Origin of the sequence: Pseudomonas sp. (genome assembly GCF_030147005.1) — a bacterium.
Classification (GTDB): Bacteria; Pseudomonadota; Gammaproteobacteria; order Pseudomonadales; family Pseudomonadaceae; genus Aquipseudomonas.
This window is the reverse complement of the sequence record NZ_JASLAW010000177.1, coordinates 1-49870: the sequence shown is the minus strand read 5'-3', so window position 1 is coordinate 49870 and position 49870 is coordinate 1. Positions and strand designations below refer to the sequence as shown.

36 protein-coding genes and 1 pseudogene are annotated in these 49870 nt (G+C 62.1%); 11 read left to right on the top strand and 26 right to left on the bottom strand.

The window, feature by feature from the left end; translation table 11 throughout:
• Positions 1 to 129 precede the first annotated feature (129 nt).
• From Q1V60_RS16800 to Q1V60_RS16790, 3 genes are all read right to left on the bottom strand, one after another.
• Positions 130 to 897: an N-acetylmuramoyl-L-alanine amidase gene (locus tag Q1V60_RS16800; RefSeq protein WP_300632506.1), complete on the bottom strand. Its 768-nt coding sequence runs from the start codon at positions 895 to 897 to the stop codon at positions 130 to 132.
• A gap of 123 nt (positions 898 to 1020) precedes the next feature.
• Entirely contained in the window at positions 1021 to 2340 is a 1320-nt protein-coding gene (locus Q1V60_RS16795) for an ATP-binding protein (RefSeq protein WP_300632503.1), read from the bottom strand.
• Complete coding sequence (locus tag Q1V60_RS16790) at positions 2340 to 3020, bottom strand: response regulator (protein WP_300632516.1); 681 nt, start codon at positions 3018 to 3020, stop codon at positions 2340 to 2342. Before Q1V60_RS16790 ends, Q1V60_RS16795 begins: the two co-directional genes overlap by 1 nt.
• A gap of 177 nt (positions 3021 to 3197) precedes the next feature.
• On the opposite strand from Q1V60_RS16790, the gene dsbD reads away from it, so the two are divergent.
• The 3 genes from dsbD to dsbG are packed head-to-tail and all read left to right on the top strand — an operon-like array spanning position 3198 to position 6522.
• Positions 3198 to 4925 carry a protein-disulfide reductase DsbD gene (gene dsbD, locus Q1V60_RS16785; protein ID WP_300632501.1) on the top strand — a complete coding sequence of 576 codons (1728 nt, stop codon included), beginning with the start codon at positions 3198 to 3200 and terminating at the stop codon, positions 4923 to 4925.
• Positions 4925 to 5770, top strand: a complete 846-nt coding sequence (locus Q1V60_RS16780) for a TlpA disulfide reductase family protein (protein WP_300632498.1) — start codon at positions 4925 to 4927, stop codon at positions 5768 to 5770. Before dsbD ends, Q1V60_RS16780 begins: the two co-directional genes overlap by 1 nt.
• The gene (gene dsbG, locus Q1V60_RS16775) at positions 5746 to 6522 is read left to right on the top strand and encodes a thiol:disulfide interchange protein DsbG (RefSeq protein WP_300632495.1); all 777 of its coding nucleotides are present in this window, start codon (positions 5746 to 5748) and stop codon (positions 6520 to 6522) included. The genes Q1V60_RS16780 and dsbG overlap by 25 nt, the downstream gene beginning before the upstream one ends.
• A gap of 76 nt (positions 6523 to 6598) precedes the next feature.
• On the opposite strand, the gene Q1V60_RS16770 is transcribed toward dsbG, so the two are convergent.
• The 3 genes from Q1V60_RS16770 to Q1V60_RS16760 form a co-directional block, all read right to left on the bottom strand.
• Positions 6599 to 9340, bottom strand: a complete 2742-nt coding sequence (locus tag Q1V60_RS16770; protein ID WP_300632492.1) for a hypothetical protein — start codon at positions 9338 to 9340, stop codon at positions 6599 to 6601.
• Positions 9341 to 9489: 149 nt separating this feature from the next.
• A complete protein-coding gene (locus Q1V60_RS16765) occupies positions 9490 to 22386 on the bottom strand; it encodes a non-ribosomal peptide synthetase (RefSeq protein ID WP_300632514.1) in 12897 nt (4298 codons plus the stop codon).
• A 51-nt stretch (positions 22387 to 22437) separates the two neighbouring features.
• The gene (locus Q1V60_RS16760) at positions 22438 to 23190 is read right to left on the bottom strand and encodes an alpha/beta fold hydrolase (RefSeq protein WP_300632489.1); all 753 of its coding nucleotides are present in this window, start codon (positions 23188 to 23190) and stop codon (positions 22438 to 22440) included.
• Positions 23191 to 23490: 300 nt separating this feature from the next.
• Between Q1V60_RS16760 and Q1V60_RS16755 the strand changes: the two genes are divergently transcribed.
• Positions 23491 to 24042 carry an RNA polymerase factor sigma-70 gene (locus tag Q1V60_RS16755; protein WP_300632486.1) on the top strand — a complete coding sequence of 184 codons (552 nt, stop codon included), beginning with the start codon at positions 23491 to 23493 and terminating at the stop codon, positions 24040 to 24042.
• 40 nt (positions 24043 to 24082) lie between these two features.
• On the opposite strand, the gene Q1V60_RS16750 is transcribed toward Q1V60_RS16755, so the two are convergent.
• Both Q1V60_RS16750 and Q1V60_RS16745 read right to left on the bottom strand, forming a co-directional pair.
• Complete coding sequence (locus tag Q1V60_RS16750) at positions 24083 to 24871, bottom strand: transporter substrate-binding domain-containing protein (RefSeq protein WP_300632483.1); 789 nt, start codon at positions 24869 to 24871, stop codon at positions 24083 to 24085.
• 93 nt (positions 24872 to 24964) lie between these two features.
• A complete protein-coding gene (locus Q1V60_RS16745) occupies positions 24965 to 25588 on the bottom strand; it encodes a TetR/AcrR family transcriptional regulator (RefSeq protein ID WP_300632480.1) in 624 nt (207 codons plus the stop codon).
• A gap of 153 nt (positions 25589 to 25741) precedes the next feature.
• On the opposite strand from Q1V60_RS16745, the gene Q1V60_RS16740 reads away from it, so the two are divergent.
• The 3 genes from Q1V60_RS16740 to Q1V60_RS16730 all read left to right on the top strand — a co-directional run bounded on the left by Q1V60_RS16740 (position 25742) and on the right by Q1V60_RS16730 (position 28814).
• On the top strand, positions 25742 to 27520 hold the full coding sequence (locus tag Q1V60_RS16740; RefSeq protein ID WP_300632478.1) for an acyclic terpene utilization AtuA family protein: 1779 nt from the start codon (positions 25742 to 25744) through the stop codon (positions 27518 to 27520).
• A 248-nt stretch (positions 27521 to 27768) separates the two neighbouring features.
• Entirely contained in the window at positions 27769 to 28311 is a 543-nt protein-coding gene (locus tag Q1V60_RS16735) for an exonuclease domain-containing protein (RefSeq protein ID WP_300632475.1), read from the top strand.
• Between the two features lie 221 nt (positions 28312 to 28532).
• Positions 28533 to 28814, top strand: a complete 282-nt coding sequence (locus Q1V60_RS16730; RefSeq protein WP_181282746.1) for a pyrimidine/purine nucleoside phosphorylase — start codon at positions 28533 to 28535, stop codon at positions 28812 to 28814.
• Positions 28815 to 28863: 49 nt separating this feature from the next.
• On the opposite strand, the gene Q1V60_RS16725 is transcribed toward Q1V60_RS16730, so the two are convergent.
• Both Q1V60_RS16725 and Q1V60_RS16720 read right to left on the bottom strand, forming a co-directional pair.
• Positions 28864 to 29667: an MOSC domain-containing protein gene (locus tag Q1V60_RS16725; RefSeq protein ID WP_300632472.1), complete on the bottom strand. Its 804-nt coding sequence runs from the start codon at positions 29665 to 29667 to the stop codon at positions 28864 to 28866.
• Between the two features lie 40 nt (positions 29668 to 29707).
• Positions 29708 to 30643 (bottom strand): chemotaxis protein CheV, encoded by a 936-nt coding sequence (locus Q1V60_RS16720; protein ID WP_300632471.1) that lies wholly within the window; start codon positions 30641 to 30643, stop codon positions 29708 to 29710.
• Positions 30644 to 31192: 549 nt separating this feature from the next.
• Here Q1V60_RS16720 and Q1V60_RS16715 point away from each other — a divergent pair.
• From Q1V60_RS16715 to Q1V60_RS16705, 3 genes are all read left to right on the top strand, one after another.
• Entirely contained in the window at positions 31193 to 31642 is a 450-nt protein-coding gene (locus tag Q1V60_RS16715) for a hypothetical protein (RefSeq protein WP_300632469.1), read from the top strand.
• Positions 31643 to 31969: 327 nt separating this feature from the next.
• Positions 31970 to 32863: a sensor histidine kinase gene (locus tag Q1V60_RS16710; protein ID WP_300632511.1), complete on the top strand. Its 894-nt coding sequence runs from the start codon at positions 31970 to 31972 to the stop codon at positions 32861 to 32863.
• Positions 32860 to 33519 (top strand): response regulator transcription factor, encoded by a 660-nt coding sequence (locus Q1V60_RS16705; protein WP_300632467.1) that lies wholly within the window; start codon positions 32860 to 32862, stop codon positions 33517 to 33519. Before Q1V60_RS16710 ends, Q1V60_RS16705 begins: the two co-directional genes overlap by 4 nt.
• On the opposite strand, the gene yegS is transcribed toward Q1V60_RS16705, so the two are convergent.
• The 16 genes from yegS to flhA form a co-directional block, all read right to left on the bottom strand.
• The gene (yegS, locus tag Q1V60_RS16700; RefSeq protein ID WP_300632465.1) at positions 33478 to 34398 is read right to left on the bottom strand and encodes a lipid kinase YegS; all 921 of its coding nucleotides are present in this window, start codon (positions 34396 to 34398) and stop codon (positions 33478 to 33480) included. The genes Q1V60_RS16705 and yegS overlap by 42 nt on opposite strands.
• 173 nt (positions 34399 to 34571) lie before the next feature.
• Positions 34572 to 34964, bottom strand: coding sequence for a DUF2802 domain-containing protein (locus Q1V60_RS16695; protein ID WP_300632462.1), 393 nt, complete (start codon positions 34962 to 34964; stop codon positions 34572 to 34574).
• Positions 34965 to 35447: a chemotaxis protein CheW gene (locus tag Q1V60_RS16690; protein ID WP_057721368.1), complete on the bottom strand. Its 483-nt coding sequence runs from the start codon at positions 35445 to 35447 to the stop codon at positions 34965 to 34967.
• Positions 35448 to 35526: 79 nt separating this feature from the next.
• Complete coding sequence (locus Q1V60_RS16685) at positions 35527 to 36357, bottom strand: CheW domain-containing protein (protein ID WP_300632459.1); 831 nt, start codon at positions 36355 to 36357, stop codon at positions 35527 to 35529.
• Positions 36357 to 37145, bottom strand: a complete 789-nt coding sequence (locus Q1V60_RS16680) for a ParA family protein (protein ID WP_300632457.1) — start codon at positions 37143 to 37145, stop codon at positions 36357 to 36359. Before Q1V60_RS16680 ends, Q1V60_RS16685 begins: the two co-directional genes overlap by 1 nt.
• A 50-nt stretch (positions 37146 to 37195) precedes the next feature.
• Complete coding sequence (motD, locus tag Q1V60_RS16675) at positions 37196 to 38083, bottom strand: flagellar motor protein MotD (RefSeq protein WP_300632455.1); 888 nt, start codon at positions 38081 to 38083, stop codon at positions 37196 to 37198.
• The gene (locus Q1V60_RS16670; RefSeq protein ID WP_300632453.1) at positions 38080 to 38547 is read right to left on the bottom strand and encodes a hypothetical protein; all 468 of its coding nucleotides are present in this window, start codon (positions 38545 to 38547) and stop codon (positions 38080 to 38082) included. Before Q1V60_RS16670 ends, motD begins: the two co-directional genes overlap by 4 nt.
• Before the next feature lie 5 nt (positions 38548 to 38552).
• A complete protein-coding gene (locus tag Q1V60_RS16665; protein ID WP_300632450.1) occupies positions 38553 to 39293 on the bottom strand; it encodes a flagellar motor protein in 741 nt (246 codons plus the stop codon).
• A complete protein-coding gene (locus Q1V60_RS16660; RefSeq protein WP_300632448.1) occupies positions 39293 to 40432 on the bottom strand; it encodes a chemotaxis response regulator protein-glutamate methylesterase in 1140 nt (379 codons plus the stop codon). The genes Q1V60_RS16665 and Q1V60_RS16660 overlap by 1 nt, the downstream gene beginning before the upstream one ends.
• 48 nt (positions 40433 to 40480) lie before the next feature.
• Positions 40481 to 42700, bottom strand: coding sequence for a chemotaxis protein CheA (locus Q1V60_RS16655; protein WP_300632445.1), 2220 nt, complete (start codon positions 42698 to 42700; stop codon positions 40481 to 40483).
• A gap of 11 nt (positions 42701 to 42711) precedes the next feature.
• Positions 42712 to 43500: a protein phosphatase CheZ gene (locus tag Q1V60_RS16650; RefSeq protein WP_300632442.1), complete on the bottom strand. Its 789-nt coding sequence runs from the start codon at positions 43498 to 43500 to the stop codon at positions 42712 to 42714.
• Between the two features lie 18 nt (positions 43501 to 43518).
• Complete coding sequence (locus Q1V60_RS16645; protein WP_300632439.1) at positions 43519 to 43893, bottom strand: chemotaxis response regulator CheY; 375 nt, start codon at positions 43891 to 43893, stop codon at positions 43519 to 43521.
• A gap of 167 nt (positions 43894 to 44060) precedes the next feature.
• Positions 44061 to 44801, bottom strand: a complete 741-nt coding sequence (fliA, locus tag Q1V60_RS16640; protein ID WP_065884564.1) for an RNA polymerase sigma factor FliA — start codon at positions 44799 to 44801, stop codon at positions 44061 to 44063.
• Entirely contained in the window at positions 44798 to 45631 is an 834-nt protein-coding gene (gene fleN / locus Q1V60_RS16635) for a flagellar synthesis regulator FleN (RefSeq protein ID WP_003192912.1), read from the bottom strand. The genes fliA and fleN overlap by 4 nt, the downstream gene beginning before the upstream one ends.
• A gap of 105 nt (positions 45632 to 45736) precedes the next feature.
• Positions 45737 to 47053 (bottom strand): flagellar biosynthesis protein FlhF, encoded by a 1317-nt coding sequence (gene flhF, locus Q1V60_RS16630; RefSeq protein WP_300632431.1) that lies wholly within the window; start codon positions 47051 to 47053, stop codon positions 45737 to 45739.
• A 12-nt stretch (positions 47054 to 47065) separates the two neighbouring features.
• Positions 47066 to 49180, bottom strand: a complete 2115-nt coding sequence (flhA, locus tag Q1V60_RS16625; RefSeq protein ID WP_300632509.1) for a flagellar biosynthesis protein FlhA — start codon at positions 49178 to 49180, stop codon at positions 47066 to 47068.
• 376 nt (positions 49181 to 49556) lie between these two features.
• Here flhA and Q1V60_RS16620 point away from each other — a divergent pair.
• A pseudogene (locus tag Q1V60_RS16620) lies at positions 49557 to 49752 on the top strand (hypothetical protein).
• Positions 49753 to 49870: the final 118 nt, after the last annotated feature.

The following is a 49870-nucleotide window of genomic DNA, read 5'->3' as shown; positions in this document are numbered from 1 at the left end:
GTGGCGAGGGAGCTTGCTCCCGCTGGGGTGCGAAGCGCCCCCACAAAAAAGCCGGCTCCAGCTGCGCTGTCGAACGGGAGCAAGCTCCCTCGCCACGGCAGGCCCCCTATTTTTGAACCGCGTTCAGCGTCAAAGCCCGCGGTATTTTTCATTCAGTGCATACAGAATCGCGCAGGTCTCGGCATCCAGCAGGCCGCCATAATCCCGCGCCCGAAAGTGCATCTGAAACGCCCGGGTCCGCTGTTCGAAGGCCTGGCGATTCCACGCCGGTTTGTACCCATAGCGCTGAAACGCCCGCTCTATCTCCACCTCCGGCGGCAACCCCATGCAAAATCGACGTTGGTACATCGCTCGGGTCGCCTCGTCAAACCAGGCCCCTACCCCGGCCTCATGCAGGCACCGCCAGGGCAGTCGAGGCCCCGGGTCACTTTTGCGCCAGTACGCCACATCCGAATGACCAAGAATATCGACCGGCCCGATGTGCGGGTAGCGCTCGAGAATGTCGCACACCAACGTAATCAGAACCCGCACCTGTTCCTCGCCATACGCCGGGAAGGTGAACACACCTTTGTCATCGCGTGCCAGGTTGACGATTTCGATGCCGATCGAGCGGCTGTTGAGGTTATCCCGCCCGCCCCAATGGCTCGCCCCGGCATGCCAGGCGCGCTTGTCTTCGCGCACAAGGCGAAACACGCGCAGTTCGTCATAGCCGGCGGCGCGGTAGGCGGGTTCATTGGGATCGGGCAGCAGATAGTGAGCGCTGACCCCGTTCTGCGTCAGGGTGCGCAAGGACGATTTAAACGGCGCCGCGGTGTAATGCAGAATCACCTGTCCCACGGGCTCGCCGTTACGTTCGTTGAAGTCCTTGGCAGGGAAACTGGTATCGATGACCAACATGAGATCCGTCCTTTTCAATACGGGCCGAATCATTCGGCCCTTTCAAGCGCAAAAAAATTACCGCCATCCTGAAGGCTTGAATGTCAGGCGGGCGGTAATTATTTGGCACTTGCAGAAAAGCAATCAGCGTCGCAACGGCATGCCCAATTCAACCCGCAGGCCATCGGCCTGGCTGTCGAACTTCAACGAACAAGAGCAGCGCTGGACGATCGCTTGCACGATCGCCAGGCCCAGGCCACAGCCTTCACTGCTGCCATTGCGCCAGAAGCGTTGGGTGAGGTATTGCAGGTCTTCGCTGGAAATCTGCGGGCCATGGTCACGCACGTGAAATACCACGTTGTCAGCCGTGGAAAACACCCTCAGCTCCACTCGGGTGTCGGCCGGGGTGTGGCGCAAGGCGTTATCCAGCAGGTTGCGCAAGGCTGCGACGGCCAGGCCCACGGGCATCTCCACCGGAGTGCCGGCGAGGCCGTCCGCCAAAATCAGGTCGATGCGCGAATTGTCCCCGGCGTGGGCATCCTGGATCGCCAGCCTGGCGACTTCCTCGGCGCTGGACTGCAAGCCATCGTCGAACGACAAGCTGCCCTCCACCCGTGCCAGCAGCAACAGCTGTTCCAGGGTGCGATGCAAACGGTCGGCGCCTTCCTCGGCATGGGCCAGGGACTGATCACGGGCCGCGCCCTCGGTCATGCGGGCCACTTGCAGGTGGGTCTTGATCGCCGTCAGCGGGCTGCGCAGTTCATGGGCGGCGTCGCCGGTCAGGCGGCGCTCGCGCTCGATGGTCTTGGCGATGCGTTGCAACAGTTGGTTCTGGGTGTCGAGCAACGGCTTGAGTTCGCTGGGCAGCGGGTGGATCTGCAACGGTTCAAGGGAATCGGCGCTGCGGCGCATCAACGCGTCACGCATGCGATTGAGCGGCACAAGACTCTGGCCGATGCCCAGCCAGAGCAAGCACAGGCACCCCAGCAAGGCCACGCCGACCGGCACCGAGGCCGCCAGCAGGATCGACAGGTTCAGCGCCTCACGCTCCACCTGACGGTCAGCCGTGGTGATCAGCAGGTCGCCACGGGACAGGGTGAAGCTGCGCCACCCCACGCCATCGATAATCTGGTCGCGAAAACCACTCTTGCGCGACTCCAATCCTTCATCCGGCGTGGTATGGCTGCGCGCCAGGATTTCACCGCGCAAGGAACTGACCTGGCAGGCCATGCCCCCAGGTACGTTGAGTTGTTCGGTGCGCAAATGGGTGCCACCGCCGATGCTGGCCAGGCCCGGCATCTGTTCGGTCAGCCCGGCCACCATGCGCGCCGAGGCAACCAGTCGCTGGTCGAGGGAAAACATCATCTGGTTGCGCAGATCGTTGAGCATCCAGGCCGCCGCGAGGGCCCAGATCAACACAAAAGCAGCGCCGAGCTTGAACGTCAGGCGCAGGCGCAGGCTCATCACGAAGCATCCTCTCCCGCATCGGCCGGGCCCAGGCGATAGCCGAGGCCGCGTACGGTCTCGACGATGCCATTGCCCAATTTGCGCCGCAGGTGGTGGATGTGCACGTTCAGCGCGTTGCTTTCCAGTTCGTCGCTGAACCCATAGATACTGTCCTTGAGCTGCTCACTGGACAGCACGCGGCCCTTGTTGTGCAGCAAGGCCTGCAACAGCGCTTGCTCACGGCGCGACAGGTCCACCGGCTGGCCGCCCAGGAAAGTCTCGCGACTGCTGGGGTCATACGCCAGGCGGCCATGTTCGATCAGGTTGACGCTGCGCCCCGCCACTCGGCGCAGCAGGGTTTGCAGACGGGCGGCGAGTTCGCGCAGGTCGAAGGGTTTGAGCAGGTAATCGTCGGCACCCGCCTGCAGGCCGTCGACGCGATTGGTCACCGAGTCGCGCGCGGTGAGGATCAACACCGGAATTTCCAGGCCCTGGCTGCGCTGTTGTTGCAGCAGTTTCAGGCCGTCTTCGTCGGGCAGGCCGAGGTCGAGCACCATGATGTCGAAGGTCGCCGCCCTGAGCATCGCCCTGGCCGCCGCGGCCGTGCCCACGCGCTCGACCGTGAAGCCCTGAGCGGTGAGGCCGGCCACGATGCCGCTGGCGATCAGTTCGTCGTCTTCACAGACCAGTACGTGCATGCTGAACCCTTCATGAAAGATGCGGGTGATTAGAAAAGGCATGGATTAAGCGCGCATTATGCCGCCAACGTTCGCAACACCAGATAACTCCTACACTCTAGAATAGCGCTCGGTTAATCATCGGTTAATCAACGCCACACATTGTGTGCCTCACTTGCATCGAACTAAGGCTGGACCATGCGGCATCTATTTACCTTTCTGCTGGTGTTGTTCGCGGGACTCGCCCAGGCCGCGCCGGGCAACCCTTTCGAAACCAAACCCGATTTTCTCCCGGTGGGCAAAGCCTTCACCTTTACCTCCGAGCGTCTTGAAAGTGGCGAGACCCAGCTGTATTGGCAGATTGCCGACGGTTATTACCTCTACCAGCAGCGCATGAAATTCGACGGCCTGGCCGAGAAGCCCGTGCTGCCCCAGGGTGAAGCCCATAGCGATGAGTTCTTCGGCGAACAGCAAGTGTACCGCCAGGGCCTGGAAGTGAAGCTTCCGGCCGGCACCACCGGCCAGGTCAAACTGGGCTGGCAGGGCTGCGCCGATGCAGGTCTGTGCTATCCGCCGCAATCGATCACCGTGGACCTGGGCGGCAATCCGGCGGCGGCGGCCACCGCCCAGGCCCAGGACGAGAGCCTGGCCAGCGGCCTGCAACAGCGCAGCCTGGGCTGGAGCCTGCTGATCTTTTTCGGCCTGGGTCTGTTGCTGGCGTTTGCCCCTTGTTCGTTGCCGATGCTGCCGATTCTTGCCGGTCTGGTGGTGGGCAGCGGCGCCAGCCCGCGTCGCGGCTTTGCCTTGGCCAGCAGCTACGTAGTGTGCATGGCACTGGTGTATGCCGCGCTGGGCGTGATGGCCGCATTGCTCGGCGGCAATCTTGCCGCGCTGCTGCAAACCCCGTGGATCCTCGGCAGTTTCGCCGCGTTGTTCGTGGTGCTCGCTCTGCCGATGTTCGGCTTCTTTGAACTGCAACTGCCGGCCTTCCTGCGCGACCGCCTCGACAACGTCAGCCGCAAGCAAAGCGGAGGCAGCCTGATCGGCGCCGGTATTCTCGGTGCATTGTCCGGCCTGCTGGTGGGCCCGTGCATGACCGCGCCCCTGGCCGGCGCCCTGCTGTATATCGCCCAGAGCGGCAATGCGCTGCACGGTGGCCTGATCCTGTTCGCCATGGGCATCGGCATCGGTATCCCGTTGTTGCTGCTGGTCACCGTGGGCAACCGTTTCCTGCCCAAGCCGGGCACCTGGATGAATGTGCTCAAGGGCATCTTCGGCTTCCTGTTCCTCGGCACCGCCGTGCTGATGATTCGCCCGGTGGTCGGCGAAAGCCTGTGGATCGGCCTGTGGGGCGCATTGGCGCTGGTCATGGCCTATTGCGGCTGGACGCTGGCCCGTGAATACGGCCTGGCCGCCAAGGTGCTTGGCGCCGGCTCCCTGGTGCTGGGCCTGTGGGGCGCGATACTGGTGGTGGGCGCGGCCGCCGGCAGCGATGAGCTGTGGCAACCGCTGAAGGTTTACAGCGGCTCGCGGGTCGCTGCCACGACCGGCGCTCACGATGGGTTCATCACCATCAACGACCCGGCCGCGCTGCAAAGCCAGCTCGACAGCGCCAAGGCTCAGGGCCAATGGGTGCTGGTGGACTACTACGCCGACTGGTGCGTGTCGTGCAAAATCATGGAAAAACAGGTGTTCGGCAAACCCGAGGTGATGGATGCCTTGAAAGACGTGCGGCTGCTGCGCCTGGACGTGACCGCCGATAACACCGCCAGCCGCGAGCTGCTTGGCCGCTATAAAGTGCCTGGGCCACCGAGCTTTGTATGGATCGGCCCGGACGGTGAAGAACGTCGTGCCCATCGCATCACCGGCGAAGTGGATGCCGCCGCCTTCCTGCAACGCTGGACGCACACTCGAGACGCGCTTTGATGCTGACCCTCACCATCGGCACCTTCGCCATCGCCCTGAATCACATCCTGCTGATCAGTGCGCTGATTCTCGCCACCCTGGTGGGCTGGCGCGTGGCCAAACGTGGCGGTGAAAACCCCGAATCGGTGCTGTTCAGCCTGTTCCTGCTGGGCATGCTGGCCGCTCGCGTCAGCTTTGTACTGATGTACTGGGACGAATACCGTAGCGACTGGCTGCAGATGGTCGACCTGCGCGACGGCGGTTTTCTCGCCTGGCCCGGTGTTATCGCCCTGGTGCTCGGTGCGCTGGCCTACGGCTGGCGGCGCCCGGCCTTGCGCAAGCCACTGAGTGCCGGGGTGATCAGCGGCCTGGTGTTCTGGGGGATGGCCAGCCTGTCCCTGAACCTCTACGACAAAGGTTCGCAACTGCCGGACATCACCTTGCGCGATGCCAACGGTAATGTGGTGCAACTGGCCGACTACAAAGGCGGCCCGCTGGTGATCAACCTCTGGGCCACCTGGTGCCCGCCGTGCCGTCGGGAAATGCCGGTGCTGGAACGCGCGCAACACCAACGCCCGGACGTCACCTTCCTGTTCGTCAACCAGGCCGAAAGCATGCAAAGCGTCAGCACGTACCTGGCCACCCAGGGCCTGAACCTTAACAACGTGTTGTTCGACGCCAGCGGTCGCCTCGGCCAGGCAGTAGGCTCGATGGCCTTGCCCACCACATTGTTTTATACAGCCGACGGGCGCCTGATCAACAGCCACCTCGGCGAACTGTCCCAAGCCAGCCTGGCCCGTGCCATGGAACCCTTCGACACCGCCACAACAAGGAAACCGACATGCCTCGCCTCCGCCACCTGCTGACTCTGTTGCCGCTGACCTTCTTGTCACTCAGCGTGACAGCCACCCTGGCCCAGGCCGAAGACTGGCCGGCCCCGATCAAACAGATCGAAGCCAAGGGCGCCAAGATCCTCGGCAAATTCGACGCCCCCAGCGGCCTCACCGGCTACGCCGCGCAGTATCAGAGCCGCGGCATGGCGCTGTACCTGACCGCCGACGGCAAAAACGTGATCGCCGGCAACCTGTACGACGCTCAGGGCAATGACCTGAGCAGCGCGCCCCTGGAAAAACTGGTGTACGCGCCGATGTCCAAGGAAGTCTGGGCCAAGATGGAAAAGAGCAGCTGGATCCAGGACGGCGATAAAAATGCGCCACGCATCGTCTACCTGTTCAGCGACCCCAACTGCCCGTACTGCAACATGTTCTGGGAACAGGCACGGCCGTGGGTGAAGGCCGGCAAGGTGCAGTTGCGTCATATCATGGTCGGCATTATCCGCGAAGACAGCCCAGGCAAATCCGCCGCGCTGTTCGCCGCCAAAGACCCACAAAAAGCCCTGGAAGAACACGAAGGCGCTGGCAAGGCCAGCAAGTTGCAGGCGCTGTCCAAAATCCCGGCGGATATCGAAGCAAAGCTCGACGGGAACATGAAGTTGATGGAGGAGCTGGAGTTGTCGGCGACGCCGGCGATTTTCTATCTGGATGACAAGGGTGGGTTGCAGCAACAGCAGGGGGCGCCGTCGCCGGATAAGTTGGTGAAGATACTGGGACCCAAATAAGTAACGCACATACGTTATGGATAAGGCCTCCAAACATCGAAGGCCTTATTGCTTGATCCACCTCGGTTAACTATTGTTAGACTTCTTCCAGTTTAAGCAAAGTCACCCCAAAGTCGTTACCGACTTGATAGCCCATTCTGTGATTATTAACACTGAGTCTCGCGGTGCTTGAGGTAGCTACGAATACCCCTTCAAGTGTCTGCCAGCTTGTTGCAGGAGGCTCTATCTCACTGGTTATTTTTTTTCTGTCAACGGCCAGCGCAACGCGCGGGTTAGCGCCTTGTCCACTGCTATTACAGACCAAGGCCGAGAAGCGATATGAGCGCCCCGATTCCAGATCGGTGAAAATCTTAAACATTTTCTCGCTCTCAGTAACAGGGTCGGATGTATCTGTATAACTGTAATCACGCAACCAGTAACCCGTCCGGCCGCCAAATGGATCATTTCTCAATGCCAGATCTCTGGGGTCTGCTGCGCCTGCGCCTCTCTCCCAACCATTCCAGCCTTTGCCGGATGGGTCAAAATCCGTGAGGTCATAAAGCGCTTTAGTGAACGCCAACGTCAACGGCTGAAAATCGATCTCAACGCTTGCGGCCGGATCTGAGCCTATGAAATGCGAAAAGTTAAGGGTGATCGACGTACTACGTTTTAACTTCTCTAAATCAGAATGTGGAATCAGACACGACAATCCGTCCCTATCACCGCTTTCGAGGAGCCTCGCCATAATCGACAGTGTGATCGGAGAGCCATCTTCCGCAGTTCCCTCAAGTGTCATCATCGCGAAATGCCCTACCATGAAAAACCACCACGCCCAATCGACATCGGCATCGGTACTTTTGACGATAACTTCTGCATCCTTCCCAGGAAAAGTACGCAGATCCAAGATGCCGCCAGTGGCCTGTTTCACCACTGGGCGAGGGCGCCTCTGCATGAGTGGCTCACCGACCTGCAACTCAAGTGTCTCGGACACCATCTGCCTGCAGGCGTTGATCACGGTATAAGTGATCAGTGCCGTTTTGCGGAAGCTGGTGATTACCTGTTCGCGGGATGCAAGAAAAGTGACCGGGCAGGACGTATTCTTCTGCAAGGGCAGTGACCAGCAGTTGTCCTCCCCTTCCAGGCACCATTGGGCAGTGTGCTGGTGGCTGGATTGACGTCCCTCGTACGCCGCCTCCACATGCACGCCCTTTTTCCCGTTCCACGGAGTTAACTCGCTGCCCACCGCTTCGGTGACTGTCGGAGCATTCAACACCAGGTACTGCTGGCTGATCGAAAATACCCGCACCGGAAACTCGAAGGCGGTTGCCCGATTACACTTGCCATAAAAGCTCGCGGCAAAATGCAGCTCAAAGTTTTTGCAATCGGCAAACTTCTTCAATTCATTGCGCGCAATAGGCGCGTTAACACCATTGGCCAGCCATTGGGCAGTGAGAGGCTGATCGCGTAATACGTCGAACCGGTAGTCGCTACCGTCTTCACATGTTCCGCTCACCCACATCCAGCAACATTCACCCTCCTGTGCGTAGTCCCAAATGGGTACCACACCGGTGGCATTACCAGTAAAAGTATTGAGATCAACGATGCCCACTGTCGCTTCTTCAATACACGGCAAGGTCAGTTGCGGAGCAAGCACTTTCACCGGGCGAGGGAGAGAACTCTGCGGTTGATAATCGCTGAACTGAACACTGTAGTTCAACACCATCGTCTTGTTGAACAGCGCTGCAATGATGTGCGGGGCAACATCGAATGACAGGCTGGTCTGCCCCTTACTCACGTCCTTGCAGCCCAGGGCTACCGGCCCATAATCAGGGCCTGACGCATAGGCACAGACATGGTCATTTTCGAACATGCCGTCATAACTAACAATGGCATGCCCTCCATTGACGGTGTTGACCGGATTGACCTGCCAGTGACCAGCAGGATGCTCCACCGACTCAAGCAAGTGCGGCGAGTTCAGAACCAGTGTCGTATCGACCAGCACCGCCGAGCTGGTGCGCAGATGGAAGTCCTCTGCGTTAACAGGAAGCGGGTTTTCATACAGCGGATCACCAGGCGCAGGATACACAGGGGCCGTGGTATCCCAAATGACACCTGAATGGGCGGTGATCGTCGAATAGTCGTCCAGTCTCGATAACCAGTGTCGTGAGAGAGCAAACTCGAAAACGTGGCCTTCATAAGCCTCATGGGCCTGCACTACATGATCCAGTGCCACCCAGATGAAGCGGTACGGCACGACATGCTGATTTCCGGCCACTGTGACAAATAGACGCTGGCCCGGGTAGATCATCGGCCAGGCCTTGATTTCGACAGTTTCATCGCCGCCCTCCAGCTTCGATATTCTCAGCCGCCAGGTGTTCGGCAACTCCTCCTTGGAGTGAGCAAACTTCGGCCTTGATACAACTAAGTGTTCCTCTCTGATTTGCTGGACTGCCAACTCAAGCGTGTTGGATTCCTGTACACGACCTCCCACAATGGCTCTGTAGCTGAAAAGTACGGTGTGGCCGATGCAGTAACTGATCAGTTGCGCCGGGATATCGACGACTTTAACCCCGTTTGCCACGGAAAAGGGCTCGAAGGCTGGCTCATTCTGCCCCTTGATAGCCATGTAAAACTTGACGTCGGTGGCCCCCGGCGGCAGTGTCAACGTCGCTGTTGTACCGTTGATTGCATCTATGGGATACAGCAGATTGTTGTTCGCTGCGAACTCAATGATTGGGTCAGGCAATTGCACTACTTCCAGCGCCTCTGTTTGCGGTGGTAACGCAATGCTTACGGCTTGAGCAGAAGATGTACTTTTCGGAGCGATCTTTCTAGCCATGGTAAGACTCCTGTCCAGCGTAAGATGGTCATCTGAGTTGGCCATGAGGCCAGGAACTGGATTTATCTAACGCTTGAATCAGGAGTTTTCCTACTGTCAAAACTCACAGTTCTGCCGACACAATCGGTCATTTTCGATGAGCGGTCAGCTCAACGCCCCTCCAACTGCGCCATCAAATCACTCAACCGATCCACCTTCTCGGCACTGATCTCATTGCCCGCCACCCCCTCGATATACTCGGCCAACTCCGCCACCGTGCTGCACTCGAACATCGCCCGCAGCGGCACATCGCGCTGCAAGGTTTTCTGTACGCGTGAAGCGATCTGGGTGGCCAGTAATGAGTGCCCGCCCAATTCGAAGAAGTTGTCCTGCACCCCTACCCGTTCGACTTTCAGCACTTGGGCCCAGATCGCGGCCAGGGTGGTTTCCAGGTCATTACGCGGCGCCAGGTAATCGTGGCTGTGCAACTGGCCGATCTCCAGGCCCGGCAGGGCCTTGCGGTCGAGTTTGCCGTTGGCGTTGAGCGGCAGGCGCTCGAGCCACAGCCAGTGCAGCGGCACCATGTACTCCGGCAGTTCGGCGCGCAGGCGTTGCTTGATGCGGTCCAGGCGCTCGCCTGGGTTCAGGGTGTTATCGGCGGCGACGAGGTAACCGACGAGGTGCTTGCCGTTGACGCCCTCCTGCACGCCGACCGCCGCATCACGCACCTCGGGCTGCTCGTGCAGGCGCGCTTCGATTTCACCCAGTTCGATGCGGTAGCCGCGAATCTTCACCTGGTGGTCAATACGCCCGACATACTCCAGCACGCCGTCAGTGCGCCGACGTGCCAGGTCGCCGGTGCGGTACAGCCGCTCGCCCGGTGCGCCGAACGGGTTCGGCACAAACACCGGTGCGGTGCGCAACGGGTCGCTGACGTAGCCACGACCGACACCGGTGCCGGCCACGCACAGTTCCCCGACAGCCCCTTGGGGCACCAACTGCAGTGCGCCGTCCAACAGGTACAAACGGTTGTTGTCAGTGGGCGTACCGATCGGCAGGTAGGTGCCACGGGTCGAGGCCAGGTCGACGCGGTAGAACGCCACATCGTCCGAGCATTCCGCCGGGCCGTAAGCATTGACCAAGCCGATCTGCGGGTAGCGCAGCAGCCATTGGCGCGCCAGTTCCGGCGGCATCGCTTCACCGGTCGGCAGCATCCAGCGCAGGCCGTCGAGGCGGATGGGGTCCTGGGCAAGCATGCTCTGGATCAGCGAAGGCACGCTTTCCAGCACGGTGATGCCCTGTGCCTGGACGTGGGCCAGCAAGCCCTGGGGATCATGAGCAAAGGCGTTCGGCACGATATCCACCCGTGCGCCAAACAGCGGCGCGGCAAGGAACTGCCACACGGAAATATCGAAACTTTGCGAAGCGGTCTGCGCGATCACGTCAGCGTCGCTCAGTTGCAGGTACGGCACCTTGCTTAATTGGTTGTTGAGCATGCCGCGCTGTTCGACCATCACGCCTTTGGGCAGGCCGGTGGAGCCCGAGGTGTAGATCACGTAGGCGAGGTTGTTCGGGGCACTGTAGAGGCCAGGGTTCTCGCCACGGGCGGGGATTTCCTCCCACACCAGCAATTGGCAGTCGACGCCTTCGAGCAGTTCGACGGCCTGTTCGCGGCTCGCTTCGGTGCACACCAGCAAGGGCGTGCGGCTCAGGTCGATGATGCGGCTCAGGCGCGATCCCGGCAGGCCGGGGTCCAGAGGCAAGTAACCGGCGCCGGCCTTGAAGCTGCCGATGATCATGCCGAGCAACTCCAGGTTACGCTCGGCCAGCAGGGCCACCGGTTGGTCCGGGCCGACACCGGCAGCAATCAGCGCATGCCCCAGGCCGTTACTGCGCCGGTTCAACTCGTCATAGCTCCATTGCCGGTCAAGGCAACTGGCGGCGATACGCTGCGGATGCCGCGCTACCTGCTCCTCGAACAACTCGATATAGCTGCGCGCCAGCGGGTAGTCGCGTTCGCTCTGGTTGCAGCCGTCCACCAGGAACTCGCGCTCCTGTTCACCGATCAGCGGCAAGTCGGCCATCTCGCCATGGAAGCCCTGCACCAGCGCCAGCAACAGGCGCTTGAACTCGCCGAGCATGCCTTGCACGGTGGTTTCATCGAAGTAGCGCTGGTCGTAGGACAGGTGCAAGCCCAGGTCATCGCCGGGATAGCACACGGCGGTCAGCGGGAAGTTGGTGTGAGTACGGCCGGAGTCCGAGGTGGCATTCAGGCTTTGCGCATGGCTGAGCACCGAGATGTCCACCGGGGCGTTTTCGAACACGAACAGGCTGTCGAACAGCGGCTGGCCCTTGGGCAGTTCGCTGTGTTCCTGAATAGTCACCAGCGGCAGGTATTCGTACTCGCGCAGTTGCATATTGCTGTCGAGCAAGCCGCTCAACCACTGGCGCACGCTGCATCGCTGGTCATCCTCGGGCAGCTTCACGCGCAGGGCGACGCTGTTGATAAACAGGCCCACGGTGCGTTGCATCTCGGGCATGTCCACCGGACGCCCGGCCACGGTAACGCCGAACAGCACGTCGCGATCTCCGCTCAAGCGCCTCAGCACCAGCGCCCACGCCGCCTGGGCGAAGGTGTTGACGGTGAGCTGATGAGCCTGGGCCAGCTCGCGCAATTGCGCGCCATCATGCGCATCCAGGCGGGTGTAACAGTCGCCCACCACCATGCCGCCGCTGTGGCCTGCATGTTCGCGCAGAAACGGCCGGTCGCTCGGGATCGGCGTGGTGCGCTCCAAACCTTGCAGGTTGTGCCGCCACCACTGGCGCGCTTCGTTGAGGTCCTGGCGTTGCAGCCAGGCGATGTAGTCGCGGTAGCGCGGCGGCGTGGCCAGTTGCGCGTCGCGCCCTTCGCCCAGCGCGCTGTAGATTTCGAAGAAGTCATTCATCAGCAGCGAACGGCACCAGGCATCGATGAGAACGTGGTGGTTGCTCATCATGAACCAGTAGCGCGCCTCGCCCACGCGGATCAGACGCAGGTGGAACGGCGCCCGGTTGAGCAGATCGAACCCGGCTTCGCGCTCGGCCTTGAGCAAGGCTTGCAGGCGCGGCTCGTGCTCGCTCTCGGGGTCGGCGCTCCAGTCCAGGTAGTCAATCGGCGTGCTGCCCGGTTTGTGGATCACTTGCAGCATGTCTTCGCCGATGTTCCAGCAGAACGAGGCGCGCAAGGCTTCGTGGCGGGCGATCACCCGTTGCCAGGCCTCGGCGAAACGCTCGGGGTCCAGAGCGCTGTCGATGCGGTAGCGGTCCTGCATGTAATACAGGCCGGTGCCCGGTTCCAGCAGGGTGTGCAGCAGCAGGCCCTCTTGCATCGGGGTCAGCGGGTAGACGTCTTCGATGGCGCCGGCCGGTACCGGCAAGCTGTCCAGTTGCGCCTGGGTCAGCGGTGCCAGTGGGAAGTCGGACGGCGTGAGGCCACCGGCACCGTCCGTGAGGCAATGGGCGATCAGGCTGTGCAGCTCGGCCAGATACGCCTCGGCCAGTTCGCGGATCGTCTGCTGATCATAGCGTTCGCGGCTGAAGGTCCAGCGCAGCACCAATTCGCCGCCGTACACCTGGCTGTCGACACTCAGCTCGTTGGGCAGCGGTGCGTCTGGGTCGTGTGCAAGGCCGGCGGGCTCGTCCAGCGGATGGAACAGCGCATCGGCGCCGAAGCTCTGGTCGAACTGGCCAAGATAATTGAAGGTAATGGCAGCGCTAGGCAGCGCCGCCAGGGTGCGTTTGCACAGGTCGTCCGCCAGGTAGCGCAGCACGCCGTAGCCAAGGCCTTTATGCGGTACGCCGCGCAGTTGCTCCTTGATCGCCTTGATCGAATCGCCCTGCTCCGCTTGCGGGGTCAGGCGCAACGGATACGCACTGGTGAACCAGCCGACGCTGCGCGTGAGGTCGATCTCATCGAACAGGCTTTCACGGCCGTGGCCTTCCAGTTGAATCAATGCCGACTCGTGACCGCTCCAGCGGCACAGCACGCGAGCCAGGGAGGTCAGCAACAGGTCGTTGACCTGGGTGCGGTAAGCGCTCGGCGCTTGTTGCAGCAACTGCCGAGTGCGCTCGACATCCAGGCGCACGCTGAGCGTTTCGGCGTCACGATTGCGCAGGGCGCCGTGGGGACGGTCCACCGGCAACGCCAGCGCCGGGCCGGCCAACTGCGCTTGCCACAGGCTCAATTCTTCGCGCAGGGATTCGCTATGGGCATAGGCCTGCAAGCGCGCCGCCCAATCGCGCAAGGCGCTGGTCTTGGCCGGCAGGCTGACGGACTGGCCTTCGCTCAATTGGCGATAAACGGTTTGCAGGTCTTCGAGCAACACGCGCCACGACACGCCATCCACCACCAGGTGATGGATGGCAATCAGCAGGCGCTGCGCGCCTTGCGGGCCGTCTACCAGCAAGGCGCGCAGCAGCGGGCCGTGTTGCAGGTCGAGGCTGCGCTGGGTGTCGGTGAACAGCGCGGCGCAGTGGTCCATGTCGCGCACCTGCGCCTGCATCAGCACACCGCCTTGCGGCACGGCCAGGTGCTCGGCGTGCCACTGGGCATCGCGTTCGGTAAAGCTCAGGCGCAGCGCGTCGTGATGTTCCAGCACCGCCAGCAGGGCTTGCTCCAGGCGATGCGGGTCGAGCAGTTGCAGCGGCTTGAGCAGCAGCGCCTGGTTCCAGTGCTGACGCGCCGGAATGTCGCTGTCGAAGAACCAATGCTGGATCGGCGTCAGGCCCGAACGGCCGGTGAGCACGCCTTGCTCGGCGCTGACCTGCTCGGCACGCGTGGCGACGGCGGCCAGGCTGTGCACGGTTTGATGCTGGAACAGGTCACGCGGGCTGAAATGAATACCCGCCTGCCGCGCACGGCTGACCACCTGGATCGACAGGATCGAATCGCCGCCCAGCTCAAAGAAGTTATCGTCCAGGCCGACTTGCCGCACGTTCAGCACCGCGCACCAGATCGCTGCCAGGGTTTGCTCCAGCGCGTTGCGGGGCGCCACGTACTGTTGGCGATTGGCCTCGGGGTCCGGCTGCGGCAAGGCGTGCCGGTCGAGTTTGCCGTTGGCGGTCAGCGGCATGCTGTCGAGCACGATCACATGGGCGGGCACCATGTAATCCGGCAAGTGCGCCTTGAGGTGCGCCTTCACCGCGTCGCGCAAAGCATCGTGCTCCGCATCGCTGGCCAGGTACGCCACCAACTGTTTGCCGCTCGGCGAATCCAGCGCCAGCACCACCGCCTCACGCACGGCTTGATGCTCCAGCAGGCGGGTTTCGATCTCGCCCAATTCGATGCGGAAACCGCGAATCTTCACCTGATGGTCGATACGCCCCAGGTATTCCACCCGCCCGTCGGCACGCTGGCGCACCAGGTCGCCGGTGCGGTACAGGCGGCCACCATTCGTAGTGAACGGGTCGGCGACAAAACGTTCCGCCGTCATGCCTGGGCGCTGGTGATAGCCCTGGGCCAGGCCTGCGCCGCCGATGTACAACTCGCCGGTCGCGCCTTGTGGCACCAGGGCCAGGTCGGCGTCGAAAATGTACGCCACGCGCTCGCCGATGATGCTGCCGATCGGCACGCTGGCGGCGCCCTCCTCCAGGTGCTCCGGCGCCAGGCTGGCCAGTGGCATCACCACGGTTTCGGTCGGGCCATAGGCGTTGAAGAACACCTCCGGCTGGAAGGCCCCGCGAATGCGCTGCAGGTGCTCGCCGGTCAATGCTTCGCCGCCGGTGATGCACATGCGCACCGGCAGGGTTTGATTTTGCGTTGCCAGCCACTGCGCCAACTGGCTGCCGTAGCTGGGGGTAAACCCGAGAATATTCACGCGATGGGTGCGGGCCAGCGCGCAGATGTCTTGCGCGTCCCACTGGCCCTGGGCACGCAACACCACCTGCGCACCGCTGAGCAACGGCACCAGCAAGCGCTCGGTGGCGGCGTCGAAGTTGATTGAATAAAAGTGCAGTTCGCAATCGTCCGGGCGCATGCCGAAACGCTCGATCACGGCCTGGCAATGCATGGCGATTTCACCATGGGACACCACCACGCCTTTGGGCTTGCCGGTGGAGCCGGAGGTGTAGATCAGGTACGCCTGGTGTTGCGGCAGGCTGATAAAGGGCAGCTCGCCGGCCGGGTAATTTTCCAGCTTGGCCGAGTCCTCTTCCAGGCACCAGCACGCCAGCGTTTGCGGCAGTTCGCCGAGGGCCTGGAACATTGCCGCATCGCTGAGCAGCAGGCCGATGCCGCTGTCTTCGATCATGTAATGCAGTCGGTCCAGCGGGTATTCCGGGTCCAGGGGCACGTAGGCGCCGCCGGCCTTGAGGATCGCCAGCAGGCCGATGACCATCTCCAGCGAACGCGGCAGCGCCAGGCCGACCCGCACCTGCGGGCCGACGCCGCGCTCGCGCAGCATCCAGGCCAGGCGATTGGCGCGGGCATCGAGTTGGGTATAGCTGAGGGTTTCACCGGCAAAGGTCAGCGCCGGTGCATCGCCACGCTCACGCGCCCGTCCGCTGAACAGTGGGTGAATGCACTGGTCGAGGCGATGCTCACCGGCTTCGACGCCCAGGCTGTCCTGCAAGGCGCGCTGCTCGGTGGCCGTCAACAACGGCAATTCGCTGAGGCGCTGTTGCGGGTTGTCGATCAAGGCTTCCAACAGGTTGCGCCAATGCTCGGCCATGCGTGCAATGCGCGGTTCGTCGAACAGATCGGTGCTGTAGGTCAGGCAGCAGCCCAGGCGATGGTCGAGGTCGGTGACTTCCAGGTTGAGGTCGAACTTGGTGGCGCGGGCATCGTTGGCCAGGTACTCAACGGTCATGCCGGCCAGTTGGCGGCTTTGCTGGAACTCCCAGCGCTGCACGTTGCACATCACCTGGAACAGTGGGTTATACGCCGCGCTGCGCGGCGGTTGCAGCGCCTCCACCAGATGATCGAACGGCAGGTCCTGATGGGACTGGCCTTCGATCACGGTGTGACGCACCTGCTCGAACAACTGCGCGACACTCATCTGCCCATTGAGTTGGCAACGCAACACCTGGGTATTGAGGAACGCGCCGATCAGCCCTTCGCTTTCCGGACGAATTCGGTTGGCCACCGGCGCGCCGATGCGCAGGTCGGTCTGGCCGCTGTAGCGGTAGAGCAACACGGCCAGGGTCGCGGTCATGGTCATGAACAGAGTCAGGCCATGCCTGGCGTTGAAGGCGCGTACGCGGGCGGCCAGTTCATCGCTCAGGCCGAAGCGGTACAGCTCGCCCCGATGACTTTGCACCGCTGGGCGTGGGCGGTCGCCGGGCAGTTCCAGCAGCGGATGTTCGCTGCCCAGTTGGGCGGTCCAGTAATCCAGCTGACGTTGGCGCTCGCCCGATTCCAGCCACTGGCGTTGCCACACGCTGTAGTCCAGGTACTGCACCGGCAGCGGCGCCAGCGGTGAGTCGCGCTCGTCGATGAAGGCTTCGTACAGGGCACTGAGTTCACGGGCAAAGATGTCCATGGCCCAGCCTTCGGTAACGATGTGGTGCAGGGTGAGCACCAGGTAATGTTCCTGGTCGCCGGCCTTGACCAGGCAGACGCGCAGCAGCGGCCCGCTTTCCAGGTTGAAGGGCGTATGCGCCTCCTGATCAGCCACTTGCTGCAAACGCTGCCGGCACTCGGCTTCATTGAGTGCCGAGAAGTCCTGCCAGCCCATGCGCAGGCCGGTCTGTGGCGAGACCTTTTGGCAGGCCACGCCATCGACGCTCGGGAACGTGGTGCGCAGGGTTTCATGACGCATGATCAAGGCCTGCAACGCCGCCTCGAAACGCCCCACGTCCAGCACGCCGCGCAAGCGCGCCATACCACCGACGTTATAGGCCGGGCTGTGCGGTTCCATCTGCCAGAGGAACCACATGCGTTGCTGGGAATAGGACAGCGGCACCGGCACGCTGCGGTCGACCCTGGCGATTGCGGTCTGTTGGTTGCGTTGGCCCGACGCTTGGATCAGGCCCACGTGGGCGGCGAAATCGCCCAGTTCGCTGGCGTCGAACAGTGTGCGCAATGGCAGTTCGACGTCGCAGGCCTGGCGGGTGCGGGAGATGATTTGGGTGGCCAGCAACGAGTGGCCGCCCAGGGCGAAAAAGTCGTCGCCCAGGCCGATACGTGGCAGGCCGAGCACGTCGCGCCAGATCGCCGCAATTTGCTGTTGCAGCGGCGTCTCGGGGTCGACGTGTTCGCGGGTTTGCCGCACGGGCTCCGGCAGTGCGCGGCGGTCGAGTTTGCCGCTTGGGCTCAAGGGCATGGCGGCCAGATGCATCAGGTGGGCGGGCACCATGTACTCGGGCAGTTGGGCGGCCAGTGCGGTTTTTACCGCCTGTGCATCCAGTTCGGCAGGGGCGGTGTAGTAACCGATCAACTGGTCGTCACGCACCAGCACCACGGCGTGGGCGATGCCCTCCACAGCCAGCATGCGCGCTTCGATTTCCTGCGGTTCCACCCGAAAGCCGCGCAGCTTGACCTGCTGATCGAGACGGCCGAGGTAATCAAGCACGCCGTCCAGGCTCCAACGCGCACGGTCACCGGTGCGATACAGACGCGCCCCGGCCTCGCCCAGCGGGTCGGCGACAAAGCGTTCGGCGGTGAGCCCCGCACGGCCGAGGTAACCACGCGCCAGGCCGATGCCGCCGATGCACAACTCACCGGGTACGCCGGCCGGCAGCGGGTTGAGCTGTTCGTCCAGCACCCGGCAGATCACATTGCCCAGGGGCCGACCAATCGGCGAGCGCTCGCCGTCCGCCACCGTGCAATGCCAATGGGTGACGTTGATCGCGGTTTCGGTCGGGCCATAACGGTTGTGCAATTGCACCGCCGGCAGCCGTGCCAGTACGCGGTCGCGCAATTGGGCGGACAAGGCTTCGCCGCCGCAGAACAGGCGTCGCAGGCGGGTGCATTCAGCCACCAGTGGTTCATCGATAAACAGCTGCAACAGCGGCGGCACGAAGTGCAGCGTGGTCACGCCATGTTCCTGCACCAATTGTGCGATGCGATGCGGGTCACGATGCTCGCCAGGGCCGGCCAGCACCAGACGGCAACCGGTGATCAGCGGCCAGAAGCACTCCCATACCGACACATCGAAACTGATCGGCGCCTTTTGCATCAGCACGTCGCTGGCGTTCAGTTGATAGGTGGCCTGCATCCACTGCAAGCGCTCGGCCAGCGCCGCGTGGGTATTGCCCACGCCCTTGGGCTGGCCGGTGGAGCCGGAGGTGTAGATCACATAAGCGAGATTGTCGCCGTGCAGGTGCAGGCCCGGTGGCTGGGTCGGCCAACTGTCCAGGTGCAGGCTGTCCATGGCGATCACGCACACGCCTGGGGTCGTCGGCAGCCGTTCCAGCAATGAGGTTTTCGTCAACAACAGGTGCACGCCGCTGTCCTTGAGCATGTAGGCCAGGCGTTCGGTGGGGTAATCCGGGTCCAGCGGCACATAGGCGCCACCGGCCTTGATGATCGCCAGCAGGCCGATCAGCAATTGTGGCGAACGCTCGGCGGCAATGCCCACGCAAACATCCGGGCCGACGCCTTTGTCGCGCAGGTAATGCGCCAGGCGGTTGGCCTGGGTATGCAGCTGGGCGAAGCTCAGGCTGGCGCCTTGCCAAACCAGCGCGGTGGCGTCCGAGGTGTGCTGGTTGAGCAACTCGGGCAACCACTGTTGGGCCGGCGCGCAGGGCGCCTGGCCCCACGCGTGTTGCTCGTCCACTGCGGTCAATTTCAGCTCGCCCACGGCTTGCTGCGGTTGCGCGCAAACCGCTTGCAGCAGGTTGACGTAATGCTCGGCCAGGCGCTGGAGGGTTGCGCCGTCGTACAGCTCATCGGCGTAGTCGAAAGCCAGGCTCAAGCGCCCATTGCGGTCTTCTTCGCTGTGCAATTGCAGGTCGAACTTGGCTTCACGGCTGTGCCACGGCAGTTCATCGGCGAGCATCCCCGGCAGGCGGCGCAGGGCGCTGAGGTCACGTTGCTGATGGTTGAACATGACCTGGAACAAGCCCTGTTCGCGCGCCTGGGGGAAGGCCTCCAACAGTTGTTCGAAGGGCAGGTCCTGATGCGCCTGGGCATCCAGGGCAGCCTGGCGCGTTGCGGCCAACAGCTGGTTGAACGGCAGGCGCCCGTCGAGCTCGGCCCGTAGCACCAGGGTGTTGATGAAGAAACCCACCAGGCCTTGGGTTTCCTGGCGCGGACGATTGGCATTGGGCACGCCGATGCGGATATCGCGCTGGCCGCTGTAGCGATACAGCAGGGTCTGGAACACCGCCAGCAGCAACATGAACGGGGTGGATTCATGGGCCTGTGCGGTCTGGCGAATCGCGTCACTCAGGTGGGTGCTCAGGCGCACGCTATGCCGCGAGGCGCTGTTGCGGGCCTGCGCCGAGCGCGGGTGGTCAGTGACCAGGTTGAGGCTCGGGTGCTCGTCCCCCAGCGTCGCCTTCCAGTAGGCCAGCTGCCGCCGACCTTCACCGGCGGCCAGCCATTGGCGCTGCCAACTGCTGTAGTCGGCGTATTGCAGGGCCAGTGGCGGCAACGTCAGGGCCTGGCCCTGGGACGCTGCAGCGTAGAGGCGTGAGAACTCGTCGATCAGAATATTCAGCGACCAGCCATCAGCGACGATGTGGTGCAGGGTCACCAGCAACTGGTGGTCTTCAGCCTCCAGGCGTACCAGGGTCACCCGCAGCAGCGGGCCTTTTTCCAGGTCGAACCGGATGCGTGCCTGGTCTTCGCGGACCTGTTGCGCGCGGGCTTCGCGCTCGGCGCCGGGCAGGTCGCCGAGGTCGATGACGTGCAGGTCGAACGCCACGCTGGCCTCGATGCGCTGGAACGCCTGGCCGTCGCGCTCATAGAACCGCGTGCGCAGGGCTTCGTGACGCTGGATCAGTTGCTGGAAGCTTGAGCGCACCGCGTCCTCGTCCAACTCGCCGCGCAGGCGCAGGGCGCCGGGGATGGTATAGGCGCTGCTGTGGGGGTCCAGTTGCCAGGTGATCCACAAGCGGTTCTGGGCCAGGGATTGCGGCAGGTCGTCCTGGCGCGACAGGGCATGCATCGCGCCTTGTGCAACGCCGCCGTCCTGCTGCAGGTGCGCGATGCCGGCGGCGAAATCCTGCAAGGTGGGCGCTTCGAACAACAGGCGCAAGTTCAGTTCCAGGCCCAGGGTTTCGCGCAAGCGCGCGACCACTTGGGTGGCGCTGATGGAGTTGCCGCCGAGCAGGAAAAAGTGATCGTCGGCGGCGACCGTTGCCAATTGCAGCTGCTCACACCAGATCGCGGCGATCTGCTTTTGCAGGGCAGACTCCGGCGCCAGCGCACTCGCCGGGGTATGCGGGTCGGGGAATTGCGCATAGCGGTCGAGGCTGCCATCGGCATGGCGCAGCGCACACGCCGCCCGTTGCACTTTGCCGCTGGAGGTTTTCGGCAGCGCGCCCGGGTTGAGCAGCAGCACCACGCACGGCGCTTGCTGATAGGCCTCGGCCACCGCTTGGCGAATCGCCTTGATCAGCGCTTCAGGCGGCAGGATTTTCTGCACGCTGCGGCTGATTTCCGCGGCAATGCCGATTCCTTCCTCGCCTTGGTCATTCACCGCAAAAGCCGCAACCCGGCCCTTGCGCACCACCTCGACCTCACGCTCGATGGTTTGCTCGATGTCCTGTGGGTACAAATTGTGCCCGCGTACGATCAACAGGTCTTTCAAGCGCCCGGTAATGTACACCTCACCGTCACGGATAAACCCCAGGTCGCCGGTGCGCAACCAGGCCCGGCCGGCGTGCTGGACAAAGGTTTTGCCGCTGGCTTCGGGGTTGCGCCAGTAGCCATGGGCAATGCTCGGGCCGCTGGCCCAGAGTTCGCCCACACAGTTGTCGGCCAACTCGCTCAGCGTGTGGGGGTCGGCGATCAGCACCGCGTGGTCCGGCTGAGCGGTGCCGCAACTCATGATCGCACTGCCCTGCCCCGGCTCGGCGCGGTTGGCGGCCAATGCGTGCGTGTCCACGCGCAGCGCGGGAATGCCTTGGCCACGGCGGCCCCCGGCGACAAACAAGGTCGCTTCGGCCAGGCCATAGGAAGCGAAGAAATTGTTCGAGGTAAAGCCACAGGCGGCGAACTTTTCGGCAAAACGTTCCAGGGTATCCAGGCGGATCGGCTCGGAGCCGGAATAGGCCACGCGCCAGGTGCTCAGGTCCAGGCGCTGCAGGGCAGACCCGCTGACCCGTTCGCTGCACAGGCGATAGGCGAAATCCGGGCCACCGCTGATGGTGCCGCCGTATTCGCTGATCGCTTCCAGCCAGCGCAACGGCCGCGCCAGGAAGTAGGCCGGCGACATCAGCACGCACGGCACGCCGCTGAAGATCGGTTGCAGCAAGCCGCCGATCAGGCCCATGTCGTGGTAAAGCGGCAGCCAGCTGACGATTACATCGTCCGGATTGAGGTCGATGCCAAAGCCGCGACGGATCAGCACTTCGTTGGCCACCAGGTTGCCGTGGCTGACTTGCACACCCTTGGGCAGAGCGGTGGAGCCGGAGGTGTATTGCAGGAAGGCGATGTCGTCGGGGTGCAACTCGGGGGCGACCCAGCGGTTGGCGAGCTGGGCGTCGAGGGTGTCCACACTCAAGACCGGGGGTGCATTTTCAATCTGCGCCAGGCCATCGCTGAGGCTGGCGATGGTCAGCAGCAGGCGCGGCTGGGCATCGCTGATGATCGACAGCAAGCGCTCCTGGTGATGCCGTTTGGTCGATTCCGGCGGGTAGGCCGGCACCGCAATCACTCCGGCGTACAGGCAGCCGAAGAACGCCGCGACATAGTCCGGGCCGCTGGGAAACAACAGCACCGCGCGCTCGCCCAACGCGGTATCGGCTTGCAAGGCGGCGGCGATGGTGCGGGCGCGTTGGTCGAGGTCACGGTAGCTGAGCACCACGCTGTGCTCGGCCGACTCGGCCAAAAAGCGCAGGGCTATCTGGTCCGGCGTCCGGGCGGCACGACGTTGAAGGGACTGGACCAGAGTGCGGGGGAGTTCGAAGGCGTCCATGATGGGGTTCCTGCCTGAAATCGGCTTACGGGAAATACGGAAAGTCGGTGAGATTCAGCCGGCGACGCGTTGCCGCGCCGCACTACTGCGCCAGCGCGCCAGGTGTGCGTCGGCGTAACGGCGCACACAGCGCAGCACGGCGCTTTCGTGCTGCACGAGGAAGAAGTGATGACCGTCGAACATGTCCAGGGAAAAGCCGCTGGCGGCATCGAGTTGCCAATCGAGCAATTGGTCGGCGCGCACGCTGTCCTGCTTGCCACCGAACACATGGATCGGCACGCCCAGCGGCTCGCGCTCGCCGTAGGTGAAGCTGCCGCACAGCAGGAAATCGGCGCGCAGGATCGGCAGCATCAACTGCATCAACTCATGATTGGCCAGGACGTCCTCGGCGGTGCCCTGCAGTTCACGCAAGCGGGCGATCAGTTGCTCGTCGGTCTTCTCGATGGCGTACTCGCTCACATCGCGGCGCGCCGGGCCGGCAGTGCCGGAGGCAAACAGCGCCAGCGGGGCCGGCGCATTGCGTGCGTTCAATGCGTGCGCCAGCTCGAACGCCAGCAGGCCGCCGAGGCTGTGGCCGAACAACGCGTAAGGGCCATTCAGGTCACGGCTGATTTCAACCGCGAGTTGGGCCGCCAGGGCCTTGATATCGCGCTGTAACGGCTCGCCCATGCGCATCCCGCGCCCCGGCAGTTCCAGCGGGCATACCTGCAACCAATCCGGCAGCACCCGGCGCCAACGTACGTAGACCGAGGCGCTGGCGCCTGAATGGGGCAGGCAAAACAGGCGCAACGGCGTTGGCGTACTCATCACTCGAGAACTCCAAGCGCAAACATGCTGTGTGCACGATAAAAACCCATTTCGCCCTCCTGCGGGTGCTGATCCTTGGCCGTTTGCTAACGGACCTGTCACCCAGAAGAACGGACGGCCCCGGCAAATAATTAGTCGCAGGGAGCGAGCGAGACGTGGTTCACGCCCGGCCCGAAGGCACAAGATTAGTTCGTCTTCTCATTTGACAATCATTATCATTAAGCATAATTTGTTGCCCGATGTGTAGGAGGCTTCAGCACGGACGCCCTCCCCTAACCTATTTGCAGTAAGGTGATTTCCATGACGGAACAAGTATCCACAGGCAGGTGCGACTCACCTCTTCTCCAAGCTTTCGTCGACAATCGACTGATACTTGTGAAGATCGCAGCGCGTATTACCGGCTGTCGTTCCCGTGCCGAGGACGTGGTGCAGGACGCCTACTTCCGGCTGCAATCGGCGCCGACGATCACTTCTTCGTTCAAGGCTCAATTGAGTTATCTGTTCCAGATCGTGCGCAACCTGGCGATCGATCATTACCGCAAGCAGGCCCTGGAGCTCAAATACTCCGGGACCGAAGAGGAAGGCTTGAATGTGGTTATTCACGGCGCTTCACCGGAAACCTCCCACATCAATTTCAGCACCCTGGAAAACATCGCCGACGCACTGACGGCCCTGCCGCAGCGCACCCGCTATGCCTTCGAGATGTATCGCCTGCATGGCGTGCCGCAGAAGGACATCGCCAAGGAGCTGGGGGTTTCGCCGACGCTGGTCAACTTCATGATTCGCGATGCGCTGGTGCACTGCCGCAAAGTGTCGGGCAACCATAGCGATACGTTTGCGCGCAGGCTCTGAAAGAAACAACGCAGACCTCATATGGATCTGGGTGTTGTTTTCAGGGCAGTGGCGTTAGATCAATGCGATACGGCTGGAAGATTTTCAGCATCTGACCGTCATCCCGCAGCCGCTTGAGCAACCCGGCAAACGCCGGCCCGCTGATCGGGGCCTGGGGCCGTAGCAAGGCGTAATGGTGGTAGACCTGATCGATGCGCTCCGACACCAGGAATTTTCCCGCCATGTCGGCGTTACGCGCCATGAAATCGCTCAGGTACGAACGGGTGACCAGGGCGATATCGGCACGCCCGCGAGCGACCATCAACAAGTTGCTGTCGTGGGAATACGTCAAGGTGGCGTTGAAGTGTTCGGCCAGGTATTTGGGGTCGGGGTTGAAGCGGGCGAAGGCGTAGTGATAACCGCTGAACATCGCCAGGCGCTTGCCGGCAAGGTCGGTGAAAAAGCTCTGGTCGCGACCGGGTTCACGCTCGGCGACGAAGATTTCAGCGTCCTCCAGCCCCATATCCACAGTGACATGCGCGACGTTCGTCCAGCCCCAGGACGGGTTTTCAAAGATCGCCATGTCGACCCGGCCTTGCTCGAAATCGCGAAAACGCCGTGGGATCGAGGTGGGCACCAGCACGAACTGATAGTCGCGTTGCACGGCATTCAGCGCTTCGACCAATTGCGGCAGCAAACCGGTATCGGCGCCTTGCTCGGGGCGCACGGTATAAGGTGGAAAATGCGCCGCGCCAACCCTCACCAACTGCGCCGCACCGGCTTGCGTCCAGCCCGCGCTGCCCAGTGCCCAAAATGTAAGTCCTGCAGCCAGCCGCCATGGCGAAAACATCTAGGCACACACCGTTGAATTTTATGATGGCTTTAAGCTAGGCGTTTTTCCCTGGAGAGACAACTTTTCGCCAGCAAATTAATAGCTTGCGCCTCAGTCCGCCTTGAGCACCATCAGCAGGGCCTCTTCGGCCAGTTCTTCGAGTGTGAGGTTGCCTTGGGTGCGCAACCAAGTGGTGGTCCAGGATAATGCGCCGGTCAGGAAGCGCCGGGTGATAAACACGTCGCCCTTGATGTAGCCGGCGGACTTGGCTTCGCCCAGTACCTGCAGCCAGATGTCCTCATACACGTCGCGCAGGGCCAGGACCTGGGCCTGACCTTCGGCCGACAACGAACGCCATTCGTACACCAGCACCGCCATCGCCTCGCCGCTGCCGCCCATGATCGACTGCAATTCGCAGCGGATCAGCGCCAGCACGCGCTCGCGCAGCGTGCTCGCCTGCTCCAGCGCAGCCCGCATCATGGCGGTGTTGTAGAGGATGGTTTCTTCCATTACCGCGCGCAGGATCTCGTCCTTGCTCTTGAAGTGATGAAAGATACTGCCGGACTGGATGCCCACCGCGCCGGCCAGGTCGCGCACGGTGGTGCGCTCAAAGCCCTTGTTGCGAAACAGATGAGCCGCGGTTTGCAGCAACTTGCCCCGTGCACTCTCCGGGTCGGTCAATTGGCCACCGTCGACCAGGGTGCGCATCACTTGCAGGGCTTGGCGGTCATCCATACTGCTGTTCCTAATATCTACTATCGTCTTGGCGGGCAATTTAGGCCGTGGCCGCTACCCAAGCAAGCGCTTGGGCAAAACTTGTGTGCAGGGTTTACAAACCAAGCACTTGCTTTGTAGCCTCGCAACCAGCCATTGGAGGAAGAATTTCTCATGAGCAAGACGGTTCGTATCGGCTGTGCCAGCGCCTTCTGGGGCGACACCTGCACCGCCGCCGCCCAATTGGTGCACGGCGGCGCCCTGGATTACCTGGTGTTCGATTACTTGGCGGAAGTCACCCTGTCGATCCTCGCCGGTGCGCGCATGAAGAACCCCAGCGCCGGTTACGCCCCGGATTTTGTCGAGGTGCTCACGCCGTTGCTGGCCGATATCCAGCGCCAGGGTATCCGTGTAATCAGCAATGCTGGCGGTATCAACCCCCAGGCCTGCGCGGCGGCGTTGCAAGCGGCCTGCGACGCCGCCGGGGTTGCCCTGAAGATCGCCGTGTTGCTCGGCGATGACCTGCAACCGCGCCTCAAACACCTGCCTGACGTCACCGACATGTTCACCGGCGCCCCGCTGCCGCCCGCGTGTGTATCCGCCAATGCCTACCTCGGCGCTCCGGGCATCGTGGCGGCACTGAAGCTCGGCGCCGATATTGTGATTACCGGGCGCGTGGTCGACAGCGCAGTGACCAGCGCGGCGCTGGTGCATGAGTTCGGCTGGTCGTGGCAAGACTATGACCGCCTCGCCCAAGCCGCCCTGGCCGGGCACATCATTGAATGCGGCGCGCAATGCACCGGCGGCAACTTCACCGATTGGCGCGACGTGCCGGACTATGAGCACATCGGTTTTCCCATCGTCGAAGTCAGCGCCGACGGCCAGTTCACCGTGAACAAGGTCGAAGCCAGCGGCGGCTTGATCAGCGAACTGAGCGTGGCCGAACAACTGCTGTATGAGATCGGCGACCCACGCGCCTACCGGCTGCCCGACGTGGTCTGCGATTTCAGCCAGGTCAAAGTACAGCAGCAAGGCAAACACTGTGTGCGCCTGCACGGTGCCAAAGGTTTGCCACCGACCGATCAATACAAGGTCAGTGCGACTTACCTTGATGGTTTCCGCTGCACCGCCAGTTGCCTGCTTGCCGGCATCGATGCGGTGGCCAAGGCCGACCGGGTCAGCCAGGCCATCATCAACAAAACGTCGGAACTGTTCAGCCAACGCGGCTGGGCACCCTACACCGACGTGAATATCGAACTGCTCGGCAGCGAAGCCACCTACGGCGGCCACGCCCAACGCCGAGATTGTCGCGAGGTGGTGGTCAAGTGGACGGTGTGCCATCCGAGCAGGCAGGCGCTGGCCCTGTTCGCCCGCGAAATCGCCCAGGCCGCCACCGGCATGGCGCCGGGGCTGACCGAAATGGTCGGTGGCAGGCCCAGGGTTTCTCCGCTGATCCGGCTGTTTTCGTTCCTGATCGACAAGCCGGACTGCGCCGTGACCCTGGCCTATCAAGGCGAACACCACACCGTCGAGCTACCCGCCGCATTGGCGCCGCTCACCCCGGCCGCGCCCATCGAACCGCCCAAACCCCAAGGCCGTGCCGACGCCAGTGTGCCGCTGGTGAAACTTGCGGTGGCGCGCTCCGGCGACAAGGGCAACCACAGCAATATCGGCGTGATCGCCCGCGCCCCCGAATACCTGCCGTGGATCGCCGAAGTGCTCACGCCCGAAGTGATCGTCGACTGGATGAGCCACGTTCTGGACCCGGTGTATGGCCGTGTCGAACGTTGGTATCTGCCTGGCAGCCACAGCCTTAACTTTCTGCTGGAAAACGCCCTGGGCGGCGGCGGCATCGCCAGCTCGCGCATCGACCCTCAAGGCAAGGCCTTCGCCCAGCAACTGCTGGAAATCCCCGTCGCCGTGCCGCAACACATCGCGGATCTGCTCACTTAAAGGACAGTCGCCGTAGCCTTCAACCCGATCGCTGCACAGGCTCCAGCATGTGCGCCAGCCACAACCTGCTCGTCCAGGCAGAAGAGGCCCGGCCCAAGTTCGACAAATCAAGCACGTGCAGGTGGCGGCTGGCGGTCAGGTGCGCAATCGCCAGGTTCTGCTGGAGATTGAATAAGCCCCTGGGCGGAACTACAAGGCCCGGCTACGCTCTATCCCCATCAGGACAGGAACAGTACGGGAACCTGCGCATGCCTCATTGGCTGATTATTGACCTTGAAGCCACAACGGATGACGGCGGCTGGCCCGTGACGGAGATGGAAGTCATCGAAATCGGCGCGAGCCTGGTCAACCGCCAGGGCCGCGAGCTGGATCATTTCCAGCGTTTCGTGCGACCGCTGCGGCGGCCATTGTTGACGCCCTTTTGCCGCAAATTGACCCATATCACCCAGGCCAACATCGACGCGGCAGCGCCCATTACCGAAGTGTGGCCGCTGTTCGAGCGCTGGCTGGGCCAGCATCAGCCACGCCTGGAAGGCTGGGCCAGTTGGGGCGACTACGACCGCGCGCAACTTGAGCTGGAATGGCAACGCCATGGCCTGGCCAGCGCGCTTGGCCAGACGCCCCACCTCAACCTCAAGCAGCGTTTCGCCAAGGCCCGGCGCCTGGACAAACCCCTGGGGCTCAATGGCGCGTTGCAGTTGGCGGGGATGCACTTTGTGGGCCAGCAGCATCGGGCCCTGGAAGATGCGCGCAATACCGCACGCCTGCTGCCGCTGATTTTGCCGGTCTAGGCAGCTCTGAAAGGCTTGGGCATACTGGTCAACCTTTTTGCCTTAATGCCGCTCACCTGTAGAAACGAAAATCCTGTGGCGAGCAGGCTTGCTTGCGCTGGGGTGCGAAGCGCCCCCAAAATCCGGGGACTGCTGCGCAGTCAACGGGAGCAAGTTCCCTCGCCACAGCAGCCCGCGTCTGCACCGTGAGTGTAAGCATTATTCTTTCCGAGGATTCACCCATGTTCAAAGTCAACGAATACTTCGACGGCACCGTCAAGTCGATCGCTTTCGGCACCGCGGAAGGCCCGGCTACCATCGGCGTGATGGCCCCGGGTGAATACGAATTCGGCACCGACCAGCGTGAAATCATGCACGTGGTTTCCGGCGCCCTGGTCGTGAAACTGCCTGACGCCGAGTGGGAAACCTTCGCCGCCGGCAGCCAGTTCAACGTGCCGGCCAACAGCAAGTTCCAGTTGAAGGTCGCCGTCGACACCGCTTACCTGTGCGAATACCGCGGCTGACCGTCACGCGACCCAAAAAAATGCCCGTCTCCTGCGAGACGGGCATTTTTCATTCCAGTACGGTCAACGGCATCCCGACTTCCAGCCGCCCAACCCCGTCGTTGACCAGGTTCTGGCCGAACATCGCGCCCCGCTCGGTGCTGCGGTAGGCCTGCAGGGTCGCAAAAGGTTCGCGGTCCGGGCTGCGCTCGCCGGTCTGCGGGTCGATGGTCGTTAGAATGCACCGTGAACACGGCTTGACCACGCGAAACTCCATGTCGCCGATGCGCACGCGTTTCCAGCCATCCTCGGCGAAGGCCTCGCCGCCTTCGATCACCAGGTTGGGACGAAAGCGCAGCATGTGCATGGGCCGGCCGATATGCGCGCACAGATCGTCCAGGGAAGCCTGGCCGATCAGCAGCAAGGGATAACCGTCGGCAAACCCCACCTGATCGTCATCCCGGCCAAAACCGGGCGCGGTGGAGCGTGCGCGGTCGGTGGGCATATGCACCAGGCGCGTGGGTTTGCCGATGAAGGCGCTGACCCAGGCCGCCGCGGCATCGCCCGCGTCCGGCACGCGCAGGGTGTCGTGCCAGATGGTCACACCGCGCAGCGCGTCGGCGCCGGGCAATGCCACGTCCAATGTCGAGTAGCCAGGTGCGCTGAGGGTCAGGCCGCCCGCCTTGTTCCACAACGCAGTCAATTGGCTCATCTTCGCCACGGCGCGTTGCGTGAGGAATCGCCCGCTGGCTTCGTCTACCAGCATCCAGCGGCGATCCCCTGCCAGCCCGAGCTTGTCGAGGCCAATCTGCTGCAGGGCCTCGGCCTTACCAGACTTTAAGGGGTAACGGTACAACGCACTGAGACGGAGCATGGGACGACATTCCTAGGAAACAAAGTGTCATATCCTAAAGTCAGGCAGGCACTTCGTCCAACATCAGTCGCTGGCGAACCACATCCACCAGCTTGTCCGGCTGGAATTTGGAGAGGAAATTGTCGCAGCCGACCTTCTTCACCATCGACTCATTGAAGCTGCCCGACAGCGAAGTGTGCAGCACCACGTAGAGCCCCCGCAGACGCGGGTCGTTGCGAATTTCGGTGGTGAGGCGGTAGCCGTCCATCTCGGGCATTTCGGCGTCGGTGAAGATCATCAGCAGCTTGTCGGTCATCACCTGACCGGTGTCGGCCCATGCCTTGAGCATGTTCAAGGCCTTGAGGCCGTCGCTGGCAATGTGCATCTTCACGCCCAACTGGCCCAGGGTGTCACGCAACTGCGAGAGCGCCACGTTGGAGTCGTCCACCAGCAGCACCTCGCGGCCACGGGCGCGTTCCAACACCGGGTCTTCGAGTTTTTCACGGGAGACCTTGGCGTTATACGGCACGATTTCAGCGAGGACTTTTTCTACATCGATGATTTCCACCAACTGGTCATCGACCTTGCTGATGGCGGTGAGATAGTGCTGGCGCCCGGCGCTGGCCGGCGGCGGCAGGATGGCTTCCCAATTCATGTTGACGATACGGTCGACACCGCCCACCAGAAACGCCTGCACCGAGCGGTTGTACTCGGTGACGATGATGGTGCTGTTGGGCCCTGGCACCAGCGGACGCATGCCGATGGCCTGGGACAGATCAATCACCGGCAGGGTCTGGCCACGCAGGTTGACCACGCCGCATACAAAGGGATGGCGCTGGGGCATCAGGGTCAACTTGGGCAACTGCAGCACTTCCTGCACTTTGAACACGTTGATCGCGAACAGCTGCCGCCCGAACAGGCGGAACATGAGGATCTCCAGGCGATTCTCACCCACCAATTGCGTGCGTTGATCTACGGTGTCGAGAATGCCGGCCATTGAAAGCTCCTGGTGTGCACGTTGGTTGGCGCTGAGAAGGTGCGCAGTTCATATAGGCAAGTTATCGGCGGCAAGCGCCAGACCTTGACCCCGGTAAAATGCCACGTAAAGGCATTGATGTCACACTGACATCATGCTTTACTGCATCGACCCTCTCACAGGGCTGTGTGACCGCCCACCGGACACTCAAATCCGCATACGGTTCCCTTACATAGGGGATTCCCCTATGCGCAATCAGGCCCAACCTGATATTCGCGATATCTAATAGCCATTAATGTGACGCCATTCTCATTGCATGAATGGAGTCAGGCTTTTGTTTGCCATCCCACGCCCTTGGCCCACCGGCCTTTTAGGCACTCACGTATCGGCAACTAAAGTCGTGTCACCCCGCTCCACTGGGGCTACACACGACTTTCGCGGCCATTTCAATAAACTTCCTACAGGTTTATCGGAATCAGCCTACAAGCCTCAATCATATTTCAGCGCTAGCTTTAAGCCATTCACCCGGTGCGACATTTCATCACCCGAGCTTAAGTTGCGGAGACATGCATGATGAACAGCGCGAAAGAATGGCAAACGGCACTTCCCGAATTTCTGATGGAAGCCGAAATGCTGCTGATCAAATCGCAGGAGTGCTTGAGCCATCTGCATCTGATCCGCAACGACAGCGATGCCATCGACTGCATGAAAATCAGCCTCTCCAAACTCGCCGAAAAGGCCGACAACCTGGCGCTGCAAGCGATCAGCGATTTCTCGCGGCGCCTTCAGGAGCTCATTGCAAACGCCCAGAGCCCCATGCAACTGCACGACCAGGCGTTGGATGCGTTACATGACTGCCTGACGCTGCTGGCCTGGCAAGTGGAGCTGATCGACACGCGCACCGGTGAACTGACCCTGGACGAGAGTGAGCAAACCTCGTTGATCGCGACGGTGACCTTGCAGATTCCGCAAAAGAATTTCAGTCATAAACCGCAGCAGCGCTTGCATCACGGGGCGTGAGCTTTATGTATGTCGTATTTAATCGCTGACATATCCAAAAACGACCGATGATGGCGAAGCAAGAACAAATATCAATTAGCCATCAACGCAAATACGATACAAAACAACTTTAATAATACAACTGCCCTTTTTAACGCTGGGATTAACACCCGGCGTATTTGCATGGGCCATAACCAATCAGGCGACCAACGGTAACAGGGGTGGTACTATGCCTCCCCCGCGAAGTGACTCAACTTCATCATGTTTAAAAACGATTCGGCAGCGTATTCCAAACAGAGCCCGGCCAGCCGGTCTGCGCGCAGCGAACCCTCAGTGGCTCCATCCGCTATGTACGCCAACCTCAAACGACTTTTCTCAAGGTCTGTGTCGCGCAGCAACGCGTGCCGTATCGTCCTCGCGCTGTGCCTGTGTTCGTTGTGTGTGAGCGTATGGGCGTCTGTGCATGCTTCATCCTGGTCGCTACTGATCCTGCTGCTCAACCTGACCGCGCTGGCGATGGTGGGCCTGCACCAATGGCGGTCGCGCACAGCCATCAAGTTTCAGCCCCAGGAATTGGCCGACCGCCTGTTGCAGGTTCAGGAAAACGAGCGCCATCGCCTCAGCCGCGAGCTGCACGACGACATCGGCCAACTGCTCACCGCCGCCAAGCTGCAAAGCGAATGGCTGCAGCGTCGCCTGCCGCCCGAGCTGCAAGCCTCCTGCACGACGCTGTGCAATACCCTCGACGAAACCCTGGCCAAAGTGCGCGACGTGTCCGCCATTCTCAACCCGCGCCAGTTGGCCAGCCTGGGCCTGGAAGCGAGCTTGCGCGCGCACCTGCTCAAGACCCTGGAAAACACCCAGGTGCGCTGGAGCCTGGAATGTCAGCAACGCTTGAACGGTATTCCTGAAGAAATGGCCGTGGCGGCTTTTCGTATCACCCAGGAAGCGGTGACCAACATGCTCCGTCACGCCCAGGCGCACAACCTGCTGGTGCGCCTGCAACGCCTGCCCGAAGGGCTGTCGCTGATGATCTGCGATGACGGCCTGGGCTTTTCGCCCGCCATCGACCCAGGCCTGCAAGGCCAATGCGGCATGGCCGGCATGGCCGAGCGGGTTGACCAACTGGGGGGCACCTTGTCCGTCGGCAGCCAGCCAGGCAAAGGCACGCGGATCGAGGCGCTGTTGCCTTGGGCGCCCCGCGCCTTCGAACGGGCCAGCGCGCCTAAGGTTGTCCAGTGACCTGCACCCTACTCCTGGTGGATGACCACGCGCTGATCCGCGCCGGCGTACGTGCGTTGATCCAGGATATCCCCGACTACAACGTGGTCGGCGAAGCCAACGATGGCGCGCAATTGCTCGAACAATTTCGAGCCCTGCAGCCGGATATCGTGCTGCTGGACCTGTCGATGAAACACACCGGCGGCCTGGATGCCTTGCAGCAGCTCAAGGTTGCCTACCCCACGAGCAAAGTGCTGATCCTGTCGATGCACACCGACCCCGACCTGATCATGCGCGCGCTCGAGTCGGGCGCCCACGGCTACCTGCTCAAGGACATGACCGCCAGCGAGTTGGAACATGCCCTGCGCGCCTTGCGCAACGGCGAGCGCTACCTGAGCCCAGCCATCGCCCACACGGTGATCAACCAGGCGCTGATCCGCAGCCACGGCGCGGCCTTGCCGGTGCGCCATAGCCACAACCTTACGGCGCGCCAGTTGGAGATCCTGCGTTTGATCGTGCGCGGCAAATCCACGCGGGAAATCGCTCACGGCCTGGGCTTGAGCATCAAGACCGTGGAAGCGCATCGTTCGCAGATCATGAAGCGTCTGCAGATTTTCGACGTGGCGGGCCTGGTGTTATTCGCTGTGCGCGAGCAGATCATCAGCCTGGACGACTAGGGGCGAGCCCAGCGGCAGATGCACCCGCAGGGCCTTGGGCAAGGCCTCGAAATGCAGATCGTCGCCTTCCAGCGGCTCGCCATCGAGGTTGATGTACAAGCCTTGCGCGCCCTTGATATTGACCCACGGCAGGCGGGCGCGGACGAACATGGTGTCCAGGCCCCAGCCGTTGCTCATCAATTCGCGCAGGGTGCCGACCACTTCCTGGGGGGCCGGCAGGATGCTGATGTCCAGCAACCCGTCATCGGCCAGCGCACCGGGGCACAGCACGTGCCCGCCGCCGGCCTGGCGCCCGTTGCCGATACCCAGCGCGAGCAGCTCACCTTTCCAATGGAAATCCGGGCCTTCCAGCTCACCGTAGGCGGCCTTCAATTCACTGAAGCGCGACAAACCGGTGAACAGGTAAGCGGCGCCACCGAGGATTTTCTTCAGGTCTTCGGAGGTGTTGGCGGTGACCTGGCTGCCGAAACCGCCAGTGGCCATGTTCAGGAAGATCTGCCCGCCGACCTGTCCGAGGTCGATTGCCCTTGGCTCAACGTCCAGCAACCCCAGGGCGCCGGCCGGCTCCAACGGCACGCCGGCGGCCTTGGCAAAATCATTGGCGGTGCCCAGGGGCATCAACACCAGGCTGGCGTCGGTTTTGGCTTGAGCCATGGCTTCGGCCACATCGCGCAAGGTGCCGTCGCCACCGCCGGCAATGATGTGGGTGTAACCGTCGGCCAGGGCTTGAGTGACCAGGCGCTGGGCATCGCCGCCCTCCCAGGTCACCCGCACCGCCAGCTCCCAACCCTGCTCACGTCGAGCCAGCACGGCCGCACGCACGTCCTCGTTGAGGGCTTGTTTGCCGTGAAGGATCAACAGGGCTTTGGGGGTGGGCATGACGGAATCTCCTGGGTCAAAGGTGCTTGCAGGATGTGACCTTTGCAGAGGGGAAAAAAGTCTGTCCGGGTAGGAAATTAAATTGACTCGGCATGCCGTCAGCGCCCGAGTCCAAAATAAAGCCGCCACAAAAACCTGAAGCGGCTCCACATTCCTGATCCGGGGCAAACGCTTTAGCTCTTGTGCAACTTACTCATCAACTGCGCCTCAGCCTGGGTCAGCCCACACGACTGCGTCAGCTCATCCACCGTCGCGCCCATGCCCACCAGCTTGGCGGCCTGGGCGAATGACAAGTTCGCAGGGTCACGCTGCTCCAGCTGCACCAACTTGTCCGGCAATGGCCCAAGAATCGCGCGCAGTTCATGCACTTCATCCCCGACCCGCACGGCGCTCTGCTGGAAGTGATCAACGCGCTTGACCAGCTCCAGAATGCGCCGGTCGCGCACCGCGTCACGCTCGGCCTGTTGCATGGCCAACTCGCGCTGCTGGCGCACGTAGCGCAGCACAAACGCCAAAGTCCCGGCCCACAACAGGGCCAGGACAATTACCGCCGCCTCAAGGAACAATCAGATGCTCTCCAGTTCCGACCACTCTTCTTCGCTCATCATTTTGTCCAGCTCAACCAGAATCAACAGCTCGTTGTTCTTGTTGCACACGCCCTGGATAAACTTGGCGGATTCTTCGTTGCCCACGTTCGGCGCGGTTTCCACTTCCGACTGGCGCAGGTAAACCACTTCGGCCACGCTGTCGACCATGATCCCGACCACTTGCTTGTCGGCTTCGATGATCACGATGCGCGTGTTGTCGTTGACATCGGTCGGCGCCAGGCCGAAGCGCTGACGGGTGTCGATCACCGTCACCACGTTGCCGCGCAGGTTGATGATGCCCAGCACGTAGCTCGGTGCACCCGGGACCGGGGCGATCTCGGTGTAGCGCAGCACTTCCTGCACGCGCATCACGTTAATGCCGTAGGACTCGTTGTCCAGTTTGAAGGTCACCCATTGCAGGATCGGATCATCCAAACCTTGTGCGGACGCTGACTTATTCATGCTTCTGACCCCTCAAATGCCGCTATCGACGGCGTGTGTGCTATTCGGGCCGCGCAACCGCGCGACCTTTATTGTTTAATCAACTGCGTAGGTTCTGCGGCATCGTTTTGACGGCGCCACTGGCGATCAACTCGGCCAGTTCGGCGACGTCGAGCAACGCGCACATGTGTTCAATCACGGTGCCCGCCAACCACGGCCGTTGGCCACGATGGCTGCGCCATTTGATTTCGTTCGGGTCCAGGCGCAACGAGCGGCTGACCTGATGCACCGCCAACCCCCACTCGTAGCCCTGCACGGAAATTACGTACTGCAGGCCCTGGCGGAAGTCGTCGCGGTAACGGTCAGGCATCACCCAGCGCGCGGTGTCCAGCACCTTGAGATTGCCGGCCTGGCTGGGCAGGATGCCGAGGAACCACTCCGGCTGCCCGAACAGCGGCGTCAGCTCCTGGCCTTCCAGGGAATAGATCGAGCCCAGGCACACCAGCGGCACCGCCAGGGTCAACCCGGCGACGTCGAACAGCAGGCACTCGAACGGCTCGGCGGCCCACGACGGGCGACCGTCGCCGGTCACCGGCGGCGGCGTGATGCTAGGCGGCAGGTGCACCTGCACGATCGGCTCCACCACCACCGGCGCCACGACTTCAGGCGTGACCGGCACCACCACCAGCGGCGCCTCGACTTCAGGCGTGATCGGCACCACCACGGGCGGCGCCTCGACGTGTGCATCGCGGGCCTGTTCCTCAAGCACCGCCAGTTGGAACTCATCCAGCGCAGCGTCGGGCTCGACGGCCGGCTCCGGCACCACGATCGGTTCCGGCAGTTCTTCGGCCGTCGCATCCTGCAGCAAGGCATCCAGGTAGGATTCCAGCGCCAGTTGCGGCCGCGTCTTGAATTGAAGAGGACGATTCATCACGCCACCTGCGCCACAAGCTGCTGAGACAGCAGGTGCTTGAGTAACGCCCGGTACGCCAGCACGCCCCGGCTCTTGCCGTCGAATTGCGACGGCGTAAGCCCCGCGCGGCTGGCGTCACGCAGGCGCGTGTCCACCGGGATATAGCCGTTCCAGATGGTTTCCGGGTAGGCATCGCGCAGTACGCGCAGGGTGCCGAGGGACGCCTGGGTACGGCGGTCGAACAAGGTCGGCACAATGCTGAACGGCAGCGCCTGTTTGCGCGAACGGTTGATCATCGCCAGGGTGCTGACCATGCGCTCCAGGCCTTTGACGGCCAGGTGCTCAGTCTGTACCGGGATCACCAACTGCTGGCTGGCCGCCAAGGCATTGACCATCAGCACGCCGAGCAAGGGCGGGCTGTCGATGATCGCGTAGTCGAAGTCCTGCCACAGTTGCGCCAGGGTCTTGGCGATCACCAGGCCCAGGCCGCTCTGGCCCGGCGACTGGCGCTCGAGGGTGGCCAGGGCGGTGCTGGACGGCAGCAGCGAAATACTGTCATTGCTGGTGGGCAGCAACAGTTGCCCAGGCAGGTCGCTCGGCACGCTGCCCTTGTGCAGGAACAGGTCGTAGCAACTGTGTTCCAGCGCATCCGGGTCGTAGCCGAAATAGCTGGTCATGGAGCCGTGGGGGTCCAGGTCGACCACGACCACGCGCTTGCCTGCCTCGGCCAGCAAGCCGGCTAAAGCGATGGACGTGGTGGTCTTGCCGACTCCACCCTTTTGATTGGCAACTGCCCAGACTCTCATTCGGTTGATTCCTCCCGGTGGGCACAGGCGCGACCGAGACATTGCATGGGTTATAAAGCCGGTGACGGAGAATTGACGGAGCTTGCCCGCACCGACGGCTTTGCAAGGGCCGGTGCAGTTTGTGTGCCAGCGCGCCTTAATGCCGCGTCCGGTGTTGCATTCGCTGTGCCGGTGCCGGTCAGGCTGCGGCGTACATCCAGGTTACGTGACACCACCAGCACCACCCGCCGGTTGCGCGCACGGCCTTCAACCGTGGCGTTATTGGCCACCGGCTGGAATTCACCGTAGCCCACCGAAGCTAGGCGCTGGGGGTTCACACCCTGCATCGCCAGCATGCGCACGATGCTCGCCGCGCGGGCCGAAGACAGTTCCCAGTTGGTCGGGTACTGCACGGTGGCGATCGGCAAATTGTCGGTAAAGCCCTCGACGTGGATCGGGTTTTCAAACGGTTTGAGGATCGCCGCCACCTTGTCGATGATGGTGAAGGCCTGGTCGCTAGGCAACGCATCGGCGCTGGCGAACAACAGGCTGGAATTCAACTCGATCTCCACCCACAGCTCATTGCCGCGCACGGTCATCTGGTTGGAACTGATCAGGTCGCCAAAGGCGGCGCTGATATCGTCGGCGATGCTTTTGAGCGGGTCGCTGGTACCGCCGATACCGGCGGCGGTTTCATCGCTGTCGCTGACCAGCGGCTTGGCCGGGGTCACGGTCTTGGGCCGCTCGTCGCCGATGGGAATCGGCTTGAGCGCGCGCTCCGAATCGTTGAACACCCCCACCAATGCCTGGGAAATGATCTTGTACTTGCCTTCGTTGACCGACGAGATCGAGTACATCACCACGAAAAACGCGAACAGCAAGGTGATGAAATCCGCGTAGGACACCAGCCAGCGCTCATGGTTGACGTGTTCCTCGGGCTCGCGACGGCGACGGCTCACAGGTAACAACCTCTCTGACCAACAGTGACCGCTTCACTGTGAGTGGCCGCTTCACCGTGAGTGGCCGCCTCACTGTGAGTGACCGCTTCACCGTGAGTGACCGCTTCACCGTGAGTGACCGCTTCACTGTGAGTGACCGCTTCACCGTGAGTGACCGCTTCACTGTGAGTGGCCGCTTCAATGTGAGTGGCCGCTTCACTGTGAGTGACCGCTTCACCGTGAGTGGCCGCTTCACCGTGAGTGGCCGCCTCACTGTGAGTGACCGCTTCACTGTGAGTGACCGCTTCACCGTGAATGACCGCTTCACTGTGGTTGTGGCGAGCGAGCTTGCTCGCGCTGGGGCGCGCAGCGGCCCCAAACCCAGACGCCGCGAGCTGTCTGAAAGAACGCATTGCCTGGATTGGGGCGGCTGCACAGCCCGGCGCGAGCAAGCTCGCTCGCCACAGCCACAGGTCGATGTTCATGTGCATCAGTCCGAGAAGCCCTGGAGCTTCAATTCGATGGAGCGCGGGTTCTCGCCCTCGGCGATCGACAGGATGCCTTCGAGCAGCATTTCGCGGTAACGGGACTGGCGCATGGCAATCGACTTGAGCTTGCTCGCCACCGGCAACAACACCAGGTTGGCGCTCGCTACGCCATAGATGGTGGCGACAAACGCCACGGCAATGCCGCTGCCCAGTTGCGAAGGGTCGGCCAGGTTGCCCATTACGTGGATCAGGCCCATCACCGCGCCGATGATGCCGATGGTCGGCGCGTAGCCGCCCATGCTTTCAAAGACTTTGGCCGCATTGATGTCGCGGCTTTCCTGGGTGTAGAAATCCACCTCGAGGATGCTGCGGATCGCTTCCGGCTCGGCGCCGTCCACCAGCAGCTGCAAGCCCTTGCGGGCGTAGCTGTCGGGCTCGGCATCGGCCACGCCTTCCAGGCCCAGCAAGCCTTCCTTGCGTGCGGTGAGGCTCCAGTTGACCACGCGGTCGATGCCGCCCGGCATGTCGACCCGTGGCGGGAAAATGATCCAGACCAGAATCTGCATGGCGCGCTTGAACGAATTCAGCGGCGACTGCAACAACGCCGCGCCCACGGTGCCACCGATCACGATCAGCGCCGCCGGGCCGTTGGCCAAGGCGCCTAGGTGGCCGCCTTCCAGGTAGTTGCCGCCGATGATGGCGACAAACGCCAGGGTGATGCCGATCAGGCTCAAGACATCCATCAGAGACAGGCCTCCACCAGATGCTTGCCGATGTCGTCCAGGCTATAGACCGCATCGGCCAGGTCGGCCTTGACGATCGCCATCGGCATGCCATAAATCACGCAACTGGCTTCGTCCTGGGCCCAGATGGCGCTGCCGCCCTGCTTGAGCAGGCGCGCGCCTTCACGGCCGTCGGCGCCCATGCCGGTGAGCACCACCGCCAGAACTTTGTCGCCGTAGGACTTGGCCGCCGAACCGAAGGTGATATCCACGCACGGCTTGTAGTTCAGGCGCTCATCGCCCGGCAGGATTTTGATCGCGCCACGGCCGTCCACCATCATTTGCTTGCCACCGGGGGCCAGCAGCGCCAGGCCAGGGCGCAGGATGTCGCCATCCTCGGCTTCCTTGACGCTGATGCGGCACAGCTTGTCCAGGCGCTCGGCGAAGGCCTTGGTGAAGGCGGCGGGCATGTGTTGCACCAGCACGATCGGCGCCGGGAAGTTGGCCGGCAGTTGGGTCAATACACGCTGCAAGGCCACCGGCCCGCCGGTGGACGTACCGATAGCCACCAGCTTGTAGGCCTTGCGCTTGGGCGCGGGCGAATGGGTGCTCGGCGCCGCTGTGCGGGTGGGCGCTGCTGGCGCGGGCCGGGCTGCCGGTGCGGGCGCGGTGCGGCTGAACGACGACGTTGGCGCGGCCGCGGGTGCGGGCGTGGGCGTGGGCGTCGTTGTCGGCGCAGGCGCGCTGAACAGGCTGCGGCGGTTACTGCGCGAAATGCTGTGCACCTTCTCGCACAGCATCTGTTTGACCTTCTCGGGGTTGCGCGAGATGTCTTCGAAATTCTTCGGCAGGAAGTCCACCGCGCCGGCATCCAGGGCGTCCAGGGTGACCCGGGCGCCTTCGTGGGTGAGCGAGGAGAACATCAGCACCGGTGTCGGGCAACGCTGCATGATATGACGCACGGCGGTGATGCCATCCATCATCGGCATCTCGTAGTCCATGGTGATCACGTCCGGCTTCAACGCAATGGCTTGATCGATCGCCTCTTTGCCGTTGGTGGCCGTGCCGACTACCTGGATCGTTGGATCGGCGGAAAGAATCTCCGAGACGCGGCGGCGGAAGAAACCCGAATCATCCACCACCAAGACCTTGACTGCCATAAACACTCCGTTAGACGGGGCAGGCACTACCGCCCTGCCCCGCCAGAATCAAATACGCCGTGCGGCGTAACGCTTGAGCATGCTCGGAACATCGAGAATCAGCGCGATCCGACCGTCACCGGTGATGGTCGCACCCGACATGCCCGGGGTTCCCTGCAGCATTTTGCCCAAAGGCTTGATGACCACTTCTTCCTGGCCGACCAGTTGATCGACCACAAAGCCGATGCGCTGGGTGCCCACCGACAGAATCACCACATGCCCTTCGCGCTGCTCTTCATGCTTGGCCGAAGCCACCAGCCAGCGCTTGAGGTAGAACAATGGCAATGCCTTGTCGCGCACGATCACCACTTCCTGGCCGTCCACCACATTGGTGCGCGACAGGTCGAGGTGGAATATCTCGTTGACGTTGACCAGCGGGAAGGCGAAAGCCTGGTTGCCCAGCATCACCATCAGGGTCGGCATGATCGCCAGAGTCAACGGCACCTTGATGACGATCTTCGAGCCCTGGCCTTTGGTCGAGTAGATATTGATCGAGCCGTTAAGCTGGCTGATCTTGGTCTTCACCACGTCCATGCCGACGCCACGGCCGGACACGTCGGAAATCTCGGTCTTGGTCGAGAAGCCGGGGGCAAAGATCAGGTTGTAGCATTCGGTGTCAGTCAGGCGGTCGGCGGCGTCCTTGTCCATCACGCCGCGCTTGACCGCGATATTGCGCAAAATGGCCGGGTCCATGCCTTTGCCGTCATCGGTGATCGACAGCAGGATATGGTCGCCCTCTTGCTCCGCTGCCAGAATCACCTTGCCGCCACGGGTCTTGCCCGAGGCTTCGCGTTCTTCCGGGGTTTCGATGCCGTGGTCGACGGCGTTGCGCACCAAGTGGACCAGCGGGTCGGCCAGGGCCTCGACGAGGTTTTTGTCGAGGTCGGTTTCTTCACCCACCAGCTCAAGATTGATTTCTTTCTTGAGCTGGCGCGCCAGGTCGCGCACCAGGCGCGGGAAACGGCCGAAGACTTTCTTGATCGGCTGCATGCGCGTTTTCATCACCGCGGTTTGCAGGTCGGCGGTGACCACGTCAAGGTTCGACACGGCCTTCTGCATGGCTTCGTCGCCACTGTTCAGGCCCAGGCGCACCAGGCGGTTACGCACCAGCACCAGTTCGCCGACCATGTTCATGATGTCGTCCAGGCGCGCGGTGTCCACGCGCACGGTGGTTTCGGCTTCACTGGCAGGTTTTTCGGCAACCGGCGCGGCGGCACGCGCCGGGGCTGGCGCGGCAGCCGGTGCAGGCGCAGGCTTGGCGACCGGCGCCGCAGCTTTGGCGGCAACCGGTGCGGCCGCAGCAACGGCGGCGGCCGGGGCCACTTCGGTGAATTTGCCTTTGCCGTGCAGCTCGTCCAGCAACGCTTCGAATTCGTGGTCGGAGATCAGCCCGTCAGCGGCCGGTTCGGCCTTCCCGGCGGGGGCGGCGGGCGCGGCTGCAGCGGCCGCAACTTCCGGCAAGGCTTGAGCAACAAACGTGCCTTTGCCATGCAGTTGATCGAGCAACGCCTCGAATTCGTCGTCGGTGATATCGGTGCTGGCGTTGGCATTGGCGTTGGCATTGGCGCTGGCTGCCGGCGCTTGCGGCGCAGCGGCCGGTGCCGTGGTGCCGGCCGCGAACTGGCCTTTGCCATGCAGCTGGTCCAGCAAGGATTCGAATTCCGCGTCGGTAATGTCTTCGCTGGTCGGCGTGGCAACCGGTGCAGCCGCAGCCGGTGCCTCAGCTTCAGCCTTGACCGCATTGAGCGAATCGAGCAGCTGTTCGAACTCGCTGTCGGTCACATCGGCTTCGGCCTGCACCACAGGTTCCGGTTCGGCTTGCACAGCCGGCGCTTGCGCAGCCGGTTCGGCCAGGCGAGCCAGGGCGGCGAGCAGTTCCGGGGTGGCGGCAGTGATCGGAGCACGTTCGCGCACTTCGCTGAACATGCCGTTGACCGCATCCAGTGCTTCGAGAATTACGTCCATCAGTTCCGAGTCAACCTGACGTTCACCCTTGCGCAGGATGTCGAACACGTTCTCGGCGATGTGACAGCACTCCACCAGCTCATGGAGCTGGAGGAAGCCGGCGCCCCCTTTTACAGTGTGAAAACCGCGAAAAATTGCATTGAGCAGGTTCGCATCATCCGGACGGCTTTCCAGCTCGACCAGTTGTTCGGACAGTTGCTCTAAAATTTCGCCGGCCTCTACAAGGAAATCCTGAAGGATTTCTTCATCGGCGCCGAAGCTCATGGGTGTGCTCCTTAGAAGCCTAAACTGGATAACAGGTCATCTACGTCATCCTGACCTGACATAACGTCTTCACGTTTATCGGCATGAATCTGCGGACCTTCACCCTTGGCGAGATGTTTTTGTGGATCTTTTTCCGAGAGGATCGCTTCGCGGTCATGTTCGATGCCGGCAAAGCGGTCTACCTGGCCTGCCATCAACACCAATTTGAGCAAGTTGCTTTCCACTTCGGTGACCAATTGGGTCACACGCTTGATCACCTGGCCGGTGAGGTCCTGGTAATCCTGGGCGAGCAGAATGTCGTTGAGGTTGCTGGAAACCGTGCGGTTTTCCTGCTCGCTGCGTGACAAGAACCCTTCGACCCGACGCGCCAATTCACGAAACTCTTCAGCCCCGACTTCACGGCGCATGAAACGGCCCCAGTCAACGCTCAAGGCCTGGGCTTCAGTGGCCATGCCGTTGACCAGAGGCGTGGCGTTTTCCACCAGGTCCATGGTGCGGTTGGCGGCCGCCTCGGTCAGCCTGACCACATAGGACAGGCGCTCGGTGGCGTCGGTGATTTGCGAAATTTCTTCGGCCTGGGGCATGCGCGGGTCAATCTGGAAATTGACGATCGCACTGTGCAGCTCGCGTGTGAGCTTGCCCACTTCCTGGTACAGGCCGCGATCACGGGTCTGGTTAAGCTCATGGATCAACTGCACCGCATCGGCGAACTGGCCTTTTTCCAGGCTGTCGACCAACCGGTGAGCATGTTTTTTCAGGGTCGACTCAAAGTCGCCCTGTGACGTTTCGTTATGCTCCATAGCTCCCCCGTGGCAGCATCAATGACCGATGCGTTCGAAGATTTTTTCAATCTTCTCTTTCAAGGCCAGTGCAGTGAATGGCTTGACCACGTAGCCGTTGACCCCGGCTTGGGCGGCTTCGATGATCTGTTCACGCTTGGCTTCGGCAGTCACCATCAACACAGGCAGGGTGCGCAGTTTGTCATCGGCGCGCACATGGCGCAGCAAATCAATACCGGTCATGCCTGGCATGTTCCAGTCGGTCACCAGAAAGTCGATGCTCCCGCTGTTGAGGATCGGAATCGCGGTTATCCCGTCATCCGCCTCGACCGTGTTGGTGAACCCAAGGTCACGCAACAGGTTTTTTATGATCCGCCGCATCGTTGAGAAGTCATCAACGATGAGGATTTTCATGTTCTTGTCCAATTCGACCTCCAAGCAGTCTTAAACGCGCCCAGCACCTGGACACGCCACTTCAATCAACAGGCGTTACACAAAAAGGATTGCCCAGGGCACCACGGAACGAGCCCGCGAAGGCCGAAGCCCTCGCGGTAGCGTCTGCAGTGTCCCCACACTGCCTGTCAGCGCGCGCGCCACTCTCCCAACCGCCCCCGCAAGCGGGCCGCGCACTGGCTATGCAATTGGCTGACACGCGATTCGCTGACCCCCAGGACCTCACCGATTTCCTTGAGGTTCAGCTCCTCGTCGTAGTACAGCGCCAACACCAGGCGCTCGCGCTCCGGCAAGTTGGCAATGGCGTCCGCCAACGCCCCCTGGAAACGCTCATCTTCCAGATCGCGCGACGGTTCCATATGCGCACTCGCGCCGTCCTCGTGCAGCCCTTCATGTTCGCCGTCCTGCAACAGGTCGTCGAAACTGAACAATCGGCTGCCCAAGGTATCGTTCAAAATCCCGTAGTAATCGTCGAGACTCAATTGGAGTTCGGCCGCAACTTCGTGATCTTTAGCGTCACGACCGGTTTTAGCTTCAATTGCACGAATTGCGTCACTGACCATTCGCGTATTGCGGTGTACCGAACGTGGCGCCCAGTCACCTTTACGCACCTCATCAAGCATCGCGCCACGGATACGAATACCCGCATACGTTTCGAAACTGGCGCCCTTGCTCGCGTCGTATTTGGTCGACACTTCGAGCAGGCCGATCATGCCGGCCTGGATCAGGTCTTCAACCTGCACACTGGCAGGCAGGCGCGCCAACAGGTGATAGGCAATGCGCTTGACCAGCGGCGCATAGCGCTCGATCAATTCGCCCTGGCTGTCGCGTGCCGACTTTTTGTAAAGGTTGTAGCCGCTTGATGTCATAGCACAGGTCCCGCGCTCGTCTGATGCACCAGTCGCTCGACGAAAAACTCCAGATGCCCCCGAGGGTTGGCAGGCAGCGGCCAGGTATCGACCTTCTGGGCAATGGCCTTGAACGCCAGTGCGCACTTGGAACGAGGGAACGCTTCGTAGACCGCACGCTGCTTTTGCACGGCCTTGCGCACACACTCGTCATAGGGAACTGCGCCGACGTATTGTAAGGCGACATCGAGGAAGCGATCCGTGACCTTGGTCAACTTGGCGAACAGGTTGCGCCCTTCCTGCGGGCTCTGGGCCATGTTGGCCAGGACGCGGAAGCGGTTCATGCCGTAGTCACGGTTAAGCAGTTTGATCAGGGCGTAGGCGTCGGTGATCGAGGTGGGTTCGTCGCAGACCACCAGCAGCACTTCCTGGGCGGCGCGAACAAAGCTGACCACCGACTCGCCGATCCCGGCGGCGGTGTCGATCACCAGTACGTCGAGGTTGTCGCCGATATCGCTGAAGGCCTGGATCAGGCCGGCATGCTGCGCCGGGCTCAGGTGCACCATGCTCTGGGTGCCCGAGGCGGCCGGCACGATGCGGATACCACCGGGGCCCTGGAGCAGCACATCGCGCAGCTCACAGCGGCCTTCGATCACATCGGCAAGCGTGTGTTTGGGTGTCAGCCCCAGCAGAACGTCCACGTTCGCCAGGCCCAGGTCAGCATCCAGCAGCATGACGCGGCGGCCAAGCTCTGCCAGGGCCAGGGACAAATTCACTGACACATTAGTTTTTCCGACGCCACCTTTGCCGCCGGTCACCGCGATCACCTGTACGGGATGCATGCTGCCCATTTTATTTCTTTACCTTGTCTTGCTTAGACGCAGGCTACATGGCTTGGCCGCGTGTATCGCTTGCAGGCCATCGATGTAGGTACATTTCACGGTGTTCATCCTGCCCTATCCCACCCGTTTTGCCGGGTGGTGATAAAGGTCGGCGAACATATCGGCCATCGCTTCCTCGCTAGGCTCGTCTTGCATTTGCACACTGACAGCACGGCTGACCAACTGATGACGGCGCGGCAGATGCAAATCATCCGGGATCCGCGGCCCGTCGGTCAGGTAGGCGACCGGTAATTCATGACTGATTGCCAGGCTCAGCACTTCGCCCAGGCTGGCGGTTTCATCCAGCTTGGTCAGGATGCAACCGGCCAGACCGCAGCGTTTATAGCTGTGGTAGGCAGCGGTAAGAACTTGTTTCTGGCTGGTGGTTGCAAGCACCAGATAATTTTTTGACTTGATGCCTCGCCCGGCCAAGCTCTCGAGCTGCATGCGCAGGGCCGGGTCGCTGGCTTGCAGGCCGGCGGTATCGATCAACACCACGCGCTTGCGCAGCAGCGGGTCGAGGGCGTTGGCCAGGGACTGGCCCGGGTCGACGTGGGTCACCGGCACATTGAGGATGCGGCCCAACGTCCTGAGTTGTTCCTGGGCGCCGATGCGGTAGCTGTCCATGCTCACCAGTGCGATATTCGAAGCGCCGTACTTGAGCACATAACGCGCGGCCAGCTTGGCCAGCGTGGTGGTCTTGCCCATGCCGGCGGGGCCGACCATGGCGATCACGCCGCCTTCTTCCAGGGGTTCGATTTCCGGGGTGGCGATCATCCGCGCCAGGTGCGCCAGCAGCATGCGCCAGGCCTGGCGCGGCTCTTCGACTTCGGCGGTGAGCGCCAGCAGGTCACGGGACAACGGGCCGGACAAGCCGATGCGTTGCAGGCGACGCCACAGGTTGGCTTGTTGCGGCTTGCTGCCTTGCAGTTGAGTCCAGGCCAGCGAACCCAGCTGCACTTCGAGCAGCTCGCGCAGGCCATTGAGTTCAAAACGCATCGAATCGAGCGCGCGCTGGTCGACTGCGGCGGCCGGGGCTGGCGCTGCGGGGCGTGGCGGTTCGATAAAAGTAGGCTCCACCAGCGGCTCGGCGGCGGTCAGGGGCAGGCCGGCGAACAATTGGCGGTTGGTGGTGGCATCGCTGTCGCCGCGCATGCTCAGTTCGGCCTGGGCCGAGACGATGCGCGAAGCAGTCTTGCGCAGCTCGTCTTCAAGCTCCATGTTCGGCACACGCGGAGCCAGGGCCTGAGGCGTGTAATCCAGGGCAGCCGTCAGCTCGACACCGCCGGCAATACGACGGTTACCGATAATCGCGGCATCGGCGCCCAGCTCATCGCGGACCAACTTCATGGCCTGACGCATATCGGCGGCGAAAAAACGCTTCACTTGCATAACCCACTACCCTCAGCCGTTGGGCCCTACTGTCGCGACGATAGTCACTTGCTTATTGTCAGGAATTTCCTGGTAAGCCAACACGTGCAAATTCGGTACTGCCAGGCGTCCAAAGCGCGACAACATCGCGCGGACCGGGCCGGCCACCAGCAGAATCACCGGCTGGCCCTGCATTTCCTGGCGCTGCGCGGCTTCGATCAACGAACGCTGCAGCTTTTCAGCCATGCTCGGCTCCAGCAAAACACCTTCTTCCTGGCCTTGCCCTGCCTTCTGAATACTATTGAGCAATATTTGTTCCAACCTTGGCTCCAAGGTGATAACAGGCAGCTCAGACTCAACGCCTACAATGCTTTGCACGATTGCGCGGGACAAACCGACGCGCACCGCGGCCACCAGCGCGGCGGTATCTTGACTCTTGGCGGCGTTGTTGGCGATGGCCTCGGCAATGCTGCGAATATCCCGTACCGGCACTTGTTCGGCGAGCAAGGCTTGCAGCACCTTGAGCAACTGCGACAACGACAGCACGCCCGGCACCAGCTCTTCGGCCAGCTTCGGCGAGGCTTTGGCCAGCAAACCCATCAATTGCTGGACTTCCTCGTGGCCGATCAGCTCGTGGGAGTGCTTGTAGAGAATCTGGTTGAGGTGGGTTGCGACCACGGTACTGGCGTCGACCACGGTATAACCGAGGGACTGCGCCTGGCTGCGCTGGCTGACTTCGATCCACACCGCTTCCAGGCCAAAAGCCGGATCTTTGGCGGTGATGCCGTTCAGCGTACCGAATACCTGGCCGGGGTTGATCGCCAGTTCGCGGTCCGGGTAGATCTCGGCTTCGGCCAGGATCACGCCCATCAAGGTCAGGCGGTAGGCGCTGGGCGCCAGGTCGAGGTTGTCACGGATATGCACGGTGGGCATCAAGAAGCCCAGGTCCTGGGACAGCTTCTTGCGCACGCCCTTGATCCGCGCCAGCAATTGCCCACCCTGGTTGCGGTCTACCAGCGGAATCAGGCGGTAGCCGACTTCCAGGCCGATCATGTCGATGGGGGTCACGTCGTCCCAGCCCAGCTCCTTGGTTTCCTGGGCACGGGCCGGCGATGGCAGCAGTTCCTGCTGGCGCGCGACCTCTTGCAAGGCCTGGACCTTGACCGCATTCTGCTTTTTCCAGAACAGGTAGGCACCGCCGCCCGCCATGGCCGCCATGCTCAGAAACGAGACGTGAGGCATGCCCGGCACGATGCCCATGATCGCCATGATGCCCGCAGCCACGGCCAGCGCCTTGGGAGAGGCGAACATCTGGCGGCTGATCTGCTTGCCCATGTCTTCGGAGCCCGACGCACGGGTCACCATGATCGCGGCGGCTGTGGATAACAACAGTGATGGCAATTGCGCCACTAAACCGTCACCGATGGTCAGCAAGGCATATACCTTGCCCGCATCGCCGAAAGTCATGCCGTGCTGGAAGATACCCACGGCGATGCCGCCGATGAGGTTGATAAACAGGATCAACAGGCCCGCGATGGCGTCACCGCGCACAAATTTGCTGGCGCCGTCCATGGAGCCATAGAACTCGGCTTCCTGGGCCACTTCCAGGCGACGCGATTTGGCCTGGTTCTGGTCGATAAGGCCGGCGTTGAGGTCGGCGTCAATGGCCATCTGCTTACCGGGCATGGCGTCGAGGGTAAACCGCGCGCTCACCTCGGAGATCCGCCCGGCGCCCTTGGTCACCACCACGAAGTTGATGATCATCAGGATCGCGAACACTACGATACCGACTACGTAGTTACCGCCGATCACCACTTCGCCGAAAGCCTGGATCACCTTACCGGCGGCGGCGTGGCCGTCCTGGCCGTGAAGCATCACCACGCGGGTGGACGCCACGTTCAACGCCAGGCGCAGCAGGGTCGCCACCAGCAGGATGGTTGGGAACACCGCGAAATCCAGCGGCCGCAGGGCGTACACGCACACCAGCAGCACCACCACCGACAGGGCGATGTTGAAGGTGAAGAACACGTCCAAAAGGAACGGCGGCATCGGCAACATCATCATTGCCAGCATCACCAGCAGCAACAACGGCACACCCAGATTGCCCCGCGACAGGTCAGTCAGGGTGCCACGGGCCGTGCTGAGCATTTGAGAGCGATCTACCACCGGTACTCCTCGAAACTTCAAGCAAACTTTTGACGCCAAGAGGCGACTTGCAGGCGGTATTGCAAGAAGCCTTCCAACTTTGGTTCCGGGCGTGGACAACCTTACAAGCGACCGAGCTCACAGGGTGTAAACCGATTCCAATGTGGGAGCGGGCTTGCTCGCGAAGGCGGTGGGTCAATCAATGGATATGCGCGCTGACCCACCGCTTTCGCGAGCAAGCCCGCTCCCACAGTTGGATTTGTGTATAGCCAGGTACCGCCGAGGAAATTTCCGATAGGTTATTGCGGTTGCCCCCAGGAAGCCGACTCCCTAGTCTCCGTACACCGCTGCAAACGCAGCGGCCGGGCGTCGCAATGGCATCAGCACCGAAGACCTGGGTCAACCTCAGCGAAACCCTCGCCTTGGCCAATGCACTCAGCTGCGACCTGGCTTTTGACCTGGAGGGCTCGAAACGAGAGGAATTGCCTGGCATTGCGCAGTTGATCGAACTGGCGCGGTTGCTGGCTGATCGCGTGCACGCCGGCACCGGCCTGGCGACGGGCGCCAGCATCTGATAACACAGCCCTCTCCCACATTTCGGGCTGTGTTTTACCTGGGAATAATTGGGTGAGCTTTTAAACAGGCCGTATTTTCTCGGCCTGTGGGCCTTTTGCACCTTGTATGATCTCAAAC

What these genes read in the sequence shown, in the direction of transcription:
- Q1V60_RS16800 (WP_300632506.1), bottom strand. Translation starts at nt 897, where the DNA reads ATGTTGGTCATCGATACCAGTTTCCCTGCCAAGGACTTCAACGAACGT.
- Q1V60_RS16795 (WP_300632503.1), bottom strand. Translation starts at nt 2,340, where the DNA reads ATGAGCCTGCGCCTGCGCCTGACGTTCAAGCTCGGCGCTGCTTTTGTG.
- Q1V60_RS16790 (WP_300632516.1), bottom strand. Translation starts at nt 3,020, where the DNA reads ATGCACGTACTGGTCTGTGAAGACGACGAACTGATCGCCAGCGGCATC.
- dsbD (WP_300632501.1), top strand. Translation starts at nt 3,198, where the DNA reads ATGCGGCATCTATTTACCTTTCTGCTGGTGTTGTTCGCGGGACTCGCC.
- Q1V60_RS16780 (WP_300632498.1), top strand. Translation starts at nt 4,925, where the DNA reads ATGCTGACCCTCACCATCGGCACCTTCGCCATCGCCCTGAATCACATC.
- dsbG (WP_300632495.1), top strand. Translation starts at nt 5,746, where the DNA reads ATGCCTCGCCTCCGCCACCTGCTGACTCTGTTGCCGCTGACCTTCTTG.
- Q1V60_RS16770 (WP_300632492.1), bottom strand. Translation starts at nt 9,340, where the DNA reads ATGGCTAGAAAGATCGCTCCGAAAAGTACATCTTCTGCTCAAGCCGTA.
- Q1V60_RS16760 (WP_300632489.1), bottom strand. Translation starts at nt 23,190, where the DNA reads ATGAGTACGCCAACGCCGTTGCGCCTGTTTTGCCTGCCCCATTCAGGC.
- Q1V60_RS16755 (WP_300632486.1), top strand. Translation starts at nt 23,491, where the DNA reads ATGACGGAACAAGTATCCACAGGCAGGTGCGACTCACCTCTTCTCCAA.
- Q1V60_RS16750 (WP_300632483.1), bottom strand. Translation starts at nt 24,871, where the DNA reads ATGTTTTCGCCATGGCGGCTGGCTGCAGGACTTACATTTTGGGCACTG.
- Q1V60_RS16745 (WP_300632480.1), bottom strand. Translation starts at nt 25,588, where the DNA reads ATGGATGACCGCCAAGCCCTGCAAGTGATGCGCACCCTGGTCGACGGT.
- Q1V60_RS16740 (WP_300632478.1), top strand. Translation starts at nt 25,742, where the DNA reads ATGAGCAAGACGGTTCGTATCGGCTGTGCCAGCGCCTTCTGGGGCGAC.
- Q1V60_RS16735 (WP_300632475.1), top strand. Translation starts at nt 27,769, where the DNA reads ATGCCTCATTGGCTGATTATTGACCTTGAAGCCACAACGGATGACGGC.
- Q1V60_RS16730 (WP_181282746.1), top strand. Translation starts at nt 28,533, where the DNA reads ATGTTCAAAGTCAACGAATACTTCGACGGCACCGTCAAGTCGATCGCT.
- Q1V60_RS16725 (WP_300632472.1), bottom strand. Translation starts at nt 29,667, where the DNA reads ATGCTCCGTCTCAGTGCGTTGTACCGTTACCCCTTAAAGTCTGGTAAG.
- Q1V60_RS16720 (WP_300632471.1), bottom strand. Translation starts at nt 30,643, where the DNA reads ATGGCCGGCATTCTCGACACCGTAGATCAACGCACGCAATTGGTGGGT.
- Q1V60_RS16715 (WP_300632469.1), top strand. Translation starts at nt 31,193, where the DNA reads ATGATGAACAGCGCGAAAGAATGGCAAACGGCACTTCCCGAATTTCTG.
- Q1V60_RS16710 (WP_300632511.1), top strand. Translation starts at nt 31,970, where the DNA reads ATGTACGCCAACCTCAAACGACTTTTCTCAAGGTCTGTGTCGCGCAGC.
- yegS (WP_300632465.1), bottom strand. Translation starts at nt 34,398, where the DNA reads ATGCCCACCCCCAAAGCCCTGTTGATCCTTCACGGCAAACAAGCCCTC.
- Q1V60_RS16690 (WP_057721368.1), bottom strand. Translation starts at nt 35,447, where the DNA reads ATGAATAAGTCAGCGTCCGCACAAGGTTTGGATGATCCGATCCTGCAA.
- Q1V60_RS16685 (WP_300632459.1), bottom strand. Translation starts at nt 36,357, where the DNA reads ATGAATCGTCCTCTTCAATTCAAGACGCGGCCGCAACTGGCGCTGGAA.
- Q1V60_RS16680 (WP_300632457.1), bottom strand. Translation starts at nt 37,145, where the DNA reads ATGAGAGTCTGGGCAGTTGCCAATCAAAAGGGTGGAGTCGGCAAGACC.
- Q1V60_RS16670 (WP_300632453.1), bottom strand. Translation starts at nt 38,547, where the DNA reads ATGAACATCGACCTGTGGCTGTGGCGAGCGAGCTTGCTCGCGCCGGGC.
- Q1V60_RS16665 (WP_300632450.1), bottom strand. Translation starts at nt 39,293, where the DNA reads ATGGATGTCTTGAGCCTGATCGGCATCACCCTGGCGTTTGTCGCCATC.
- Q1V60_RS16660 (WP_300632448.1), bottom strand. Translation starts at nt 40,432, where the DNA reads ATGGCAGTCAAGGTCTTGGTGGTGGATGATTCGGGTTTCTTCCGCCGC.
- Q1V60_RS16655 (WP_300632445.1), bottom strand. Translation starts at nt 42,700, where the DNA reads ATGAGCTTCGGCGCCGATGAAGAAATCCTTCAGGATTTCCTTGTAGAG.
- Q1V60_RS16650 (WP_300632442.1), bottom strand. Translation starts at nt 43,500, where the DNA reads ATGGAGCATAACGAAACGTCACAGGGCGACTTTGAGTCGACCCTGAAA.
- Q1V60_RS16645 (WP_300632439.1), bottom strand. Translation starts at nt 43,893, where the DNA reads ATGAAAATCCTCATCGTTGATGACTTCTCAACGATGCGGCGGATCATA.
- fliA (WP_065884564.1), bottom strand. Translation starts at nt 44,801, where the DNA reads ATGACATCAAGCGGCTACAACCTTTACAAAAAGTCGGCACGCGACAGC.
- fleN (WP_003192912.1), bottom strand. Translation starts at nt 45,631, where the DNA reads ATGGGCAGCATGCATCCCGTACAGGTGATCGCGGTGACCGGCGGCAAA.
- flhF (WP_300632431.1), bottom strand. Translation starts at nt 47,053, where the DNA reads ATGCAAGTGAAGCGTTTTTTCGCCGCCGATATGCGTCAGGCCATGAAG.
- flhA (WP_300632509.1), bottom strand. Translation starts at nt 49,180, where the DNA reads ATGCTCAGCACGGCCCGTGGCACCCTGACTGACCTGTCGCGGGGCAAT.